General features: G+C 74.2%; 29 protein-coding genes, 1 pseudogene and 2 riboswitches (1 of these 32 only partly in view). Of the genes and pseudogenes, 19 read left to right on the top strand and 11 right to left on the bottom strand.

Features of this window, described 5'->3' with window-relative positions:
- Both ACFWAR_RS16155 and ACFWAR_RS16150 read right to left on the bottom strand, forming a co-directional pair.
- Positions 1–2,478 carry the 5' portion of a molybdopterin-dependent oxidoreductase gene (locus tag ACFWAR_RS16155; RefSeq protein ID WP_385777439.1) on the bottom strand. Its footprint begins 513 nt before the window's first position, so 2,478 of the gene's 2,991 nt are visible here — the first part of the coding sequence; its start codon is at positions 2,476–2,478; its stop codon lies beyond the left edge, outside the window.
- Between the two features lie 106 nt (positions 2,479–2,584).
- Entirely contained in the window at positions 2,585–2,923 is a 339-nt protein-coding gene (locus ACFWAR_RS16150) for a hypothetical protein (protein ID WP_385777437.1), read from the bottom strand.
- Between the two features lie 233 nt (positions 2,924–3,156).
- Between ACFWAR_RS16150 and ACFWAR_RS16145 the strand changes: the two genes are divergently transcribed.
- Entirely contained in the window at positions 3,157–3,864 is a 708-nt protein-coding gene (locus ACFWAR_RS16145; RefSeq protein ID WP_385777435.1) for a DUF4232 domain-containing protein, read from the top strand.
- A 63-nt stretch (positions 3,865–3,927) separates the two neighbouring features.
- Here ACFWAR_RS16145 and ACFWAR_RS16140 read toward each other — a convergent pair whose 3' ends face one another.
- Positions 3,928–6,696, bottom strand: coding sequence for a hypothetical protein (locus tag ACFWAR_RS16140; protein WP_385777433.1), 2,769 nt, complete (start codon positions 6,694–6,696; stop codon positions 3,928–3,930).
- A gap of 283 nt (positions 6,697–6,979) precedes the next feature.
- On the opposite strand from ACFWAR_RS16140, the gene ACFWAR_RS16135 reads away from it, so the two are divergent.
- Positions 6,980–7,438 carry a hypothetical protein gene (locus tag ACFWAR_RS16135; protein WP_385777431.1) on the top strand — a complete coding sequence of 153 codons (459 nt, stop codon included), beginning with the start codon at positions 6,980–6,982 and terminating at the stop codon, positions 7,436–7,438.
- Positions 7,439–7,546: 108 nt separating this feature from the next.
- Positions 7,547–8,602, top strand: coding sequence for a hypothetical protein (locus tag ACFWAR_RS16130; protein WP_385777428.1), 1,056 nt, complete (start codon positions 7,547–7,549; stop codon positions 8,600–8,602).
- Between the two features lie 25 nt (positions 8,603–8,627).
- Here ACFWAR_RS16130 and ACFWAR_RS16125 read toward each other — a convergent pair whose 3' ends face one another.
- Positions 8,628–9,848: a serine hydrolase domain-containing protein gene (locus ACFWAR_RS16125; protein ID WP_385777426.1), complete on the bottom strand. Its 1,221-nt coding sequence runs from the start codon at positions 9,846–9,848 to the stop codon at positions 8,628–8,630.
- 106 nt (positions 9,849–9,954) lie between these two features.
- Between ACFWAR_RS16125 and ACFWAR_RS16120 the strand changes: the two genes are divergently transcribed.
- Entirely contained in the window at positions 9,955–10,386 is a 432-nt protein-coding gene (locus tag ACFWAR_RS16120) for a DUF3592 domain-containing protein (protein WP_385777424.1), read from the top strand.
- A 19-nt stretch (positions 10,387–10,405) separates the two neighbouring features.
- On the opposite strand, the gene ACFWAR_RS16115 is transcribed toward ACFWAR_RS16120, so the two are convergent.
- Positions 10,406–10,780 (bottom strand): cupin domain-containing protein, encoded by a 375-nt coding sequence (locus ACFWAR_RS16115; protein WP_385777422.1) that lies wholly within the window; start codon positions 10,778–10,780, stop codon positions 10,406–10,408.
- 78 nt (positions 10,781–10,858) lie between these two features.
- On the opposite strand from ACFWAR_RS16115, the gene ACFWAR_RS16110 reads away from it, so the two are divergent.
- Both ACFWAR_RS16110 and ACFWAR_RS16105 read left to right on the top strand, forming a co-directional pair.
- Positions 10,859–11,299: a MarR family winged helix-turn-helix transcriptional regulator gene (locus ACFWAR_RS16110; RefSeq protein ID WP_385777420.1), complete on the top strand. Its 441-nt coding sequence runs from the start codon at positions 10,859–10,861 to the stop codon at positions 11,297–11,299.
- Positions 11,300–11,358: 59 nt separating this feature from the next.
- Positions 11,359–13,302 (top strand): hypothetical protein, encoded by a 1,944-nt coding sequence (locus ACFWAR_RS16105; protein WP_385777418.1) that lies wholly within the window; start codon positions 11,359–11,361, stop codon positions 13,300–13,302.
- Between the two features lie 83 nt (positions 13,303–13,385).
- On the opposite strand, the gene ACFWAR_RS16100 is transcribed toward ACFWAR_RS16105, so the two are convergent.
- Together ACFWAR_RS16100 and ACFWAR_RS16095 are read right to left on the bottom strand one after the other, a co-directional pair.
- Complete coding sequence (locus ACFWAR_RS16100) at positions 13,386–13,844, bottom strand: MarR family winged helix-turn-helix transcriptional regulator (RefSeq protein WP_385777416.1); 459 nt, start codon at positions 13,842–13,844, stop codon at positions 13,386–13,388.
- Positions 13,845–13,955: 111 nt separating this feature from the next.
- Positions 13,956–15,182, bottom strand: a complete 1,227-nt coding sequence (locus tag ACFWAR_RS16095; protein WP_385777414.1) for a cytochrome P450 — start codon at positions 15,180–15,182, stop codon at positions 13,956–13,958.
- A gap of 493 nt (positions 15,183–15,675) precedes the next feature.
- On the opposite strand from ACFWAR_RS16095, the gene ACFWAR_RS16090 reads away from it, so the two are divergent.
- On the top strand, positions 15,676–16,839 hold the full coding sequence (locus tag ACFWAR_RS16090; protein ID WP_385777412.1) for an agmatine deiminase family protein: 1,164 nt from the start codon (positions 15,676–15,678) through the stop codon (positions 16,837–16,839).
- A gap of 54 nt (positions 16,840–16,893) precedes the next feature.
- Here the strand turns inward: ACFWAR_RS16090 and ACFWAR_RS16085 are convergent, their stop codons facing one another.
- Positions 16,894–18,306, bottom strand: a complete 1,413-nt coding sequence (locus tag ACFWAR_RS16085; protein ID WP_385777410.1) for a hypothetical protein — start codon at positions 18,304–18,306, stop codon at positions 16,894–16,896.
- A 142-nt stretch (positions 18,307–18,448) separates the two neighbouring features.
- A riboswitch (cobalamin riboswitch) is annotated at positions 18,449–18,524 on the bottom strand.
- A 117-nt stretch (positions 18,525–18,641) separates the two neighbouring features.
- Positions 18,642–18,780: riboswitch (cobalamin riboswitch) on the top strand.
- 109 nt (positions 18,781–18,889) lie between these two features.
- On the opposite strand from ACFWAR_RS16085, the gene ACFWAR_RS16080 reads away from it, so the two are divergent.
- The 9 genes from ACFWAR_RS16080 (at position 18,890) to ACFWAR_RS16040 (ending at position 33,706) form a co-directional block, all read left to right on the top strand.
- Positions 18,890–21,694, top strand: coding sequence for a prenyltransferase/squalene oxidase repeat-containing protein (locus ACFWAR_RS16080; protein ID WP_385777408.1), 2,805 nt, complete (start codon positions 18,890–18,892; stop codon positions 21,692–21,694).
- Positions 21,691–22,650, top strand: coding sequence for a hypothetical protein (locus tag ACFWAR_RS16075; protein ID WP_385777406.1), 960 nt, complete (start codon positions 21,691–21,693; stop codon positions 22,648–22,650). Before ACFWAR_RS16080 ends, ACFWAR_RS16075 begins: the two co-directional genes overlap by 4 nt.
- 4 nt (positions 22,651–22,654) lie before the next feature.
- Positions 22,655–23,839, top strand: a complete 1,185-nt coding sequence (locus ACFWAR_RS16070; RefSeq protein WP_385777404.1) for an energy-coupling factor transporter transmembrane component T — start codon at positions 22,655–22,657, stop codon at positions 23,837–23,839.
- Complete coding sequence (locus tag ACFWAR_RS16065) at positions 23,836–25,515, top strand: ABC transporter ATP-binding protein (RefSeq protein ID WP_385777402.1); 1,680 nt, start codon at positions 23,836–23,838, stop codon at positions 25,513–25,515. Before ACFWAR_RS16070 ends, ACFWAR_RS16065 begins: the two co-directional genes overlap by 4 nt.
- On the top strand, positions 25,512–26,330 hold the full coding sequence (locus ACFWAR_RS16060; RefSeq protein ID WP_385777401.1) for an ECF transporter S component: 819 nt from the start codon (positions 25,512–25,514) through the stop codon (positions 26,328–26,330). Before ACFWAR_RS16065 ends, ACFWAR_RS16060 begins: the two co-directional genes overlap by 4 nt.
- 117 nt (positions 26,331–26,447) lie before the next feature.
- Positions 26,448–27,806, top strand: a complete 1,359-nt coding sequence (locus ACFWAR_RS16055; RefSeq protein WP_385777400.1) for a hypothetical protein — start codon at positions 26,448–26,450, stop codon at positions 27,804–27,806.
- Between the two features lie 83 nt (positions 27,807–27,889).
- On the top strand, positions 27,890–30,073 hold the full coding sequence (locus ACFWAR_RS16050) for a hypothetical protein (RefSeq protein ID WP_385777399.1): 2,184 nt from the start codon (positions 27,890–27,892) through the stop codon (positions 30,071–30,073).
- A gap of 130 nt (positions 30,074–30,203) precedes the next feature.
- Complete coding sequence (locus ACFWAR_RS16045) at positions 30,204–32,303, top strand: DUF11 domain-containing protein (RefSeq protein ID WP_385777398.1); 2,100 nt, start codon at positions 30,204–30,206, stop codon at positions 32,301–32,303.
- A gap of 149 nt (positions 32,304–32,452) precedes the next feature.
- Complete coding sequence (locus ACFWAR_RS16040; protein WP_385777396.1) at positions 32,453–33,706, top strand: serine hydrolase domain-containing protein; 1,254 nt, start codon at positions 32,453–32,455, stop codon at positions 33,704–33,706.
- 4 nt (positions 33,707–33,710) lie between these two features.
- Here the strand turns inward: ACFWAR_RS16040 and ACFWAR_RS16035 are convergent, their stop codons facing one another.
- The gene (locus ACFWAR_RS16035; RefSeq protein WP_385777394.1) at positions 33,711–34,715 is read right to left on the bottom strand and encodes a BtrH N-terminal domain-containing protein; all 1,005 of its coding nucleotides are present in this window, start codon (positions 34,713–34,715) and stop codon (positions 33,711–33,713) included.
- Between the two features lie 145 nt (positions 34,716–34,860).
- Here ACFWAR_RS16035 and ACFWAR_RS16030 point away from each other — a divergent pair, with 145 nt between their 5' ends.
- Positions 34,861–36,936 carry an FUSC family protein gene (locus ACFWAR_RS16030; RefSeq protein ID WP_385777393.1) on the top strand — a complete coding sequence of 692 codons (2,076 nt, stop codon included), beginning with the start codon at positions 34,861–34,863 and terminating at the stop codon, positions 36,934–36,936.
- A gap of 42 nt (positions 36,937–36,978) precedes the next feature.
- Here the strand turns inward: ACFWAR_RS16030 and ACFWAR_RS16025 are convergent, their stop codons facing one another.
- Both ACFWAR_RS16025 and ACFWAR_RS16020 read right to left on the bottom strand, forming a co-directional pair.
- A complete protein-coding gene (locus tag ACFWAR_RS16025; protein ID WP_385777391.1) occupies positions 36,979–38,235 on the bottom strand; it encodes a cytochrome P450 in 1,257 nt (418 codons plus the stop codon).
- A 380-nt stretch (positions 38,236–38,615) separates the two neighbouring features.
- The gene (locus ACFWAR_RS16020) at positions 38,616–38,885 is read right to left on the bottom strand and encodes a hypothetical protein (RefSeq protein WP_385777389.1); all 270 of its coding nucleotides are present in this window, start codon (positions 38,883–38,885) and stop codon (positions 38,616–38,618) included.
- Between the two features lie 330 nt (positions 38,886–39,215).
- Here ACFWAR_RS16020 and ACFWAR_RS16015 point away from each other — a divergent pair, with 330 nt between their 5' ends.
- Positions 39,216–40,649 carry an esterase/lipase family protein gene (locus tag ACFWAR_RS16015; protein ID WP_385777387.1) on the top strand — a complete coding sequence of 478 codons (1,434 nt, stop codon included), beginning with the start codon at positions 39,216–39,218 and terminating at the stop codon, positions 40,647–40,649.
- Positions 40,646–42,986 (top strand): annotated as a pseudogene (locus tag ACFWAR_RS16010) (hypothetical protein); the annotation flags it as partial. The gene ACFWAR_RS16015 and the pseudogene ACFWAR_RS16010, both read left to right, overlap by 4 nt.

Raw genomic sequence — 42,986 nt, 5'->3', positions numbered from 1 at the left:
CCCGCCGTCGCCGGGCGCCTGTTCCTGGGTGCGTCCGCCCGCGCCCCCCGCGCCGAGGGGGGTGAGGGTGAGGGGGGGGGTACCGCACCTGGGGGGGTCGCGCCCCGGGGCCAGCGACCGGATCTCGCACACCGACGAGCGCAGGGGGACACCGCCGCTGAGCGGGTCGGTGACGCTGTGGTCGATGAGGCCGTTGATGTTGCTGCCCGTCGCGGACAGCGGATCGGGGCCGGGGAGCGCGAGGTCGGGCGCGGCCTGCCACCAGCCGTACTCGGCGACGACGACCCCCGGGTGCAGGGACGCGTCGAAGCGTGCCCGCAGGCGGATGCTGCCGCGCGCGGTGGCCAGTTCGACCCACTGGCCCTCCCCGATGCCGCGGGCCTCGGCGGCCAGCGGGCTCATGTCGACCATCGGCTCCGGGGAGCGGCGGCGCAGGGAGGTGATCGAGCGCTGCTGGCTGTGGACGAAGTAGCCGCTCTTCGCGCTGGTCAGGACGAGGGGGAAGGTCCGGCTGGTCGGCGCCGGGTCGACGTGTACGGGGACGGGCGGGTAGCCGTGGGCGGCGAGGCGCCCGGAGTACAGCTCGGCCCTGCGGGTGGGGGTGTCGAAGCCCCGGACCGTGCCGTCGGGGCGGGGGCGCGCGTAGCGGTGGTGGGTGGCGGGTTGCTCCACGCGGATGCCGCCGGGTCGGGCGCGCAGTTCCTCGGTGGTCAGGCCGAGGGGACGGAGCTGGTGGTTCCAGGCTGCTTCGACGTCGCCGTCGAAGAACAGCTCGCCCAGGCCCAGGCGGCGGGCGAGGTCGAAGACGATCTCCAGGTCGGACCGGGATTCGCCCTGGGGCTCGACCATCCGCTGCCGCAGCTGGACGTGTTCCTGGGCGCGTTGGTCGATGTCGAAGCCGAAGCGCAGGGCCTCGTGCTCCCAGGCGCTGTTGACCGGCAGGACGATGTCGGCGGTGCTGCTCGTGGGGGTGTGGAACAGGTCGGCGTGGACCTGGAACTCCAGCTCCCGCAGCGCCTGGGCGGTCAGGTCGGAGCCGGGCTGGCTCATGACCAGGTTGGAGCCGAAGCCGATCACCGCCCGGGTCCGGTAGGGCTCGCCGGTCAGGATCGAGGTGCGCAGGTCGCCCGCGTTGATCCAGCCCGAGGCGGGCGGGCCGAGCGGGTGCTTGTCGATGCCGAGCGCCTTGGCGCGCTGCTCCGGGGCGAGCTGCCCGGGGTGGGTGGCCGGGGCGTACGGGGGGAAGGCGACCTGCCGGTTGCCACCGGGGGCGTCGAAGGAGCCGGTCAGGGCGAAGAGGGTGGCCAGGGCGCGCTCGATCTGGCTGGCGTTCGCGTGCTGGGCGACGCCCGTCCAGCCGTAGTACGCGACGGTGCCTGCCTCGATCATCATGTCGGCCAGCGCGCGCACCTCGCGCTCCGGGATCCAGGTGGTCCGGGCGACCCGCTCCAGCGGCCACTCGGCGCACGCGTCCGCGTACAGCTGGAAGGCGGGCGCGCAGCTGACCGGACCGTCGGTGGTCTCGATGCGGTGGCCGCCCCGGAGGGCGAAGCGCTCGGGACGGTCGGCCGCGCGCGTGGTGTCGTAACCGGCGGGGGCGCCCGCCTCCTGGTCCCAGACGACGAAGCGGTCCGCTCCCGCCGCCCCCTCGCCGACGCCTTCCGCGAGGCCTTCCGTGACGTCCGCGGCCCGCAGGAAGTCCTGGGTGTCGGCGCGGACCAGGAGCGGGGCGTTGGTCCAGCTCCGGACGAAGGCCTCGTCGTAGTCGCCGCCTTCGATGAGGAGGTGGGCCAGGCCGAGGGCGAGGGCGGCGTCGGCGCCGGGGCGCATCCGCAGCCAGGCGTCCGCCCGGAGGCCGCTGGTGGAGCGGCGCGGGTCGATGACGGCGAGCTTCGCCCCGGCGGCCGTGGCGGCGCCGAGGGCGGCGGACTGCGCCAGCCAGGTCTTGGCCGGGTTGAACCCCCACAGGACGACGAGGTCGGCGGCGGCGTAGTCGGGCGGCGGGAGCGGGGCGCCGAAGGTGAAGAGGTGGGCGCCGTCCCGGTACCAGTTGCAGATCTCGGTGCTGTAGACGGTGTTCGGGGACCCGAAGGAGCGGATGAGGCGCTCCAGCCACTCGATGGAGTCGGAGATCGCCGACGCGCTCGGCGAGGCGACGGCGAAGGCGACCGCCTCCGGGCCGCTCTCGTCCGCGATCGCGCGCATCCGGGCGGCGATCTCCGCCATGGCCTCGTCCCAACCGATCGGGACCCAGCCCGGGTCGGGGTCGGACTTCGGGCGGGTGCGGCGCAGCGGCGTCGTCAGCCGGGCGGTGGAGTGGGCGATCTCGGGGGCGGCCCGGCCCTTGGGGCACATGGCGGCGCCGGTGGGATGGTCGGGATCCGGGCGCACCCCCGTGAGACGGCCGTTCTCGACGGTGTACAGCGCACCGCACTTCGACTTGCACAGGGTGCAGAAGCCCTGCTTCTCCTCGGTCATCCGACGTCCAACCCTTCGTCGCGGTGCTCCCTCCAGTGGACACCTCGCGAAGGCCTCACGGGCGTTGCCGACGGTCACCGGCAACGGGGCCGAAGGTCCCGCGCCCCTAGAGCGTGAAGACCAGCAGGATCACGATCACCGGCGGGATCAGCCCGAGCCATCCCGCGTACCGGCGGACGCGGGCGTAGCCGGGGCGGCGGGGGAACAGCCAGGAGGCGACCACCAGCAGCGGGCTCACCGTCAAGCTCGCGAACCAGCAGGTCATGACGACGGCGAGGGTCGCTTCCAGGCTCCGGGCGCAGTCGTCCGGGCCGCAGCTGTCCGTGGCCATGGGGGCGAGGGCCCCGAAGAGGAGCGCCACGGGGACGAGGAGCACGGCCAGCCCCGTCGTCCACAGGGGTTCGCTCACCCGGGCGACACGCGCACTCTCGGTCGATTCGTTCATGGGCACAGCCAAGCCGCCCCGCGGCCCGGGCGCCTGAGCGGTCGTACTCAGTCGCGGGGGCACCGTACTCACGCGCTCCGCTCACGGCGTACGGGCTTTCCGGCCCGCTCGACGGAACCGTAACCGCCACATACGAGGGGTGTAACGGTGCTCCTCGCACATGTGCGACCGGCGCCCGGGTGGGCATCCTCCTCCCATACATCCCAGCAGGTCAGAAGCCACGGGGGCTCGCCATGCGCACGTACCGCAGGACCACCCATGCCCGCACGCTCGGCGCCCTCGGCCTGGCCGCCGCCGCGCTCCTGGCCGCCACCGCCTGCGGACCCGGCGGCGACAAGGCCGGGGCCGCCAAGTCGCCGACGCCCTCGGCCTCCCCTTCCGCGTCCTCCTCGACCAGCACGTCGTCGCCGACCGCGCCCCCGGCCTCCGCCAAGCCCTCCGCTGCGGCCTCCTCGCCGGGTCGTCCGGGCGAGGCCGAGGGCGACTCCAAGGGCATCGACGGCAACTGCTCCGACGACGACACGCGCGTGACGGTCGAGTGGGCCGTGCCGCCCGTGAAGGACGATTCGAAGCTCCTGCTCACCGTCACCAACGTCGGTACCAAGCCGTGCGCGCTGCGGAGCTACCCGGTGCTGCGGCTGGGCAACGGCCACGGCCGCCTCGTGGGGGTCTTCGCCGCCTCCAAGCCGCGGACGGAGGTGACCCTGGCCCCCGGCAAGCAGGCGTACGCGGGCCTGCTGCTGCGCCAGGGCAACAAGGAAGCCGGCACCCTCGTGACCGACATGGCGCTCGCGCCGCACGGTCAGAGCCCCAGCGCCGACACGGGCGAGGGCCTGCTCCTGCAGATGCCCAAGGGCGGTGTGTACGTGGACGACAAGGCCCGCGTGACGTACTGGAACGGCGGCTCGGAAGCCGCCGTGTCGCCGCTGTTCGCGCACTGAACCGGCCGCGGGCCCGTACGGGAGGTCGTCCTCCCGCACGGGCCCGGTCCGTACGCGCCCGCGTCAGTGCCGGGCGGCGGCGTCCCGCACCCGTCCCGTCAGGAGGGGGCCGTCCGGCCACTCGCCCTCGTCCCGATAGATCTTCACCCGCATCCGCAGGACCTCCTCGGGCTCGGCCGACGCGTCGGCAAGGGTCGGGACGGCCACCTCGGTACTCGTCCGCCCCTTGGGGACGTCGACCCAGATGTAGGAACCGTTCTCGGACAGGGGCCGCTCCGGGTCCGGGGACTCGCCGAGACCGGCGAGCCACTCCTCGTCGACGTCCTTCGTCGAGAGCTCCGTCCCCGCTCCCGGCGGCACGATGACGAAGGGCGTCGCCACCATGGTGTCCGCCGGGGCGGACAACACGACCTTCCAGATCAGCCTCTGTCCCTCGGTCACCGCGTCGGAGACCGGCTCCACGGAGATCGTGGGCATGGGGTCGTCGTTCTTGACCAGGACGCCCCCGGAGGCGCTGCCGACCGCCGCGCCGCCGACGGCCTTGGCCGCGACCTCGTGGTTGCGGTCGCGGTCGTAGCGGGTGTTGCCCGTGACGGTGACCTCCACCTCCGTGGTGCGACCGGCCGCCACCGTCTCGGTGCGGATCGTGGTCCCGCCCGTCTGCGGGTCGTGCACGGCGAGCTTGATCGTGCCGCTCCCCTTGCCGGTGACCTGTACGGGCACCCGGTAGGTGCGGGAGCCCAAGTCGCCCTCCTGGACCGTCGAGCGACCGATGTCGACGCGCGGCAGCGCGACGGGGTGGACCGCCGGGGTGCCCGGGCGCCACCCCCACGCGTCCATCAGCCAGAGCGCGCCGGCGCCGCTGCGCGGGGTGAGCTCCAACGAGGCGGTCCGCCTCAGGTCGAGCCCCGCGCGCGGAGCGGCCCCCAGCGGTACGCGGACCTCGCGCGCCCAGTGCGCGACCGTCGAGGCGGAGCCGGGGAGGCCGTCGACCGAGACCCGGCCGAGCGTCGCCCTCTTGCCGGAGGTGTCCGTGACGGCCACGTCGAGCACGGTGGCGCGGGTGTTCGGCGGCACGATCACCCGCAGGGCGAGGGCCTCGGAGCCGGCCAGCGAGAAGGAGCGCTCCGGGCTCAGGCGGACCGGGGTGCCCGGCGCGCTCCAGCGGGCCGTGACCGCGTTGCGGCCCGGATCGGCGTCGGTGACCATCCAGGGCGCGAAGTGGGGCGACTGCCCGGAGTCGGAGGCCGTCAGGCAGGCGCGGTCCGTGTCCGGGGTGACCTGCTGGCACACGCGCCCGTTCGTGACCGCGAGCGGGGCGTCGGGCGAGATCGCGCGGGTGCGGTCGCCGCCGACCGCGTGGGTCAGCACCCGTGCGGGGTCGGCCGAGGGCGCGCGCCGGTCGGAGCCGTCGAGCAACGGACGCACCCGGTCGTCGCCCGCGAGGAAGAGCCGCGCGGCGGCGGCGATGTAGGTGCTGCCCGCCTTCTGCTGCTGCGCCGCGGTCAGCCGGGTCGCGGCCCCGGTCGAGCAGACGGGGTCCCCCTCGTCGCCGAAGTCGTCGGCGGCCGGACCTTCGGCCTGGCCCGGGGTCCACTGCGTGTTGAAGAAGTTGTGGTTGGCGCCGACCACGTACGCCGCGCCGTGCAGCGCCGCGCCCTGGCCGATCCCCCGGGTGCCGTCGAGGTAGATCTGCCCCTGGAGGTCGCTCACGTCGCCGTCGCAGCCCGGCAGGATCGTCAGGGACGGGACGTCGGGCACGGGGTTCTGGCCGAAGAGGGTGGGGCCGATCAGGACGGTGCCGCGGATCCGCCAGTCCACCGGTCCGCGATAGCCGTCCTCGGCGGCCGGGGGCGGGGACAGGCTGTCCAGGGCCGCCCGGTTCACGCCCTCGCCGCCCCGGGAGTGGCCGACCAGGAGCACCTGCGCGAGGTCCGCGCGGGCGGTGGCCCGTACGGCTTCGGGGGCCCCTCGGGGGTTCGCCGACCACTGCGCCCAGCGGGCGAGGTGGTGGCGCACGAGCGAGGACCGGGCCTGGGCACCGAAGTCGGCCGTGCGTCCGTCCTGGGCGTTGATGCCGTTCGCGGAGATCGAGATCGTCACGTAGCCCTGGGAGGCCAGCAGTTGCTGGTCGTGCAGGTGGCCGCGGTAGCTCGGGAGTTCCTTGTCGCCCGGTCTGCACGGCCATTGCATGCCCGCCCGGTTCCTGCCGGGCTCGTAGCAGGTGGCGTTGCGTCCGTGGAGGAACAGCGCCAAGGGGCGCCTGCCCGGCGCGCCGGTCGGGCCGACGACCGTGGCGCGCATCTCCACGGGCACCGCGTATCCCGGCAGGGTCACCGGATCCAGGGCGTACTCACCGCTGGTGGTGCGGTACGGGCCCGGGAGGCCGGGGTCGACCGGGCCCGGGGCGAGCGGGGCATGCGGTTCGGCCGTGGTGAGCGGAAGTCGCGGGCCGGGAGGGCGCTCGGCGCCCGCCGCGTCCAACCTCCGGGAACCGGAGATGACTTGGAGGTCGCCCGCCGGTCCGAACGAGTCCGCGTCGAGCCGGAGCCGGAAGGTGCGCTGGTCGGCGGAGGGGGTCGGCACGCCCAGGGTCCGCTTCCCCGAGCGGAACTCGACCAGGGCGCCGCCCATGCCCACGGGTTCGGCCGATCTCCAGACCAACTCGGCGCCCTCCAGGCGCCATCCCGGCGGCAGCCGCTCGGCGGAGGGACCCGGGGGCGCCGCGGATATGGGGACGGCGGCCGGCCGCGCGTGCGCCGCACCCGGCACACCCGCCGCCAGCGCCACGACCGCCAGGGTCGCGGTCAGCGTGCGTAACACCAGTCTCACGTGCTCTCTCCTCGTCCTCGGCCGTGCGGGAGTTCACAGCGTTAGACGTTCCGGGGCGCGATCGGTTGCCGGTGCGGGCGGGCCGAAAGGGGGTGCCGGGGAGGCGAGTTCCGGCCGATCCGCACCGAACTGGCCGTACGGCGTCCGGTGTGCGTTCATCTCCCGCTCACCCCATGGTTCAATGACATGTGAAATATCACATGTCATAGCCCGGAGCGAGAGCGCCGGGCGTGACCCCTGTTGACGACCCGTTTCCGTACCCCTCACGAGGAGAACCCTTCCGATGAATCGCTTAGCCCTGCTCCTGGCCGGTTCCGCGGTCCTGGCCGTTGCCACGATCACCCCCGCGAGCGCGTCGACCGCCTCCGCGGGCGAGGTCGACACCGTGACCTCCTGCGGCAACTCGGGCCTCCAGTCGGGCCTGTCCACCCGGCTGTGCGCCGAAGTCACCGGCACCACCGTGGAGTTCTACGGCACCGTCGGCCTCGCCGGCCCGCCCTCCCCGGGCGGCCCCGGTCCCGCCCCCAAGGAGCTGATCACGACCCTGTCCACGGAGGTCGTCGGCAGCGGCGCGGCGCCCACCCAGCAGATCGCGCACGTCCTCTTCACCTCCGCCAACCTCCAGGTGCGCGGCTCCGCCGCCACCGTCCCGTGCGGGTCGACCGTCCGCGCCACCTTCGGCGTGGCCTCCTTCCCCTGGGCCCCCCGCCCGGTGGCCCACGAGGTCGTCATCACCTGCTGATCGGGGCTCCGGGGACGCGCCCGCTCCGCGACGGGACCGCGGAGCGGGTGCGCCGGAACGTGCCTACGCTGGAGGGGGGCGGCGCGCAGAGGTGAATGAGGTGCGGCCATGGCAACCAGGCGCAGGACGCACACGGGGCACCCGGCGACCCGGCACGCGCGGCGGCGCGCGGCGGTGACCGCCGGCGCGCCCGCCATGGCCGCGGCCGCCGCCCTCCTGCTGGCCGGGTACGCCGCTCCCGCCGCGGCGGCGCCCCGCGCCCCGGCGGGAGCCCTCGCCGCCCCGTCGGACGGGAGCTGCGGGACGTCCCCGCCGGACAGCTTCTGGCGGGCGCCCGTGGACGCGCTCCCCGTCCACCCGCGCTCCGCCCGTTACGTCGCCTCCATCGGCTCGACGGCGCCCCTGCACCCGGACTTCGGCTCCGGGCTCACCGGGGGCATGCCCTTCGGCATTCCCGTCACCGTCACGGACACCACGGTGCCCGAGTCGAAGGTCTCCCTGGACTACGCCGAGGAGAGCGACGCCTCCGGCTACCGGATCCCGCAGGACGCCAGGATCGAGAACGGTCCGGCGAGCGACGGCGACCGGCACGTCATCGTCTGGGACCGCGCCCTGTGCAGGTCCTACGAGCTGTGGGACGCGCACCCGCGGGGCGCGAACGCCTGGCACGCCGGCTCGGGCGCGGTCTTCGACCTGCGCGACAACGCGCTGCGCCCCGACGGCTGGACGTCGGCCGACGCCGCCGGACTGGCCGTCCTGCCCGGCCTGGTGCGCTACGACGAGGCGGCGTCCGGCGCCGTCGACCATGCGATCCGGATGACCGTCCCCCGCTCGGACCGGAGCTACGTCTGGCCCGCCCGGCACCAGGCGGGCTCCGCCGCGGACGCTTCGCTGCCTCCGATGGGGCTGCGGCTGCGCCTCAGGGCCTCGGTGGACACCTCGACTCTGCCCCCGCAGGCCAAGGCCGTGGCCGAGGCGCTCAAGACGTACGGCGCCATCGTCGCGGACAACGGCTCGGCCTGGTACCTCTCGGGCGACGAGGACCCCCGTTGGGACAACGCACAGCTCGACGCCCTCAAGGGCTTCAAGGGATCGGACTTCGAGGCGGTCGACGCGTCCGCGCTGCGACGCTCGCCCGACTCCGGGGCCGTGGCGCCGCGTTAGGGGGACGGCCCGGTGGGGCCCGGCGTCAGCGCATCTTCAGCGGGTGCTCGGGGGCGAGGGCGTCCGAGATGCGTTCCGCGATGGTCTGGGCCGAGTTCCCTTCGGGGCTCTTGGGGCCCTTCGTCACGGTGACGGAGACCGCCAGCTTCCGCGCGGGCAGGTAGGCCTGGATGGCCGCGTAGCCGGAGAAGGAGGGGTTGGTCAGGATCCAGTCGTTCACCACGATCAGGCCGAGGCCGAAGTGGTGGGCCGCCGTGTTGGTCAGCAGGCAGACGGTCTTGGGGCAGGTGGCCGTAGCGTGTCCGAGGCCGAGGGTGCCCGGGTCGAGCTGGGTCTTGAAGGACTGCGCGGAGAGCAGCTTCCCGGTCCCGATGCCCCGTGCGGAGCGGTCGAGGTCGCAGATGTTCTGGACGAGCACCGCACCGCGCGCGGTGGTCCACGACGGGTTCCAGAAGGTGGACTCCTCGTAGGTGCCGCGCTCCGAGGTGAAGGCGTGCAGCACGGGTTCCGGTATCTGCGGCGTGCTCTGGTTGCTGGTCCCGGTCAGTCCGAGCGGCACCATCACCTGCTCCGCCAGCAACCGGTCGAGCGGGAGGCCGCCGATCTTCTCCAGCGCGGCGCCGAGGATCGCGAAGTTGGCGTGCGAGTAGCTCCAGTTGGTCCCCGGCTCGTACAGCAGCGGTTTGCCCGTCGCGATGGCGATGACCTCGGCCGGTGTCCACGCGCGAAACGGTGCGGCCTCCAGTGCGGCGAGGAACGTGGGGTCCGTGACGTAGTCGTGCAGCCCCGACGTCGAATCGGCGAGCATCCGCAGGGTGATCCGCGAGCCGTGCGGAACGTCCGGCAACCAGCGGGCCACCGGGTCGTCGAGCGAGGCCCTGCCCTGTTCGACCAGTCGCAACAAGGCGGTGCCCATGTACACGATGGCCACGGATCCGGTCCGGAAGTGCATCGAGGGCTCGGCCGCGACGCCCGTCATCGACTGCCCGAGGGCGGTGGTGAGCACCTCCCGATCACCGGCGGAGACGCGCAGGACGACCGAGTTCAGGCCGAGTTCGCGCTGCGCCCGCTGCGCGATGGCGAGGACCTCGGCGGCGTCCCCGCGGGCCGGTCCCGGTGAGCTGACGCAGCTCTCCGGTTCGGCGGCGGCGGATGCGGCGGTCGCGGCTCCCGAGGGGACCGCGGCCGGGAGGGCTGCGCCCAGGACACCGGCGATGCACACCATGACCGTACGAGTACGCCTCATCCGTCCAGTATGGGCAGGCCCGGGGAGGGCCGCACGTGGACGTGACGGTGCGCACCACCGCGGCCCGGCGCGCAACCAACGCCCCCGCCCGCGCGTCGCACCCCACATGGAACGCGCATGGCTCTTCTCCCTCATCCCGCTGGTGCTCGGCACGGTCTTCCTCGCCTTCGGGACGTACGGGCTGCGCCGCACCGCCGCCCTGCGGCGCACCGGTGTCACCACCACGGCCCGCATCGTCCACCACGCGGTCAGGACGGGCGACGAGGGGGCCAGGTACCACTTCCCCGTCGCGGCCTGGACGACCGCGGACGGGCGCGCCTGCGCGTACGAGTCGAGGTTCGGGCGCGGCTCCGTCGGACCCGGCGCCGCGGTGGGCGCCACCGTCCTGGTGCGCTACGACCCCCGGGACCCGAGCCGGTTCACGATCCAGGGGTGGGAGGGGAAGGGGGTCGACCTCCTGTTCGCCGGGCTGGGCGCGCTGCTCACCACGGGGACCCTCGTCGCGGTGCTCGTCCGGTTCCTCACCCTGCCCGGCTGAGTCGGCAGCGGGCGCGCCGCTATTGGGCCCAGGGCGGCGTGAGGGTGCTGCCGTCGGCGAGCTCTGCGGTGAGGCCCACCCGGGTGGTGACCCACAGGTGGGCGCTCTCCTCGGTGGTGTTGGCGACGCCCAGTTCGGAGCCGGCCGGGGCCACCGCCGCGTCGCCGGACCGCAGTTCGGCGCTCTCGCCGTCGATGGTGAGCCGCAGGCGCCCGGACAGCACGTAGAACGTCTCCTCGGCACTGATCGTGTGGCGCGGCCCCACCATCGCGGGCGGGACCTCGACGCGCCAGGAGGCGAGGTCCTTGCTCCCGGTGTCGGTGCGGACGTAGGAGACGAAACGACCGCCGTGGATCTCGTGCACCACGGCCTCGTCACGGTGGATGAACGGCATTGCGACCTCCGAATGGATCCATATGGACAAGTAGCTTGTCCATTTAGACAAGCAGCTTGCCGAGTTATAGTCAAGGCCATGGATGACGCCCTGGCCTTCTCCGCCCTCGTACTCACGCTCTCCGGACACCTGGTGCAGGAGATCCACACCCGCGTGTCCCAGCAGGGTTTCGAGGACCTGCGCCCGGCGCACGGCTTCGCCTTCGCCCGCATCGCCGCGGGCGGCGCCACCACGGCCGACCTGGCCGAACACCTGGGCGTGACCAAACAGGCCGCCGCCCAACTGGTCGAGGAGCTGGTCCGCAAGGGGTACGTGGAGCGGCATCCGCACCCGCGCGACGCCCGCGCCCGCCTCCTGGCGCTGACCGCGACCGGGCTGGCCGCGACCCGCGCCGCCGACGAGGCGGCCGGGGCCGTCGTGGCTCCGTGGCGCGAGTCCCTGGGCGAGGAGCGCTTCGGCGCACTGGTCGCCGATCTGGCCCGGCTCACCCCGCCGGGCCCCCTGCGCCCCGCCTGGTGAGCGCCCACCGCCGGGTCCGCCGCTGAGCCCCGCCGACCACGGGGCATAGGCTGCGCCGCATGAACGAACGGGGGGCCGGGACGCGCCGGCACGTACGGGACGGGGTGCCCTGGCACGTACTGGAAGGGGTGCCGGCCGGTCGGGCGGAAGTGCCCGGGCTGCTGCGGGGGTTGGTGACCGTCGGCCGACGGTCGAAGGCGTGGGACCGGCTGGAGGAGCGCCTGGGCTGGAGCACCTGCGAGCCGCTCTTCGCCCACGCGGCCTCCCGGCTCTTCGAGTTGCTCCCGGACCTCGACGATCGCCGCCTGGTCCGCGTGCTCGACTTCCTCGCCCGGCGCGGTCACAGCGCCTGCGACAGTGCGGTCGGCGTGCACTACATGAGCTTCACCGTGTTCGCGAACGGCGGGCGCCACGTGCTCCCCCTGGTCGCGCACCGGTCGGCGGAGGTCCGGGCGGGCGCGGCCCACGTCCTGCGCACCATCCGCTGCGCGGACCCCGACGCTCCGGGTGCGCTGCGCCAACAGGCCTCCGTGGAGGCCGACCCGACGGCGCTGGCGTCCCAGCTGCTCGCGGTGGGCATCCTGTCGGGCCTGTCGCCGGCGTCGCCCGGGGCCTCGGCGGCCGCCGCGGCCGAGACCGGCGCGTGGCTGCGGCCGTGGCTGGAGCACGACCAGCCCCTGGTGCGGCTCGCGGCGGCGCAGGGCACCCTGGACACGGACGCGGCGGGGGCGCCCGACGGGGCTCCGGGGACCGGTGACGCGGTGGCCCGCACCCTCACCGCGATCGGGACGGACGCGCTGCCGGAGAGGCCGTGGTGGCCCACCGGGTACGCGCCGGCCGAGCGCCTCGGGCGGCTGCTGGCGCCGTATCCGCCGCAGGCCGCGGCCCTGGTGCGGGCCCTGGCGCGGGAACCCCGCAAGGAGCTGCGCGAGGTGGCCGTCAAGACGGCCGGTGCGCGGCTGCGGTACTGGCGGGACCCGGCGCCGGACCTGTGGGAGACCGTCGCCGCGGCGCTGGACGAGCCGGAACTGGCGTACACGGCCCTCGAGGTCTTCCTCCGGGGCGGTGGGGCCGCGGCTCCCTACGCCGACCGGCTGGTCGGGTACGTCGAGCGGAGTTGGATCGGCGGCCCCCGCCCCCGCACGCACAACGTCGACACCGCGATCCGCACGCTGGTCGCCCTGGGCGAGGACCGGGCGCTTCCCTGGTACGCGAACGTCCGGGGGGACAGCTTCCTGCGGGTCGATCACGTCCCCGAGCGGTGGGCTCCGCGGCTGCTGCCGGTCCTGCGCCGACAGCTCGCCGCCTATTCCCAGGCCCATGACGTGCCCGAGATCCTGCGGACGCTCGCCGACTGGGGTCCCGCCGCGGCGGCTGCCGTGCCCGAGCTCATCGGGCTGCTGGACACCGGCCACGCCCGCCCGGCCGCCGAGGCGTTGGGCCGCATCGGACCGGCGGCCGGTGGCGCGGCCGGGGTGCTCGCGGCCCTCGCGACCACCCCGCACACCCCGTGGGCGGGGCCCCTGTGGCGGGGCGGGCAGAGCGCGGCGTGGGCGCACTGGCGCGTCACGGGCGATCCGGAGCTGGCCCTGCGGGTGTGCGGCGCGGCGGTACGGGTCGGCCCCGGCCGCCCGGTGCTGCGCTACCTGGCCGACCTGGGCCCGCTGGCCACGGCGTACGCCGACGCCGTGCGGCCCCTGATGACCTGTCCCGGCGAGTGGAGCCGGGTCGGCGCGGCCGAGGCGTGGTGGCGGATCACCGGTGACGCGACCCGTGCGGTGGACGCCCTGCTCCCGGAGTTGGCACCGCTGGCCGACCACGGGTTCACCCCGCTCGCCCTGCGGACCGTGGGCGTGCTCGGTGCGATCGGGCGCCCCGCCTCGGCCGCCCGGCCGACCCTGCTCGCGGTGACCTCCTCACCCCGCCGCTACGGCGGCGCCGTCCGGTGCGACGAGGAACTGACCCGCACCGCACGCGCGGCCCTGGCCGGGCTCGACGGGTGACGGCGCAGGAGGGCTGAGCACCGGGGCGCCGGAGCGTCGGCGCCGCAGCGTCGGCATCGGTCGCGGTCGCGGTCGCTTCGGCACTAGTGGTGCCAGGCCCGGCCGCCCACGTTGTGGATGAAGCGCTGGAGCACCTTCAACGTGGCCCGGTACTCCTCGTCCGAGATCCCCTCGTGGCGTTCGGTCCACAGCTCGCCCTGCAGGGCGGCGGCCCGGTCGAAGAAGGTCCGGCCCTGCGGCGTCAGCCCGAGGACGCCCTCGGCGTCCTGCGTGACCCACCCCCGGGCGATGGTCGTGTCGATCTCCTCGGACACGGCCTCCGCGCCGACGGTGAGGTAGCCCTTCAAGATCTCGGTCACCTCCGTACGGCTCTTCGCCCGCTCGGCCCCGGCCACCTGGGCCAGCACCCACCACTGCGGCTGCGTGGTGCCGATCTGCGCCAGTGCGCCCCGGGTGCGGGTGACGACCGCGTCGTAGGCGGCCCAACTCCAGTAACCGATGGGCTGCTTGACCAGTTCGGCATCGTCGTGCGAGTACTCCATGACGGAACTCCGTTCGCGCTGCAAGATCGCTTGATACCGGAACCATAGGAACTCAACCGCGGTTGAGGTCCAGCCCCCTTCCCGACGGGTTTCCGGCGCCCGCGACCCGATTCACCCGGTGGCCGGTGCGAACTCCACGACCAGGGACCGCGGCCCGCGGGTGAAGACGCCCTGCTCGGCGGGGTCGTAGCCGGCCGCCGGACGGAGGTCGACCAGCGCGTCGAGGAGCTGGTTGGTCGCGATCTCCACCTCGGCCTTGGCCAGCAGCGCCCCCACGCAGAAGTGCCGCCCCAGGGCGAAGGCCAGGTGGTCCGCGGCCGCGGAGAAGGCGGTCGTGGTCGTCAGGTCCTCGCGGAAGATGTCGAACCGGTCCGGATCCGCGTACCGCCCGGCGTCTCGGTTGGCCGCCCCGATCAGGCAGGTGACGGTGGCCCCCGCCGGGATCGTGCCGCCGCTCATCGGCACGTCGGTGGCGGCCTGCCGCATGATCATGTGGACGGGCGGGCTGAAGCGCAGGGTCTCCGCGAAGGCCCGGTCGATGAGGGTGCGGTCCCGCCGGACGGCCGCGAGCTGGTCGGGGTCGGCCAGCAGGTTCGCGAAGAGGGCCGCCACGGCCTTGTCGGTGGTCTCGGCGCCCGCGGTGAGCAGCAGGCTGCAGAAGGCCTTGATGTCCTCGTCGCTCATGCTCACGCCGTCGACCCGGGCGGCGCAGAGCCCGGACAGCAGGTCGTCGCCGGGCCGCTCCCGCCGGTCCCGTATCACCGGGAGCATGTACGCGGCGAAGGCCTCCTGGGCCCGCGCCCCGGCCGCGGCGCATTCCGGCTCACCGGAGAGGTTGGCGATGAAGGCGACGAAGGCCCGGTACCAGTCGGCGATGCGTTCCTGGCCGGAGCGGTCCAGCCCGAACATGTCGCCGATGACCGAGATGGGGAAGCGGGAGGCGAAGCCGCTCACCAGGTCGACCGTTCCGGCGCCGCGGAAGGCGTCGATCAGCTCGCGGGCGTTGCGTTCGATGATCGGCACGACCTTCTCGCGGAGCTCGCCCCCGCGGAAGGCCGGGGCCACCAGCGCGCGCCGGGTGGCGTGCTCGCGACCACTCATCTGGAGGATCGTCTTGCCGTGCACGGGCTCGGCCTGCCAGGCGTAGTTGTTCGTGGTGAAGCGCGAGTCCTTGTCCTTGAAGACCCGCGCCACGTCCTCGTAGCGCGAGACGAGGAAGCTCCGCGTCGCCTCGTGCCAGAACAGCGGCGCGCTCTCGCGCAGGACGCGGTAGGTCGGATACGGGTCCTCGGCGAACTGCGGCGACAGGATGTCCGGGGCGTCGTGCGCAGCGGTCATGGGTCTCCCCCATCGGCTCGGCGGTCGACTGCGTGTCGGATGCGTGTCGGATGCGCCAGCGGCATCCGGTCACTGAGCGTCATCCAGGAAACACCAGACGGCACGTGCCCACCAGGGCTTCGACGCCCGTTCCTCGGGGAACTCCGGCTCACCGTGACGCGGGGCGACGCGAGGGGCGCGACGGGCGGTTGGTGGCGGGGGTCGGCCCGGCGCAAGGGATCCGGCCGACCCCGCGGTCCGCCGCCGCGCCGTTCACGAGCCCCCCACGACCCCGCGGACCGCCCGGTGACGCTCCTCGACGGAGGTCCCGGGTTGACTGAATGTTCAGTCAGTGCCAGAGTGACGGCACGTGGTCGCATCACTCTCCGTACCGAGCGGCCGTTGTGGCGCGGAGCGCGCACCCTTGTTCGTAGAGACCGGTTTGTCCATCTACGTCACCGTGCTCCCGCCCAGGCCGGATGCACCTGCCGCCAGCCCACGATCGGAGTCTCCCGTGTCCTTCCCGCCCCCCACCCGACGGACCGTCCTTCGCACCCTCACCGGAATCGGTGCCGTCGTGCTGGGTTCCGCGGCCTGCGGGCCCGCCACGACCGGAGCCCGGGCAGAAGCCCTCGCCGCGCCCTCCCTGACCGCCGCGGGCAGCGGCAAGCGCCGCATGGGCGCCGAGTGGGAGAGCCACACCCGCACCTTCATGGCCTGGCCGGCGCTCAGCTCGGTCTGGAAGCAGGACCTGCGCTACGTCCGCGAGGACATCGCCCGGATCGCCCGGGCCGTCGGCGACTACGAGGCGGTCGTCATGATGGCCCGCCCGGACCAGGTGGACGCGGCCCAGCGCGCCTGCGGCGCCCGGGTCGAGGTCATCCCGCTGCCGGTCGACGACCTGTGGGCGCGCGACACCGTGCCGGTCTTCGTCGAGGAGGGCGCGAAGGTCATCGGCGTCGACTTCAACTTCAACGGCTGGGGCAACAAGCAGGAGCACAAGAACGACGGGGCGGTCGGCCGCGCCGTGCTCCAGAAGTACGGGATCCCCCGGGTCCAGGCCCCCTTCGTCGCCGAGGGCGGCTCCGTCGAGACCGACGGCCAGGGGACCCTGCTGATCACCGAGAGCTCGATCGTCAACGACAACCGCAACCGGGGCAAGAGCCGGGACGCCCTGGAGGCGGAGCTCAAGCAGACCCTGGGCGTCGAGAAGGTGGTCTGGCTGGCCGGTGTGCGCGGCGAGGACATCACCGACGCCCACGTGGACAGCCTCGTGCGCTTCACCGAACCGGGCGTGGTGCTGTTGGACCGCGCCCACCCCAGCACCCCGCCGGACTCCTGGTCGCGCTCGGCCGACCAGGCCCGGTCCGTCCTGTCGAAGACGACGGACGCCCGCGGCCGACGCTTCGAGATCGTCGACCTCCCCCAGCCCGACCTGAACCGGATCAGGGGCGAGGGCGACGACTTCGTCTCCACCTACGCCAACTTCTACGTCGCCAACGACGCCGTCTTCATGCCCAAGTTCGGGGACGCCAAGGCGGACGACCGCGCCCGCGGCATCCTGCGGGAGCACTTCCCCCGGCGGGACGTCGTGCCGGTCTCGATCGACACGATCGCCTCGGGCGGCGGCGGCATCCACTGCTCCACCCACGACCAGCCCGGCAAGCCCGCCGCCTGACGGACGCTGCCGGGTACGGGCCCCCGCGTGCGGGGGCCCGTACCCGGGGCGCGGTCAGGCGCCCCAGCGCAGGGCGATGGTGTCGCCCACGTTGATGACCGTCTCGCGCAGCGCCCCGGCGAAGGCGGAGCCGTCGACGCTGATCTTCCAGGTGTTGCCGCCGCTGTTGGCCTTGCCGTTGACGGCCGTGATCGCGCCGGTGCCCGAGGCGGGGGTCACGCTCGTGACGCAGCCCGACGGGGTGGCACCGGTGGTCGCCGCGGCCAGGACGTCGCCGAGGGTGGTGGTCGCTGCGGTCGGGGTGAAGGCGACCGAGCAGACCTTGAGGTTGCCCGCGCCGTCGTCGACGCTCAGCGCCAGCTTGGTGGCGGTCCCGGCCGTGAAGGCGGACTGGGCCACCCACCGCGGGGCGCCGGGGGTGACGGGGACGGGCGGGGCCGTGGTGAATCCGCCGCCCGCGACGGCGCGCAGCGCGTCGATCGAGGCGTAGGCGGTGGGGGCCGTGTCGGAGGGCTTGTACTTGAAACCGCCCGCCGGGTTGTACTGGTTGGCGATCAGGAAGTCCACGGGGGTCTTGCCGCTGCCGGTGAGGAAGTCCCCGGTCTGCGGGTTGAATCCGCAGGCGTTCAGGCCCGCGACGCCCCAGCCGTTCGAGCTGGTGTTGACCCCGTAGAGGGAGTTGAAGGCGCCGGTGCCGGAAACGAGCGTGCTCTTGAGGAAGTTCTTCGCCCGCACGACACCGGCGTCGGTGTTCGGGACGCCGGAGACGCAGAGCGCGGCCATGGCCGAGCCGGTCATGTCGACGTCGCTCGCGGAGTTGAGGACGGTGGGGTTGCCCTCGCCCTTCTGGTACGTCCAGCCACCGTCCGCATGCTGGTTGGCCCGGATGCGGGTGACCATCGAGTCGGTCAGCGCCTGCGGGATGCGGTCGGCGCCGCTCTGGGTCTTGGCGCCGCGCAGGGCGAGCGCCGCGAAGACCGTGCCGTTGAAGTTCCCGGAGGGGCCGAAGTAACCGGGCTCCGCCGTCTGCCAGTAGGAGTAGACGTGCGCGACGAGGTTGCGCGAGGCCGAGACCCGGGCCGGGTCGATGCCGGCGGCGTAGGCGTTGAGGGTGCCGCGCTCGTAGTCGGTGACCACCGGGGCGGCCTGCGGCCAACCCGCCGTCGACAGCAGGTTCCGGTAGACCGTGCGCGCGTTCTTCGTCATGTCGCCGCCCGGGTAGACGTCGACGACCGCGGTACCGGTGGCGGCGAAGGTGCTGAAGGCCCACTCGTTGGACAGGCCCGAGCCGGCGTACGAACCGTCCGCCGCCTGGAGCGACTTGAGGTAGGCGACGCCGTTGGTCTTGGAGGTGGCGATCTGCGCCGGCGAGGAGGTCGCCGAGGCGGGCAGCGCGGTGAGGACGAGCGCGCCGAGCGCGGCGGGCAGCGCGAGCGCGAGGCGGCGGGAGGTACGGGGACGGGACATGGCCTGCTCCTGGAAATCGGCGGACGCCGGCCGCTCGCCGCACGGGCCTCACGTCGCCGTCGTACGGACACGGCTGGGGCACGGGCCGCAGGGCCGCCGTCCGGAACGCGTGGTACGGCTTCCTGTTGCTGCATCGCCGTATGGGCATTCGGGCTCCGGAACGGCCCCCGCCGTCCCACACCGTTGCGCGTCAGCCCCGGATTCTCACCGGGTTCCCCCATGTGGCAGCCCTGGACGCTACCCGAGTGATCAAGCCACCGCCAGCCACCCGGTCCGCGGACGGACCGGGCCGCGCCGCGGGGACGCGGGCTGAGACGTAGGCCACCTTGACGCGTCCACGGAATCCGTGTTGCACTCCGGCTGATAACTGCTCAGCTCCAGGGGAAGCCGGTCGAATTCCGGCGCTGACCCGCAACCGTAGGCCCGGTTCGTCCCGGGCGAGTCGGAATGCCTGGGGCCGAAACACAGCACGAAGAGCGCCGTCGCGGACTACGGCGTGGTCGTAACAGCTCCTCCGTGGCCCCAGGGCCGTGCGGGGGCGGATCGCCACGCACGCAGCCGCCCGGCAGAGACGAGGGCCGCGGTGGGGACCGAACAGCAGGCGCAACGGACGCGGCCGAGACGGCGGTTCCTCGCGCTCGTCACCGCGTCCTTCCTGACGCTCGGTGCGGCAGTGGCCTTCCTCACTCCTCCCCCGGCCGCCCACGCCGACCCGATCGAGCAGTGCACGGCCGACACCGGCGCCATCGTGGCGGTGGACTTCGGCCCCTTCGGCGGCGCGGTGAGGCGCGGCTGCGACACCACCCCGACGACCGGGTACGAGCTGCTGCACACCGCCGGTTTCACGACCACCGGGACCGTCCACGACGGCCCCGCCTTCATCTGCCGCATCGGCGAGGGGTCCTTCAACTCCGGTACGCAGTACCCGACTCCGGAGAAGGAGCCCTGCACCGTCACCCCGCAGGCCACCGCGTACTGGTCCTACTGGATCGCCTCGCCCGGGCAGCGCAACTGGACCTACAGCCCGCTGGGCGCCATGGCCCGGACCCCCAAGCCCGGTGACGTGGACGCCTGGGTGTACGGCGCCACCTCCGTCGGCGGCACCTCCGGCAAGCCCGCCTTCACCCCCGACGACGTGCGGGCCGGCGGCGTCATCACCCCCGACCCCGCCGTGCCCACGGCTCCGCCCACGGTGCCCGCGGGGACGGTCGACGTACCGGCCGCCCTGCGCTGGATCACCGGGAAGCTGACGGACGGGGAGCGGGTCGTCGACGACGGGGCCACCGCACCGAACCACTTCCTCACCACGGAGGCCGTGTTCGCGCTGACCGCCACGGACCGCAGGAGTCCGGCGGCGAGGAAGGCGGCCGACTTCCTGGCCACGCCCGCGCAGACCGACGCCTACGCCTACCCGGCCGGCAAGGACGGCATCCCGGACGCCACCGCCGCCGCGCGCCTCGCGCTCGTCGCCGAGGCCACGGGCAAGGACCCGCGCGCCTTCGGCGGGCACGACCTGCTCGGCGACCTCCTGAAGTACGTGTGCCCGCGCGACATCGGTGACGGCGACCCCGTCGAAGGCTGCCTGACCAAGGGGGACTTCCGCACGACCGGCCAGTCCGACGCCCAGGCCATGGCCGTCATCGCGCTGATCGGCGGCGGCGTCACCCCGCCCGCCGCCGCCGTGCACCGGCTCGTCGGCCTCCAGTGCGAGGACGGCGGCTTCAGCGGCGTCCTCATCCGCTCCGGCGGCTGGTGCGACAGCGACCCGATCGCCACCGGCCTGATCACCCTGGCCCTCCAGCGCGCCGGTGGCCACGGCGAGGCCGTGCAGAAGGCCCGGGGCGGCCTCAAGAAGTCCCAGCTGCCGACCGGCGCCTGGCCCTCCGCCCCGTACGAGACCACCGGCAGCCCGGCCGCCACCGCCTGGGCCGCCCAGGCGCTGCGCGCCCTCGGTGACGACGCCTTCGCGGACGCCGGTCTCTCCTGGCTGTCCAAGCGGCAGCTCCCCACGGGCGGTTTCGGCTTCGACGAGAACGACACCGACTCCCGGATGTTCGCCACCGCCCCGGCCGCCGTCGCGGGCGCCAAGGGCGACCTGGTCCTGCTGACCACCAAGCCGGTCGACCCGACGCCGACCACCCCGCCCACCACCGCCCCGCCGACCGCCCCGCCGACCGGTGACGGCCCGGACCTGGGCAAGGGCACGGCGTACCTCGCCGACCGCGCCCGACTGGTCCAGGGCCGGTACTACGAGAGCGGCGCGGGCACCGGCTTCGCCGACTACGGCCTGACCATCGACGGCGCCTACGCGCTCGCCGCCACCGGCCGGGACAACACCACCCTGCGCAACATCGTCGACTTCCTCGACAAGGGCGGCAAGGACGGCAAGGGCCGCACCGTCAACGACTGGACGCTCATCGGCACCAAGTACGCGGGCGGCGGCTCCCTCGGCAAGACGGCCCTCCTCGCCGAGGCCGTCGGCCGCGACCCCCGCCACTTCGGCGGTCAGGACCTGATCGCCGCCCTCGCCAAGGGCATCTGCCCGGCCAGGAGCGAGACGCCCCAGCAGTGCGCGGCGAAGGGCAACTACACCTACGCCACTTCGGTCTTCTCCCAGTCCCTCGGCATCATCGCCCAGGTCCGCGCGGGCGAGGGCGCCGCCGCGGCCGAGCCCGTCGCCTTCCTCAAGGGCCTCCAGAGCCCCTCGGGGGCGTGGCCCAGCCTCATCGGCGAGCCCAGCCAGGACGAGGTGGACTCCACCGCGATGGCCGCCATGGCCCTCGACCTGCTGCCGGACGCCGCCTCGCAGACGGCCGTCGACAAGGCGATCGCCTGGCTGGCCGCCCAGCAGAAGGACGACGGCGGCTTCCCCGGCGCGTCTGGCAACTCCGTCAACTCCGCCGCCCTCGCCGTGCAGGGCATGTCCCTGGATCCGGCGAAGTACACCGACCGCATCGCCAAGGCGCGGACGTTCCTGCGTGCGCAGCAGAACGGCGACGGCGGCTTCCGGATCGCCAAGGAGGGCCAGGCCGGATCCGACGTCCGCGCTTCCGCCCAGGCGGTCGGCGGCGCCACCGGGATCTCCTTCGGCCTGCTGACCCGGGACCTGAACGGCACCACCCCGCAGCCCGTTCCCAGCACGTCCGGACAGGCTGCGGGCGGCACCGGCTCGCCCGTCATCGTGACTCCGGGCGAGAGCGGCGGCGCGGGCTCGGCGGGCGGTTCGGCGGGCGGTGCGGGCGCGGCCGGCGGTTCGGGCGGCGGCCTCGCCTCCACCGGCGTCCAGGTCGGCGCCCTCGCCGTCGCCTCCTTCCTGCTGGTCCTCGGCGGCTGGGCCGTGACCCGCGCCGCCGGACGCCGCCGCGAGCGCACCGGGAGCGGAGCATGACGCGCCGGGATCCGGGAACGACGCGCCACCGCGTGGTGCGGGCGCCGGCCCGCACGGCCGCCGCGCTGGGGCTGGCCGTGGCGGCGCTGAGCGCCACGGCGGCTCCCGCCGGGGCCGCGCCGCAGCCGATGGGCCAGTGCACCACCAGCTCGGGAGCGGTCCTCGCCGTCGACTTCTCCCGGTGGGGCGGGCCGGTCTACCGCTCCTGCGGCACGACGCCCACCACCGGCTACGAGCTCCTCAACCAGGGCGGCTGGGCCACCACCGGCACCGGCCACGACGGACCCGCCTTCATCTGCCGGATCGGCTACAGCGGCCACCAGGGCGGCAAGCAGTTCCCGACGCCGCAGCAGGACGACTGCGTGCTGACCCCACCCGCCTCGGCGTACTGGTCGTACTGGCACGCGGGGCCGGGCCAGAACACCTGGGAGTACAGCCAGCTCGGCGCCATGCTCTACAAGCCGAAGCCCGGCAGCGTGGACCTGTGGATCTTCGGCGCGACCAACGTCGAGGGCACCGAGGGCAAGCCCTCGCTCACCCCCGACCAGCTGCGCGCGCACAACGCCGCCCCGACGGGCGGGCCCGCACCGAAGGACACCCGCACCGCCGCGCCCCTCCCGCCGAACGTCGACACGGGCCCCCGGCCGCAGGACCCGCCCCCGGCCGCGGCGCCCCCGGCGGCGACCGCCCCGGCGGCCACGACCGCGCCGCCCGGCCCGACGGCATCGACCGCCCCCTCCGGGAGCCCCTCGCCGACGCCCGCCGCGAGCGCGTCGACCGGCGCCCCCGCGGCGGCCGCCCCGGCCCCCGGCCCCCAGGTGGTCGAGGCGGCGCCCGCCGCCGACGCCGCCCACGACACGGGCTCGTACCTGCCCGCCGTCGCCACCGGGGCGCTGGTGCTCCTGATCGCCGGCGCCGCCGTGTTCGCGGCCAAGCGCCGCCGTCGTACGGAGTAGCCGCGTGGCACGCACCACCACCGCGGCGGCCGCGCCGCCCGCGGCCGGTTCCGCGCCGGACGCGGGCGGCCGCCGGCTGCCCCGCACCCTGCACCCGGTCGCCTGGTGGGTCTGGGCCCTCGCGCTCGCCACCGCCGTCAGCCGCACCAACAACCCGCTGCTGCTGTTCCTCGTCCTGGCCGTCCTCGGCTACGTCATCACCGTGCGCCGCACCGATGCCCCGTGGGCCCGCGGCTTCAAGTACTACCTCTACCTGGCGCTGACCGTGGTCGCCATCCGCGTGACCTTCCGCGCGGTCTTCGCCACCGGCATCACCCCCCGCGACCACTTCCTCTTCTCCCTCCCCCACATCCCGACCCCCGACTGGTACGCCGGTATCCAACTCGGCGGCCCCGTCTCCCTGGAGGCGCTGCTCTCGGCCGCCACCGACGGACTGCGCCTGGCCTGCATGCTGTGCTGCATCGGGGCGGCCAACACCCTGGCCAACCCGAAGCGGGCGCTGCGCGTCCTGCCCGGCGCGCTGTACGAGCTCGGCGTCGCCGTCACCGTGTCCCTCAGCGTCGCGCCGCAGCTGGTCCAGAGCGTGCAGCGGGTGCACCGGGCCAAGCGCTTGCGGGCGGGCCGCTCGAAGGGGCTGCGGGCGCTGCGCGGGATCGTCGTCCCGGTCCTGGAGGACGCCCTGGAGCGCTCCCTGCGGCTGGCCGCCGCCATGGACTCCCGCGGTTACGGTCGCGCGGGCACCGCCACCCGCCGCTCCCGCCGGGTGACCGGCGCGCTCATGCTGCTCGGGATGTGCGGACTGTGCGCCGGGGCCTACGGGCTCCTCGACGCCACCGCCCCCGCCCTGCTCGGCCTGCCCGCCATGGGCGCGGGCGCGCTGCTGTGCTTCGCGGGGCTGCGGCTCGGCGGGCGCCGGATCACCCGGACCGCCTACCGGCCCGACCCGTGGCGCGCCGCCGAATGGTCCGTCGCGGGCTGCGGGGTGCTCTCCGCCGTGCTCCTCTTCGCCAACGTCGGCTTCAACGCGGCCGAGCTGAACCCCTCGATCTACCCGCTCAGTTGGCCCACCCTCCCGCTGGTCCCCGCGGCCGCCGTGCTGCTGGCCGGGGCCGCGGGCTTCCTGGCGCCGCCGCCAACTCCACCCGCCCGACCCGCCGTCCCCGCACCGCGCACCGAGGAACCCAAGTGATCACCTTCGACCAGGTCCGCGTCCAGTACGAGGACACGTCCGAGCCCGTGCTGCGCGATGTGGACCTGACCGTGGAGGAGGGCGAACTCTGCCTCGTCGTCGGTCACACCGGTGTCGGCAAGTCCACGCTCCTGGGCGCCGTGAACGGTCTGGTCCCGCACTTCACCGGGGGCACCCTGTACGGCCGGGTCACCGTCGACGGTCGCGACACCGCGCACCACCCGCCCCGCGAACTCGCCGACGTCGTCGGGGTGGTGGGGCAGGACCCGCTCGACGGTTTCGTCACCGACACCGTCGAGGAGGAACTCGCCTACGCCATGGAGCAGTTGGCGGTGGCTCCGGCGACGATGCGCAAGCGGGTCGAGGAGACCCTGGACCTCCTGGGCCTGGCCGACCTGCGCCACCGCGCCCTGCACGAGCTGTCCGGCGGCCAGCAGCAGCGCGTCGCCATCGGGTCCGTCCTGACCGCGCATCCGCGCGTGCTGGTGCTGGACGAGCCGACCTCCGCGCTCGACCCGACCGCGGCGGAGGAGGTGCTGGCCGCGATCACCCGCCTCGTCCACGACCTCGGGGTCACGGTCCTGTTGGCCGAACACCGCCTGGAGCGCGTCGTCCAGTACGCCGACCGGGTCATCCACCTGCCCGGCGACGGCCGCGTCGTGTCCGGGCCGCCCGCCGAGATCTTCCGTACGTCGTCCATCGCGCCGCCGATCGTGGAGCTGGGCCGGGCGGCCGGTTGGTCACCGCTGCCGCTCTCGATCCGCGACGCCCGCCGCGCCGCCGCGCCGCTGCGCGCCCGGCTGGCGGACCGCGTCGCGCCGCCGGTGCGCCCGGCGCCCGCGGCCGATCGCCCGGTGCTGCTGCGCGCCCGCGGGGTCACCGTGACCTACCACGGCGTCCCGGCCGTGCGCGAGGTCGGCCTCGCGCTCCACGGCGGCGAGGTGACCGCGCTCATGGGTCGCAACGGCTCCGGCAAGTCCTCCCTCCTCTGGGCGCTCCAGGGCTCCGGCCCCCGCAAGGCGGGGACCGTCGCCGTCGCCGCCGGAGGGGACGGCGGGGGCGCCGCGAAGCCCCGGGACCCCAAGGACCTCTCCGCGGCCGCGGCCCGCCGCCTGGTGGGCCTGGTCCCGCAGACCCCCACCGACCTGCTCTACCTCGAATCGGTCGAGCAGGAGCTCGACCAGGCCGACAGCGAGTCCGAGGTGGGCGGGGACGGCGTACGGGCACGGGCGATCCTGGACCGACTGGCCCCCGGCATCGACGGCACCACCCATCCCCGGGACCTCTCCGAGGGCCAGAAGCTCGCCCTCGTCCTCGCGATCCAGCTCACCGCCGCGCCCCGGGTGCTGCTGCTCGACGAACCGACCCGCGGGCTCGACTACCGCGCCAAGGGGGAACTGATCCGCATCGTCGACGACCTCGCGGCGCAGGGCCGGGCCGTGGTGATCTCCACCCACGACGTCGAGTTCGTCGCCCGCGCCGCGGACCGCGTGGTGGTGATGGCCGAAGGGGACGTGGTCGCCGACGGCCCCACCACCGAAGTCATCGTCGCCTCGCCCGTCTTCGCCCCGCAGACCGCGAAGATCCTCGCGCCGCTGCCCTTCTTGACGGTCGATCAGCTGGCGGCCGTACTCCCCGCCGCGCCGCCGGCCGACGGAACGGACCCGCACGCGTGAGCACGTACACCGCGGCCATCCGGATCCGCGCCCGGGCCGGGGTCGTGATCGCCATGGCGGCCTTCCTCGGGATCGTCGCCTTCTTCTGGCCGTTCCTCGTCGCGCCGGGGAAGTTCGGCTCGAACTACGCCCCGCCGCTGATCTTCGGCGTGCTCCTGGTCGTCGTGCTCTGCGTGGTGGTCTCCGAGATCGCCGAAGGGGGCATCAGTTCCAAGGCCCTGGCCATGCTGGGCGTGCTCTCCGCGGTCAACGCCGCCATCCGCCCGCTGGGGGCGGGCACCGCCGGGATCGAGACCGTCTTCTTCATCCTCGTCCTGGCCGGGCGGGTCTACGGTCCCGGTTTCGGCTTCACGCTGGGCTGCACCTCGCTCTTCGCCTCCGCCCTCATCACCGGCGGGGTGGGGCCGTGGATGCCCTACCAGATGTTCGGCTGCGCCTTCGTCGGCATGCTCGCCGGGTTTCTCCCGAAGGCCTCGGGGCGCCGGGAGGTCGCCCTGCTCGCCTGCTACGGCTCGGTGTCCGGGTACCTCTTCGGCTTCCTCCTGAACCTGTCCTTCTGGCCCTTCTCCCTCGATCCGAACAGCTCCATCGCCTATCTGCCGGGCCTGCCCTTCACCGAGCAGTTCCACCGCTACCTCGCCTTCGACCTGGCCACCTCGCTCGGTTGGGACACCGGACGGGCCGTCACCAACTTCGTCTGCGTCTGCCTGGCGGGACCGGCGGTGCTCACGGTCTTCCGGCGGGCCGCGCGCAAGGCCCGTTTCCAGGCCCCGATCCGTTTCGAGCCGCCCCGCACCCCTCCTCCAACGGATTGAATCTGATCACCCATTAGCCATAAACGATCACGCTAAGTGCCTTGTCATCGGCATTTGTGTGAATAGCTGACCGCACCGCTCCACCCCTGGGGAGTCGGATCCTCCGAAGGGTGTGCGATGCGACGTGTCTCCGAGAACCGGCCCGGCGGCTCGTACGGGCGCGCTCGCACCGCGCTCTGCGCGGTGGCGGCCTGCTGGTTCCTGCCGCTGACGCCCGCGGTCGCGGCGCAGCCGTCCCCCTCAGCGCCGCCCCCGTCGCCCGGCGCGCGGGCGGCGGCCCCCACGGCGGTACCGGAGCCCGCGGGCGGCGTCCCGCGGGCTGCGGAGGGCGCGGATCCGCGGACCCCGGACAGCGCCGACCTCGCGGTGTCCGGCGTGCTGCGGCCCGGCGTGTCCGGGGACCGGGAGCAGCGGGAGGGCGCGGCCTCGGCGGTGCGGGAGACCTTCGACTACGTCGTGACGGTGACCAACCGCGGCCCCTCCACCGCCCGGCAGGTGCGTGTCACCGACCGGCTGCCCGCCTCCCTGGAGTTCGTCTCCTCCCGCGACGGCTGCACGGCGCGCGGTACGACGGTGGTGTGCGGGCCGTTGGACACGCTGCCGGTGGGTGCCTCGCACGCGTGGGTGATCACCGTGCGGTTGGCGGCCGACTACCGCGGGGACGGCGCGGACATCGTCAACGAGGCGGTGGTCGACGCGGCGACCTCGGACCCCGACTCCCACAACAACACCACGTCCCTGACGGGCCTCAAGGTGCCGATCAGCGCGCGCACCGCCGACCTCTCGCTCCGCAAGACGGCGCAGCTCGCCAAGGGGCGCGAACACGTCAGGCCCGGCGAGAAGTTCACGTACCTGATCTCGGTGCACAACCAGGGCCCGGGCACGGCCCGACAGGTCACCGTCACCGACCTGCTCCCCTCCTCGCTCACCCTGCTCTCCTCGCCCGACGACTGCGAACTCGAGCGGGGACAGGACCGACGGGTGGTGTGCCCGCCGCTCCCGCGCCTGGCGGCCGGGGAGACGGCGGAGTTCCGGATCACCGTGCTCGCCGGCGCCACGGACCGGGCCAACCCTCCGGCGAGCATCTGCACGCCCCTGCAGAACGTCGCGCGCGTCGCCAGTGCGAGCTTCGATCCCGACCCGTCGGACAACGCCAACGCGCCCGACACCACCGGACCGCACGGTGGCCGGCTCTGCCTGATCTCCGACGGCGGCAAGGACCACCACGGCGACGACGGCGACGGTGACGACGGCGACGACGGCGATGGCGGCGATGACGGTCGTGACGACGCGCACGGCGGGCACGAGGACCACGGCGGCCGGGGCGAACACGGCCGCGAGGACCAGCACGGCGGCCGCGGCGACCTGGCCGACTCCGGGGCCGCCGTGCCGCAGTGGCTGCTGTGGGCCTCGGCCTCCCTGGTGGCCGGTGGAGCCGCACTGCGCACGGCGTCCCGCACCCGGTCCCGGACGTGACCCCGGGGCGTGCGCCCGGGGCCTGGCCCCGGAGCGACGCCCCCGCCGACCACCGCCGAGCGAGCAGACGAGGAACCACAGGAATGACAGTGCCCTGGAGCCCGACCCCGAGCCCGGGCCGGCGCGGGAGCCGGTACGCGGCCCGGCACCGCCGGTGGCGGCGGGCCGCCGTACCGGTGCTGTGGGCCGCCGCCCTGCTGCTGCCGCTCGCCCCGGCGGCAGCGGCCCCGGCCCCCGGCCCGGACCCGGTCGCCGGGACCCGCGCGGCGGCCGACGGACGCGGTCCCCGGGCCCTCGCCTTCCCCGTCAACGAGACCTTCGACAGCTCCACCAACCTGGGCACCGCCAGCGGCAACGCCAGCTATCCGGGCGGTGGTTGGCTGCGGCTGACGTCCGCGAGCAGTTCCCAGGCCGGCACCTGGAAGATGAAGGACTCCTTCCCTTCCAGTCTCGGCATCCTCGCCGAGTTCAGCTACGCCACCTACGGCGGAACCGCCTTCGAGGGCAAGCGCGGTGACGGTCTGTCGTTCTACCTGGCCGACGGCGCGGCCTCCGACGGGGTCGGCCCCTCCGGCGGCAGCCTCGGCTACGCCTGCTCGGGCCCGCTGCCGGCCCGGTGCACGTCCTCGGGCGTTCCGGGCGCCTACCTCGGCATCGGACTGGACGAGTTCGGCAACTTCTCCTCGGACGTGGTCGGCAACGGCGGGCCGGGCAACCGGGCGAACAAGATCGTGGTGCGCGGCGGCGGCAACGGCTCGACCGGCTACCGCTACGCCACCGCCGTGGACGGGCCGGGCGGGACCGTGGAGACCGGCAGCCGCGCCAAGGAACGCAAGGTGCGCGTCTCCCTGCTGCCCAGCGGTACCAAGATGTTGCTGTCGGTGTGGTCCGACAGCGGCCCCGACACCGCCATGACCCAGCTCGTCGCCGACTACGACGTCACCGGGATCACCGGCCAGCCGAAGCTGCCGGACACCCTCAAGGTGGGCTTCTCCGGGAGCACCGGCGGCGCGACGAACATGCACGAGATCGACGACCTCAGGATCAACGTGCCGGCCGACCTCACGATCGTGAAGTCGGGCGCCCCCGCGAGCGTGCCCGCGGGCGGCGGGCCGGTGACCTACACCCTCACCGTCTCCAACAGCCAGGCCAACGAGGTCACGGGCGCCGCCGTGCGCGACACGGTGCCCGGGCTGACCGACGTCACCTGGACCTGCCGCGCCGGTACCGGCGGCACCTGCGGCCGGGCCTCCGGCAGCGGGAACGCGCTGGACACGACGGCCGACTTCAAGCGGGGCGGCTCGGTCACCTACACGGTCACCGGTACGGCTCCGGCCCAGCCGGTCACCCTCACCAACACGGCCACCGTGACCGCCCCGGCGGACCGCACGGACACCAATCCGGCCGACAACAGCTCCACCTCCGCCAGCACGGTCGTGACGGCGCGCGCCGACGTCGCCGCGCTCAAGGAAGGGGTCGGACCGGGTCCCGTGGCCCCCGGCCAGGAGTTCGACTACAAGATCACCGCACGCAACCTGGGGCCCTCCCACACGACCTCCGTCAAGATCGCCGACACGCTTCCGGCGCCGCTGCGGTTCGTCTCCTCCCCCGACGGGTGCACGGCCTCGGGCCAGCAGCTGTCCTGCCCGGTCCGGGCCGCGCTGGGCGCCGGGGCGGACACCTCGTGGACCGTGCGCGTCCGGCTGGACGCGGCCTACGAGGGCGACGGATCGGACCTCGGGAACGTCGCGACGGTCCAGCACGCCGTGACCGACCCGCAGTCGGCGAACAACACGAGTGCGGCCGCCGCCCCGCCCGGCGGAGTGGCGCCGGCCCGCGCGGACCTCTCGCTGACCAAGGCCGCCGAGAACAAGTCCCCGGTCGCGCCCGGCGAGACCTTCACCTACACGGTGACCGTGCGCAACGCGGGCCCGTCCGTGGCCCGCCGGGTCTCCGTCGCCGACCCGCTGCCCGCGGCGCTCGCCTTCGTCTCCTCGGCCGGGGGCTGTACCGCCGTCGGCCGCGACGTCACCTGCGCCGCGGAAGCGGCGCTGGCCCCGGGCGGGGTCCGCTCGTGGACCTTCACCGTGCGCCTCGACCCGGCGTACAGCGGTGACGGCAAGACCGTGCAGAACACCGCGACCGCCCGGTCGGACACCGCCGATCCGAACCCGCTCGACAACAAGGGCTCCGACGGCGTGCCCGGCGGGCGGGTCCGCCCGCCGACCGCCGACATCGAGCTGGCCAAACGGGCCGTCGCGGGCTGACCCCGGGCCCCGCCCGGCAGCCCCGCTCGACCGCCCCGCTCCCCCACCGACTCCCGTACGCGCGCGCAGCGCTCCGTACGGTCCGTGTTCCCCCGCTCCCTCCCCCCGCACGAAACGGAAACGATGCGCGATGACGACGACACCAGGCCGGCGGCCGGTGGTGTGGGCCCTGGCCCCACTGCTCTGCGCCGCGGCCCTGTGGACCGGACCGGTCCCCGCCGCTGCCGCGGCCGCCGCACTGCCCGGGGGAGGGCAGACGGTCGAGGTGACGGCACGGCGTGCCAAGGCCCCCGGTGACCTGATCACCTACACGCTCACCGCGAAGAACAAGGGCCCGTCGGTGGCCCGCAACGTCACCGCGACGGACAAGCTCCCGGCCGGGATCTCCTTCGTGGACTCCTCCGACGGCTGCACCGCCGTCGGCCAGACCGTCACCTGCGGGCCCGAACCGCAGCTGGCCGCCGGGCAGTCGAAGAGCTGGACCTTCCACGCGCGGCTGAGTCCCTCGTACCAGGGCGACGGCACCGACCTCGGCAACAGCGCGACCGGCACCTCGGACGCCACCGACCCCGATCCGGGCAACAACAAGCCGGATCCGGTGCTGCCGCCGGGGCCCTTCGACCCCGTCTCGGACCTGGCCACCGTCAAGACCCCGCTCGGTGCGGGCCCGACCATCCCCGGCCAGGAGTACGAGTACTCGGTCACCACGACCAACAAGGGGCCGTCCGACGCGCGCAACGTCAAGATCGTCGACACCCTGCCCGACGGCCTGACCTTCGTGTCCTCGGCCCACCCGTGCGCGGCGTCCGGACGGACCGTGACCTGCGGACCGCTGGCCCGGCTCGTCCCGGGCGGCGAGGTGGTGTGGACCTTCAAGGTGAAGCTGGACGCCGCCTACGCCGGTGACGGCAGCGACCTGCGCAACACCGCGACCTCCTCGTCCGCGTCCAAGGACCCGGAGCCCGCCGACAACACCTCGCACGCCGTGCTCCCGCCGGGCGGGGTCACCGAGCCGCAGGCCGACGTGTGGACCACGAAGCGGCCCGCCGACGACACCCCGATCGCCCCGGGGCAGACCTTCGAGTACGTGGTGAGCGCGCACAACGACGGCCCCTCCCGGGCCCTCGACACCACCGTCACCGACAAGCTGCCCGCGCAGCTCGCCTTCGTCTCCTCCCCCGACGGCTGCTCGGCCACGAACGGCACGGTCAGCTGCGGCCCGGTGGCCGTGCTGGACCCCACGGGGTCCCGCACCTGGCGGTTCACCGTCCGCCTCGACAGCGGCTACACGGGCGACGGATCCGACATCCGCAACACGGCGACCGCCACCTCGCGGACCAAGGACCCCAACACCGCGAACAACACGAGCAGCCCGGCGGGCCTGCCCGGCAGCAAGGTCAACAAGCCGACCGCGGACCTGGGCGTGACCAAGGAGGCCGTCGGCACGAAGCCGCCGGTGCCGGGCGAGACCTTCGACTACCGGATCAAGGTCACCAACAACGGCCCGTCGGCCGACGCCTTCAACGTCAAGCTCTCCGACAACCTCCCCGAGGGCCTCTCGTACGTGGCGTCCTCGCCCGCCGGGTGCACCGTCGCCGGGCACCTGGTGTCCTGCAAGCGGACGGCCCCGCTCAAGGTCGGCGAGACCGTCGAGTACCTGCTCACCGTCAAGGTGGATCCCGCGTACAGCGGTGACGGCAGTGACCTGAAGAACACCGCCCAGGTGACGGCCGACAACATCGACCCCGCGAGCGGGAACGACAAGAGCACCGCGACCGTGCCCGGCGGGCACGTCACGGACCCCGCGGCGGACCTCGCCATCACCAAGAAGCCCGTCCAGAGCGCCCCCGTGGCCCCGGGCGAGACCTTCGACTACGCCCTGACCGTCACCAACAACGGCCCCTCCCAGGCCGAGCAGATCACCGTCTCGGACACGCTGCCGACCGCGCTGAGCTTCGTCTCGGGCGACGCCACGTGCACCTCCGGACGGACCGTCACCTGCGGCCCGCTGCCGAGTCTGGCGCCGGGGGCCTCGATGACCTGGGTGATCAAGGTGAAGCTGGATCCGGAGTACACCGGCAACGGCTCCGACATCCGCAACACCGCCACCGTCGACTCCCTCACCCACGACCCCAACACCGCGAACAACACGAGCGCGGCCGCCGGCCCGCCCGGCGGAAAGGTCAAGGACCCGACGGCGGACCTGGAGGTCGGCAAGACGACCCCCTGACCCCGTAGCGGTATCCCGCCCGCCCGGCGCCGCGCGCGCCGGGCGGGCACGGGCCCGCTCCGTCCCGCCTCGCGGCGGGTACGGGGCGGGCCTACGGTGGTGTGGCTGTGTTCCCTCACCTGGGTCCTCGGACGACAGGAGATCGTGCGGTGAAGCCAACCCACATCCGGCTGGGCCGGGCCTGCGCGGCCGCCGCCGCGGCGGGCGTGCTCGTCATCACGGCGGTTTCGGCCTCGGCGTACGGCGCCACCGCCCCGCCGCCCTCCCCCTCCGCCTCCTCCCCCTCCTCCTCCGCCAGCGCTTCACCCGGTACGGGCGCCGCCTTCCCGCAGCTCAACGCGGCCGTCGCCGCGCAGTTGGACGCGGCGGTGCGCGAGGTCATGCGCGAGACCGGGGTGCCGGGAGCGACCGTGGGGCTGTGGGCCCCCGGCAAGGGCAGTTACGTGAAGAGCTTCGGCGTCGCCGACAAGGTGACCGGCGAGCCGATGCGCGGCGATCTGCGCGTGCGCATCGGCAGCGAGACCAAGACCTTCACGGTCACCGCGCTCCTCCAGCTCGTCGACCAGGGCAAGCTCGGCCTGGACGACACCATCGGCACGTACGTCCCCGGCGTGCCGAACGGCGACCGCATCACCCTGCGCGAACTGGCCGGCATGCGCAGCGGGTTGTTCAACTACACCCTCGACCCCGGCATGATCAAGGCGTTCGAGGGCGATCCCGCGCAGAGCTTCGAACCGCAGCAGCTGCTGGACTACTCCTTCAAGCACCCGGTGAACTTCGCGCCCGGCGCGAAGTTCGAGTACTCCAACACCAACTTGGTGCTGCTCGGCCTGGTGGTGGAGAAGGTGACCGGGCGTCCGCTGCACGAGGTCATCGCGCAGGACGTGCTGGAGCCCGCCGGGCTGCGCGACACGCTCTTCCCGACGGACGCGCGCCTCCCCGATCCGCACGCGCACGGCTACACCGACCAGACGGCCTCGGGGAAGATCGCGGACGCGACGGACTGGAACCCCTCCTGGGCCTGGGCCGCCGGAGCGATGATCTCCGACCTCCAGGACCTGCGCGGTTGGGCACGGGTGCTCGCCACCGGGACCCTGCTGACGCCCGCGACCCAGGCGGAGCGGTTGAAGACCACCGCGATGGACATTCCGGGAGCGGGCTACGGGCTGGGCATCTTCGACGTGCAGGGCTGGATCGGCCACAACGGCTCGCTGCCCGGCTACGAGACCCTGACCGTCTACCTGCCGCAGGCCCAGGCCACGATGGTCATCGTCCTCAACACCGACGTGGAGACCAAGGGTCAGGAGCCCAGCACGCTCTTCGGCGAGGCGGTCACGCAGATCGTGACCCCCGACCACGTGTACCCGGGCCACAAACCGCTGGTCCCCAAGAAGAGCGGCTGAACCGCTACTTCGCCAGCGCCCGGACGGCCTGCCCCTCCAGCTCCAGGCAGCGGTCCACCCGCTGTGCCAGCGCCTCGAAGAGCGCGCCGCGCCCCTCCGCGTCGGCCCCGGCGTCGGCGTCCCGGGCGAGCACGGCCAGTTCCGACCAGTGGCGGGCGGACTCGCGGAAGAGTCCGGCCGCCTCGGGGCGCCCGACCAGGTCGAGGAAGTCGGCGTACAGCGGCCGGGTCGCCCCCGGGGCGGTCCACTCCTCCTCCAGGCAGGCGTGGAGCCGCCCGGTACCGGCGCGCAGGGCCTCGGGGGAAGCGCCGAAGCGGCTCTCCCATCCGGTCCGGGTGGTGCGGTCGCGCAGCTGCGCGGCGAACTTCTCCATCCCGGAGAAGCCGAAGTTCACGTCGAACTGGTTGCCCAGGACGGGCCCGGTGAAGTGGCCGACGGTCGAGGCGATCGCCCCGTCCACGTCCGGCTCCCCCTCGGGCGGCCCGGTGGGCACGATCAGCTGGTGGCGCCCCTTGCGGTGCGCCGTCCAGGCCGCCCCGAACTCCTCGCGGTCGATCCGGTACGGGGTTTCGGCGCCGTCCTCGATCAGCAGGTCGTCGCCGTCGTAGCCGGCGATGACCACGGTGTGCGGGTCGGCGCCGGTCATCTCGGCGTCCGGGTCGGCCTCGTGCCAGGGCAGGGAGGAGCGGTCGACGACGCAGAACGCCGGCTGGCCTTCGTCCAGCGCCGCCCGGACCCGGCCCCAGCGGGGCTTCATCGCGCGCGTGGCGTCGTACGGGACTCCCAGGCGGCCGAGCGCGACCTGCACCCAGGGCTCGGGGTGGGCCTGGGCGACAATGGTGGCGATGGGGGCGCGGCCCTCGTACTCGAAGACGAAGTACATGAAGCCGACGCCCCCGGCGAGGCCCGCGACGAGTTCCTCGTCGTGGACGCTGCCCAGGGCGTGCCGGATCAGGGAGGCTTCCCGGTGGCGTCCGGTACCGAAGTCTTCGTACACGAGCACAGTCATGCGCCCAGCCTAGCCGCGCGGCGGGGGCGGACCGACCCCCGGTGCGGGGCACCGCCCGTCCCCCGCCCATGCCCGGCCGGGCTGACTGACATATCGGTCAGTGCGGCGTGTGGTGGCTCCCGGCCGACGGTCCGATGCTGGAGTCATGGGCGTCCACGGTGGGCCGACGGGCACGACGCGGCGCGCGCTGCGCACCACGCTCGCCGCGTGCGCCGCGTTCTTCGTGTGCCTGTACGGGCTGGACCGGCCCGTCGCGGCGACGTACGCGCTCTTCGGGGTGGTCTCGATGGCCGCCCTCTCCCACGTCCCCGGCACCGGGCGGCAGCGGGCGGCCGCCCTGGTGCGGACGGCGCCCGTCGCCTGGGCGCTGGTCACCGTCGGGAGCTACCTCGCGGTGCGGACCTGGAGCGCCGTGGCCGGCATGCTGGTGATCGGCTTCCTGCTCGCCTTCGCGGCGGCCGCCGGCCCCAGGGCGGCGGGGGCCGCCCCCGGACTGCAGCTGCTCTACATCCTGCCGTGCTTCCCGCCCTACGCCCCGGACACCCTGGTCGAGCGGCTCGCCGGAGTCACCTTCGGGCTGGCGCTGCTGGTCCTCGCCGAGGCGTTCGTCCTGCCCGAGCGGCGCGCCCCCGCCTACCGGGAGCTGGCCGCCCGGGCCGCCGTGACCGCGGCCCGCTGCGCGGTCGAGCTGGAACGCGAGCCGTACCGGCTGTCCCCCGCTTCGGCACTGGCCGCCCCGGCCGCCGGGGAGTCCCTGCGGCCCTTCCGGGTCACGGAGGCCGAGCGTCCCGCGGGGCCCGGGCTGCGGGACCGCGCCCTCAGCCACGCGGGGCTGGCCGCCCGGACGCTCCTCAACCGACTGGTGAACCTCCCCGCGCCGCCGCCGGGCGAGCGGCCGCCGGACCCCGAACCGGAGCTGCTGTCCGCGCTGGCCCGCTGCGCGACCGGGACCGCGGCCCTCCTGCGCGGCCCCGACGCGATCGACCCGGCCCGCACGGCCGACGCCCACGACGCCCACGACGCGCTGCGGCGCGTACGGGCCCGGGCGAGGGCCGCGGGCGCGGACGAGCGACCCACGACGGCGGCCCGGGGCCTGCGCCGGGCCGCGACGCTGGAGGCGGCCGACGCCGCGCTGGCCTTCGCCACGGCGGCCGAGCTGGCCGTGCGGGGCCGCCGGGCCGACCCACCGGCCGAGACCGATCCCGGCCGCTTCTGGTACGCCGGGCAGCGCGCCCCCCGTCTGTGGTGGCACCGGCTGGCCGCCCACGCGGGGCCCCGGTCCGTCCACTTCCAGAACGCCGTCCGGATCAGCCTCGCCCTGGCGGCGGCCCGTACGGTCGCGGGCGTGGAGTCGCTTCCCCACGGCTTCTGGGCGATGCTCGCCGTGCTCAGCCTGACCCGGACCACGGCCGCGCAGACCCGGGCGACCGTACGGCTGGCGCTCACCGGCACGCTCGTCGGCGCCCTGGTGACCGCGGCGCTCCTGACCCTGGTCGGCGGGCGGACCACCGTGTACGCCGTGGCCCTGCCCTTCGTCATGCTCGTCGCCTTCACGGTGGGGCCGGTACGGGGCGTGGGCTGGTCCCAGGGCATGTTCACCCTCGTCGTGTCCTTCGTCTTCGCGCAGCTGGCGCCCGTCACCTGGCGGTTGGCCGAGGTCAGGATCATGGACGTGGTCATCGGCAGCCTGATCGGCACCGTCTTCGGACTGCTGGCCTGGCCACGGGGCGCGCAGGAGGAACTCCACCGGGCGGTCGCCCTGATGCTGGCGCGCGCGGCCGATACCGTCGAGGCCGCCACGGCGGGGGTGGCCGCGGGCGGACCGGGGACCGTCCCCGACGACCGCCCGCTCCAACTCGCCCTGTCGCTGGCCGAGTCGGCGTTCGCACAGCACCAGAGCGAGCCCCGGCCGGCCGTCGGCGGCGCGACGGACTGGCAGGCCGCGATCCTGACGGGCCATCACGTGCTGTGGGGATCGCGGCGGTTGCTCGGCCGGGGCGGCCGCCCCCTGGCCGGGGCCGAGGGCAGGTGGCTGCGCGAGCGCGCGGGCGCGGTGGCCGCGCTGATGCGCGGGGCGCCCGGGGCGGCGCCCGCCGAAGCGGTGCGCACCGGCACGGCGGCACCGGACCTCGCCCCGCCCCGGTTCTTCGCCACCCTCGCCTGGCTTGACTCGCTCACCCGGGACGTGGAGCGCTGGACCGCCCCCGGCGCGCCGCGCTGAACGGACCCGCCCGGGCGGCCCGGGTACCTGACCGGCTGATCCCTACCAGGTGAGCGGCAGCTCGAGGGGGTGGCGCCAGAGGGATCCGACGTTCCAGCGGACCTCCTCGGCCGGGGTCGCGAGCCGCAGACCCGGGAAGCGGTGCAGCAGCGAGGCGACGGAGACCTGCAGGACCATGCGGGCCAGGTGCGATCCCAGGCAGTGGTGGCCGCCGTAGCCGAAGGCCATGTGCGGGGCGGATTCGGTGCGTTCGAAGTCGATCCCGTCCGGCCGGTCGTACACCGAGCCGTCCCGGTTCGCCGTCAGGTAGGAGACCTGCACGGTGTCACCGGCCCGGATCAGCACCCCGCCCAGCTCGACGTCCTCCAGCGCCACCCGAGGGGTGCCCACCCCCTGGCGGAACGGGATGAAGCGGAGCAGTTCCTCCAGTGCCTGCGGCAGCAGTGCGGGCCGGGCCCGTAACTGCTCCAGCCGGTCCGGGTGGGTGAGCAGGGTGTAGACGATGTTGCTGATGGCGTGCGCCGTGGTGTCGTGCCCGGTGACCACCAGCAGCATGGTCAGGACGGCGAGTTCGTCCTCCGTCAGGGTCTCCTCCCCGATCCGCGCGGTGGCGAGCGCGCTGATCAGATCGCCTCCGGGACGCCGACGGCGGGCGAGCGAGAGCGCACCGAAGTACGCGCGCAGCCGCGCCTCGGCCCCGACCGCCGCGGCCCGCCCGTCGGGGTGCATCGACGTCATGTCGGTGGCCCACGCCCGCAGCCGGGGCCGGTCCTCCTCTGGCACGCCCATCAACTGATAGATCGTCAACAGAGGGATCTCGTGGGCGAGGTGGGACACCAGATCCGCGCGCCCGGCCTCGGCCACGGCGGCCGCCATGGCGTCCAGCAGGCCGTCGACCGTCGTGCGGACCCACGGCCGCACGGCCTCCACCGCCGGGATGGTGAAGGCGCCGATGACGAGGCGGCGGACCCGGTTGAGCACCGGCGGGTCCATGAGGTTGATCGACCCGTCCGCGACGACGGGGACCGGGGTGGTGCGCGGGAAGTCCTGTCCGACGAGTGCGGCCCGACTGAAACGGCGGTCGGAGGTGACGGTGCGCACGTCGGCGTACCGGGTCACCAACCAGCAGTCGCCCTGCCCGTACGGCATGGCGATGCGCGTGATCGGCGCCCGGGCCCGCAGCCCCGCCATGGCGGGGTCCGGCTCCAGGGCCACGTCGTGGCGGAAGGGGCAACTGCGGACGGTCTCGGGGCCGGTGGGCTCGGCGTCCGTGTCGGCGTGGGGGCGGGCGTGGGTCATCCGGGCACTCCTTGTCGGTGCGGCGGGTGCGGGCGGCGGCCCGGGAGCGGGGCCGGGGGTGCGGTGACGGGCACGGTCACCCGCAGGGGTGACCGGTCGGGTGGCACGATGTCACTCCCCCGCCGCCGGGGGACCCCTCGGCACGGCACCGTGCCCCGTACACCTTCAAGACCGCTGGTTCACAAGGGCGTTCGGGCGCCGCCGACCGGCAGGGCGGCGCAGCGATGTGGAAGATCATGTGCCCGTTATAGCGCCACACACGCCCCACTGGTACGCCCCGTTCACACTGCACCGGCACGGCGGCGTACGTACGGTGGATCGCGGAGTCCAGGGCGCGGCAGCCCGTGCGTCGGGCCGGTGGGCCGCCGCGCCCCGCCGCGTCACTTCTGCGCCAGGACTCCCGCGCCGGTGTGCTCGGTGCCCGGAGCCGCCTCGACGGTCTGGCTGTACGGGTTGTCCTTCGAGGCGGGCCGGATCTTCTGCGCGGGGACGTGGTCGGTTCCGGGCGCGGCGTGGACCGTCCGCTGCCGGTGGGAGTCCTTGCCCGGGGTTCCGCCGTGGCCGTCCGCGGCGTGCGCGGCGCCGCCGAAGGCGACGGTGCCGAGCAGGACCGCGGCGGAGGTGGCGACGATGCGCTTGCTGATCTTCATGGGGAGCTCCTTGGAGTGACTGTCCGTCGGGCTGTCCGACTGACACCACGAACCTAGGAGAAAAGGACATTTCGCCGCTCTAACGCCTTCCGGGCCTCCGGGCCCCGTGCTCTTACGCCCCGCCGACCCGACCCGGTCCACGACCGAATCCACGACCCGGTCCGCGACCCGATTCCTACGGGAGAGTCGACTTGTCCGATTGAAGGGTCACGGTGTCCGCGCGTCTGGTAGTTATCACGCGGAGAGTTGCCGGAGGCCCGGACCGGGCCCGGGAACGACGGTCCGGGGCGCAGCCGTGACGGCCCCGGCGGGGTACTGAGGAGCGCGGGGGTGGGGACGGTGCGACGCGAGCCGCTGGGGGACCTGGTGGTGGTGGTCCCGGGCATTCTGGGCAGCCGCCTGGCAGTGGACGGCAGGGAGGTGTGGGGCGCGTCGGCCGGTGCGGTCTGGCAGGGCATCCGGACCTTCGCCGGGTCCGTGAAGGGCCTTCGACTTCCGAAGGACCTCGGTGACGGGCACCCCGGGGACGGCGTGACGGCGGTCGGGCTCGTCCCGTCCCTGCACGCGCTGCCCGGGGTGTGGCCGCTGGTCAACGGCTACAGCGGCCTGCTCGGCTGGCTGGAACGCACGTTCACGCTGCGCCGTGCGCTGCCGGGCGATCGAGCGGACGCTCCGGTGAACCTGGTCGAGTTCGCCTACGACTGGCGGCTGTCGTGCCGCTACAACGCACGGCAGCTGGCCGCCCGGGTGGACGAGGCACTGGGGCGGTGGCGGGAGTCCGCCCCGCACCGCGCGGACGCCCGGGTGCGACTGGTGTGCCACTCCATGGGCGGGCTGGTGGGCCGGTACTACGTGGAGTGCGCGGGCGGCGCGGAGGTGACCCGGCAACTGATCACGCTGGGGACCCCGCACCGGGGCTCGATCGGGGCCCTGGAGTCGCTGGTCAACGGGCACCGGATCGGCGGCGAGCGGCTGGGGGTGGATCTGAGCGGTTTCGGACGCAGCCTCCCGTCCACCCACCAGCTCACTCCCGACTACGCCTGCCTGGAGGGCCCGGACGGGCTGCGGTACCCGAAGGAGATCGCCGGCGGCCTGCACGGTGTGGATCCGCTGCTCCTGGAGGATGCCGGGCGGTTCCACGCCGAGATCCGGTGCGCGGCCGTGCAGCGGATCCGGCGGGGCGGGACGGACCGGCTCTGCCTGCCGGTGGTCGGCGTACGGCAGCCCACCCCGACGACGGCCGCCCTGGAGGGCGAGCGCCTGCGGCTGATCGAGACCATCGAGGGCCACGACGAGGGCGGGGACGGGCGGGTGCCGCGGTTCGCCGCCTACCCCGCCGAACTGCCCATGGACGACCCGACGGTGCGGGCCTCGTTCGCCCATCACGGCGCGATCAAGGGCCACCCCGGGGTCCTGGAGGACCTGTTCGACTGGCTCGCCCCCGCGCCCCGCGTCTACCGCGGCGCGACGGCCGCCTATCCGCTGAGCGTGCGCGTACCGGACTACCTGGCGTCGGGCGCGCCGCTGCCGGTGCGGGTCGAGGTCGCCACCGAGCGCGACGGTGGGGACGAGCTCTCCGTCCGGGCCACCGTGACCGGTGAGGGCGTCTCGGTGTCGGGCACGCTGAGCAACCTCGGCGGGGGCCGCTACACGAGGGCCTTCCCCCGCCTCGGGCCGGGAGCGTACCGGGTCTCCGTCCACGCCTCGCGCGACCACGAGGACACCGCGGTGACCGCACTGACCCTCATCGGAGGCGACGCATGACCCCCAGCGAGCACGCCGACGCGGTCGGCGCCGCGTCCGGCACCGCATCCGTCCCGGGCACGTTCCTGGCGACCGTGTACGACCGCTACGAGGATCCGGCCTTCCGGCCGCTGCCCGGCGCCGTCGAGCAGGTGGACGAACTCGCCGAGGCTCTCGCCCCGTTCGGCTACCGGCCGACCGTCCTGAAGAACCTCGGACAGGGCGCTCTCGTCGACGCTCTCAACGCGTGGCGCAAGCGCTGGCGCGCCGACGGGAACCACGGCCCGGCCGTCGTCGCCTGGTCCGGACACGCGGAGCTCGACGACAAGAGGAACCTCCAGCTCATCACCCGCGCGACGGCGAAGGAGGAGCTGGGGACCCCCGACCTGTTCTACGACCCCGAACGCCTCGCCGGTCAGATCCTGTCCAGCAGCGCGGACCAGATCCTCATCCTCCTCGACACCTGCCACTCCGCCGCCGGGGCCCTCGGCGCCGTCGACCACGCGCTGACCGCCTGGAGCAACCGCACCCTGCCTGAACCCCGCACCTCCTGGCTCGGCGTCCTGGCCGCCTGCCAGGCCCACGAGAAGGCCGCGGGGGGCCGGGGGCTGCTCCTGGAGACCGTACTGCGCCTGCTGCGCGACGGCCCCAGTGGAGCCGGCGACGGCAGCGGAGCCGAGCCGCGATCGGGCCGGTACCGGCACGAGTGGAGCGTGCGCAACGAAGGCATCACCGGGGACACCCTGGCCCAGGCCGCCATGGAGGAGTGCCGCGACAGCGGGCAGGTCCCCGCCTGGGCGGCCACCGGTCGACCCAAGCCGATCTTCCACAACCCGCTGTGGCGGCGGCGCGCCGGTGAGGCGCTGGTGGAACACCTGGTGCTCGCGGCCCGGGGCATCGACCCCACCGAGGAGGGCTGGTTCTTCACCGGGCGGCGCCTCGCCCTCGAGGAGATCACCACCTGGCTCGCCACCGGCGCGCCGGGGATGCTGCTGCTGACCGGCAGCGCCGGAGCAGGGAAGTCGGCCGTCGCGGGCCGCATCGCGGCGCTGTCCCACCCGGAGGAACGCGCCGCCGTCATGGAGCACGCTCCCCTGACGGAGGACGACCCGGACCCGGGCCAGGGCAGCGTGGACGCCGCCCTGCACCTGCGCGGCATGGGCGTACCGGACCTGGCCGCGGCGCTCGCGGACAAGCTGGGCCTGCCCGAGCCGAAGACCCCCGCCGGGCTGATCGCCGACCTGGAAGGACTCGAAGCCAAGGGCGCACGGCGCCACGTCCTGGTGCTGGACGGCCTGGACGAGGCCACGCCCGGGCAGTCGGATCCGATCGCCGACCAACTACTGGTTCCCCTGAGCCGGTTGTGCACCGTACTGCTGGCCTCGCGGGATCGGCCGTTCCGGCCCCACCTCGAACCCGGCGAGACCCTGGAAGCGGCGCTGACCCGCACGGTGGGCGCCGCCGTGAAGGTCCTCGACCTCGACCAACAGCCCGACACAACCGCCGACATCGCCGACTACGTCCGCAAACGCCTCACGGTCGACGGGCTGCCCGTCGAAACGGCGCGGGAGGTGGCCCCGGTCCTCGCCGAACGGGCGGCCAACAGCCGCGGCGGGTTCCTGTTCGCCCGGATCGTCGCGTCCGCGCTCGCCCGCGACCTGGCCGACTCCCCCGACCGGCCGTGGCGCGAGCAGATCCCGGCCACCATCGCCGACGCCCTGACCCGGGACCTGGCCACCGGCACCGCCCTGCGACGCGACGGGCACGACCTGCCGCACGCCGCGGACGACCTCCTCGCCGCACTCGCCTGGGCCGCGGGCAAGGGCATGCCCGCCCACGGCGTCTGGCAGACCGCCGCCCGGGCCGTCAGCCGGCACGACACCGCGTACGGGCCCGCGGACATCGACTGGCTCCTGGCCCACTACGGCCGGTACATCGTCGAGGACAGCGACGGCCACCAGGCCGTCTACCGGCTGTACCACCGCGAGCTCATCACGCACCTCCGGAAAGCGTCCTCCACTCCCGCCGGGGACAGCGGCCCACCCGCACTGTCCATCCTCCGCTCGTTCGTGGACCTGACCCTGGAACAGACGGCCGGGGGCACCCTGCCGGACCTGGCGAACCCCTACCTACAGCGCCACCTGCCCGATCACGCCCTCGCCGCCGGCGGCCCCGGGGTCACGGCGCTGCGGCAACTCGCCGAGGCCAATCCTGACGCCTACCTCCCCGACCTCGCCATGTCACTGAGCTACCTCGCCCTCCGGCTCGCGGAAGTCGGACGGCGCAACGAGGCACTCCCCCCGGCCCAAGAAGCCGCCACCATCTACCGCACACTCACCGAGGCCAACCCCGACACCG

This window comes from Streptomyces sp. NPDC059917 (assembly GCF_042730635.1).
GTDB lineage: Bacteria > Actinomycetota > Actinomycetes > Streptomycetales > Streptomycetaceae > Streptomyces.
This window is presented reverse-complemented; position numbering and strand designations above follow the sequence as displayed.

Coding starts and splice junctions, on each gene's coding strand:
- ACFWAR_RS16105 (WP_385777418.1), top strand. CDS start 11,359: ATGAACGAACGGGGGGCCGGGACGCGCCGGCACGTACGGGACGGGGTG.
- ACFWAR_RS16125 (WP_385777426.1), bottom strand. CDS start 9,848: ATGAGGCGTACTCGTACGGTCATGGTGTGCATCGCCGGTGTCCTGGGC.
- ACFWAR_RS16025 (WP_385777391.1), bottom strand. CDS start 38,235: ATGACCCACGCCCGCCCCCACGCCGACACGGACGCCGAGCCCACCGGC.
- ACFWAR_RS16035 (WP_385777394.1), bottom strand. CDS start 34,715: ATGACTGTGCTCGTGTACGAAGACTTCGGTACCGGACGCCACCGGGAA.
- ACFWAR_RS16110 (WP_385777420.1), top strand. CDS start 10,859: ATGGATGACGCCCTGGCCTTCTCCGCCCTCGTACTCACGCTCTCCGGA.
- ACFWAR_RS16135 (WP_385777431.1), top strand. CDS start 6,980: ATGAATCGCTTAGCCCTGCTCCTGGCCGGTTCCGCGGTCCTGGCCGTT.
- ACFWAR_RS16145 (WP_385777435.1), top strand. CDS start 3,157: ATGCGCACGTACCGCAGGACCACCCATGCCCGCACGCTCGGCGCCCTC.
- ACFWAR_RS16045 (WP_385777398.1), top strand. CDS start 30,204: ATGACGACGACACCAGGCCGGCGGCCGGTGGTGTGGGCCCTGGCCCCA.
- ACFWAR_RS16020 (WP_385777389.1), bottom strand. CDS start 38,885: ATGAAGATCAGCAAGCGCATCGTCGCCACCTCCGCCGCGGTCCTGCTC.
- ACFWAR_RS16085 (WP_385777410.1), bottom strand. CDS start 18,306: ATGTCCCGTCCCCGTACCTCCCGCCGCCTCGCGCTCGCGCTGCCCGCC.
- ACFWAR_RS16130 (WP_385777428.1), top strand. CDS start 7,547: ATGGCAACCAGGCGCAGGACGCACACGGGGCACCCGGCGACCCGGCAC.
- ACFWAR_RS16030 (WP_385777393.1), top strand. CDS start 34,861: ATGGGCGTCCACGGTGGGCCGACGGGCACGACGCGGCGCGCGCTGCGC.
- ACFWAR_RS16050 (WP_385777399.1), top strand. CDS start 27,890: ATGACAGTGCCCTGGAGCCCGACCCCGAGCCCGGGCCGGCGCGGGAGC.
- ACFWAR_RS16055 (WP_385777400.1), top strand. CDS start 26,448: ATGCGACGTGTCTCCGAGAACCGGCCCGGCGGCTCGTACGGGCGCGCT.
- ACFWAR_RS16100 (WP_385777416.1), bottom strand. CDS start 13,844: ATGGAGTACTCGCACGACGATGCCGAACTGGTCAAGCAGCCCATCGGT.
- ACFWAR_RS16095 (WP_385777414.1), bottom strand. CDS start 15,182: ATGACCGCTGCGCACGACGCCCCGGACATCCTGTCGCCGCAGTTCGCC.
- ACFWAR_RS16115 (WP_385777422.1), bottom strand. CDS start 10,780: ATGCCGTTCATCCACCGTGACGAGGCCGTGGTGCACGAGATCCACGGC.
- ACFWAR_RS16075 (WP_385777406.1), top strand. CDS start 21,691: ATGACGCGCCGGGATCCGGGAACGACGCGCCACCGCGTGGTGCGGGCG.
- ACFWAR_RS16120 (WP_385777424.1), top strand. CDS start 9,955: ATGGAACGCGCATGGCTCTTCTCCCTCATCCCGCTGGTGCTCGGCACG.
- ACFWAR_RS16150 (WP_385777437.1), bottom strand. CDS start 2,923: ATGAACGAATCGACCGAGAGTGCGCGTGTCGCCCGGGTGAGCGAACCC.